At 40.9% G+C, this 50020-nt stretch carries 41 protein-coding genes, 2 tRNA genes and 2 pseudogenes (1 of these 45 cut by a window edge); 21 read left to right on the forward strand and 24 right to left on the reverse strand.

Annotated features, from left to right (window positions below; all coding sequences use genetic code 11):
• Both CLV95_RS05760 and trpS read left to right on the forward strand, forming a co-directional pair.
• Window positions 1-1325, forward strand: the 3' portion of a protein-coding gene (locus CLV95_RS05760) for a hypothetical protein (RefSeq protein WP_002734018.1). Its footprint begins 496 nt before the window's first position; only the last 1325 of its 1821 coding nucleotides appear in the window; its start codon lies off the left edge, out of view; the stop codon is at window positions 1323-1325.
• Window positions 1322-2290 (forward strand): tryptophan--tRNA ligase, encoded by a 969-nt coding sequence (gene trpS, locus CLV95_RS05765; protein WP_002723646.1) that lies wholly within the window; start codon window positions 1322-1324, stop codon window positions 2288-2290. Before CLV95_RS05760 ends, trpS begins: the two co-directional genes overlap by 4 nt.
• A gap of 162 nt (window positions 2291-2452) precedes the next feature.
• Here the strand turns inward: trpS and CLV95_RS20035 are convergent.
• Together CLV95_RS20035 and CLV95_RS05775 are read right to left on the reverse strand one after the other, a co-directional pair.
• Window positions 2453-2691: pseudogene (locus tag CLV95_RS20035) on the reverse strand (phospholipase); the annotation flags it as partial.
• Between the two features lie 408 nt (window positions 2692-3099).
• Window positions 3100-3474, reverse strand: a complete 375-nt coding sequence (locus CLV95_RS05775) for a hypothetical protein (protein ID WP_002733991.1) — start codon at window positions 3472-3474, stop codon at window positions 3100-3102.
• A gap of 3 nt (window positions 3475-3477) precedes the next feature.
• Here CLV95_RS05775 and CLV95_RS05780 point away from each other — a divergent pair, with 3 nt between their 5' ends.
• Window positions 3478-4626: a hypothetical protein gene (locus CLV95_RS05780; protein ID WP_002734152.1), complete on the forward strand. Its 1149-nt coding sequence runs from the start codon at window positions 3478-3480 to the stop codon at window positions 4624-4626.
• Window positions 4627-5003: 377 nt separating this feature from the next.
• Here the strand turns inward: CLV95_RS05780 and CLV95_RS05785 are convergent, their stop codons facing one another.
• Window positions 5004-6500, reverse strand: a complete 1497-nt coding sequence (locus CLV95_RS05785; RefSeq protein ID WP_016749008.1) for an ABC-F family ATP-binding cassette domain-containing protein — start codon at window positions 6498-6500, stop codon at window positions 5004-5006.
• 902 nt (window positions 6501-7402) lie between these two features.
• Here CLV95_RS05785 and trhO point away from each other — a divergent pair.
• The gene (trhO, locus tag CLV95_RS05795) at window positions 7403-8506 is read left to right on the forward strand and encodes an oxygen-dependent tRNA uridine(34) hydroxylase TrhO (protein WP_002734283.1); all 1104 of its coding nucleotides are present in this window, start codon (window positions 7403-7405) and stop codon (window positions 8504-8506) included.
• A gap of 4 nt (window positions 8507-8510) precedes the next feature.
• Here the strand turns inward: trhO and CLV95_RS05800 are convergent, their stop codons facing one another.
• The 10 genes from CLV95_RS05800 to CLV95_RS20040 form a co-directional block, all read right to left on the reverse strand.
• Entirely contained in the window at window positions 8511-9413 is a 903-nt protein-coding gene (locus CLV95_RS05800) for a bile acid:sodium symporter family protein (protein ID WP_002734243.1), read from the reverse strand.
• A gap of 3 nt (window positions 9414-9416) precedes the next feature.
• Window positions 9417-10565, reverse strand: a complete 1149-nt coding sequence (locus CLV95_RS05805) for a TauD/TfdA family dioxygenase (RefSeq protein ID WP_002734069.1) — start codon at window positions 10563-10565, stop codon at window positions 9417-9419.
• A gap of 331 nt (window positions 10566-10896) precedes the next feature.
• On the reverse strand, window positions 10897-11220 hold the full coding sequence (locus CLV95_RS05815) for a metal-sulfur cluster assembly factor (protein WP_002723658.1): 324 nt from the start codon (window positions 11218-11220) through the stop codon (window positions 10897-10899).
• Window positions 11221-11428: 208 nt separating this feature from the next.
• On the reverse strand, window positions 11429-11863 hold the full coding sequence (gene sufU / locus CLV95_RS05820; protein ID WP_002723640.1) for a Fe-S cluster assembly sulfur transfer protein SufU: 435 nt from the start codon (window positions 11861-11863) through the stop codon (window positions 11429-11431).
• Entirely contained in the window at window positions 11847-13088 is a 1242-nt protein-coding gene (locus tag CLV95_RS05825) for a cysteine desulfurase (RefSeq protein WP_002723633.1), read from the reverse strand. Before CLV95_RS05825 ends, sufU begins: the two co-directional genes overlap by 17 nt.
• 5 nt (window positions 13089-13093) lie before the next feature.
• Window positions 13094-13405, reverse strand: a complete 312-nt coding sequence (locus CLV95_RS05830; RefSeq protein ID WP_002723648.1) for a non-heme iron oxygenase ferredoxin subunit — start codon at window positions 13403-13405, stop codon at window positions 13094-13096.
• Entirely contained in the window at window positions 13402-14598 is a 1197-nt protein-coding gene (gene sufD, locus CLV95_RS05835; protein ID WP_002723615.1) for a Fe-S cluster assembly protein SufD, read from the reverse strand. The genes CLV95_RS05830 and sufD overlap by 4 nt, the downstream gene beginning before the upstream one ends.
• Before the next feature lie 7 nt (window positions 14599-14605).
• Window positions 14606-15373, reverse strand: a complete 768-nt coding sequence (sufC, locus tag CLV95_RS05840) for a Fe-S cluster assembly ATPase SufC (protein WP_002723659.1) — start codon at window positions 15371-15373, stop codon at window positions 14606-14608.
• 584 nt (window positions 15374-15957) lie between these two features.
• The gene (locus tag CLV95_RS05845) at window positions 15958-17337 is read right to left on the reverse strand and encodes a DUF389 domain-containing protein (protein WP_002721440.1); all 1380 of its coding nucleotides are present in this window, start codon (window positions 17335-17337) and stop codon (window positions 15958-15960) included.
• Between the two features lie 698 nt (window positions 17338-18035).
• A complete protein-coding gene (locus CLV95_RS20040) occupies window positions 18036-18218 on the reverse strand; it encodes a hypothetical protein (RefSeq protein ID WP_002734077.1) in 183 nt (60 codons plus the stop codon).
• A 747-nt stretch (window positions 18219-18965) separates the two neighbouring features.
• On the opposite strand from CLV95_RS20040, the gene CLV95_RS05860 reads away from it, so the two are divergent.
• The 6 genes and pseudogenes from CLV95_RS05860 (at window position 18966) to cas6e (ending at window position 26803) form a co-directional block, all read left to right on the forward strand.
• A complete protein-coding gene (locus CLV95_RS05860) occupies window positions 18966-21761 on the forward strand; it encodes a CRISPR-associated helicase/endonuclease Cas3 (RefSeq protein ID WP_002734241.1) in 2796 nt (931 codons plus the stop codon).
• An 11-nt stretch (window positions 21762-21772) separates the two neighbouring features.
• Window positions 21773-23374, forward strand: a complete 1602-nt coding sequence (gene casA / locus CLV95_RS05865; protein ID WP_002734187.1) for a type I-E CRISPR-associated protein Cse1/CasA — start codon at window positions 21773-21775, stop codon at window positions 23372-23374.
• A 5-nt stretch (window positions 23375-23379) separates the two neighbouring features.
• Window positions 23380-23916 (forward strand): annotated as a pseudogene (gene casB, locus CLV95_RS05870) (type I-E CRISPR-associated protein Cse2/CasB).
• Complete coding sequence (gene cas7e, locus CLV95_RS05875; RefSeq protein WP_002733994.1) at window positions 23913-24986, forward strand: type I-E CRISPR-associated protein Cas7/Cse4/CasC; 1074 nt, start codon at window positions 23913-23915, stop codon at window positions 24984-24986. Before casB ends, cas7e begins: the two are co-directional and overlap by 4 nt.
• Window positions 24987-25730, forward strand: coding sequence for a type I-E CRISPR-associated protein Cas5/CasD (cas5e, locus tag CLV95_RS05880; RefSeq protein WP_107694890.1), 744 nt, complete (start codon window positions 24987-24989; stop codon window positions 25728-25730). It abuts the gene before it with no gap.
• A 272-nt stretch (window positions 25731-26002) separates the two neighbouring features.
• Window positions 26003-26803, forward strand: coding sequence for a type I-E CRISPR-associated protein Cas6/Cse3/CasE (gene cas6e / locus CLV95_RS05885; RefSeq protein ID WP_002722881.1), 801 nt, complete (start codon window positions 26003-26005; stop codon window positions 26801-26803).
• A gap of 16 nt (window positions 26804-26819) precedes the next feature.
• On the opposite strand, the gene CLV95_RS05890 is transcribed toward cas6e, so the two are convergent.
• The 3 genes from CLV95_RS05890 to CLV95_RS05900 all read right to left on the reverse strand — a co-directional run bounded on the left by CLV95_RS05890 (window position 26820) and on the right by CLV95_RS05900 (window position 28069).
• A complete protein-coding gene (locus tag CLV95_RS05890; RefSeq protein ID WP_228003531.1) occupies window positions 26820-27044 on the reverse strand; it encodes a hypothetical protein in 225 nt (74 codons plus the stop codon).
• Between the two features lie 52 nt (window positions 27045-27096).
• Window positions 27097-27642, reverse strand: a complete 546-nt coding sequence (locus tag CLV95_RS05895) for a hypothetical protein (RefSeq protein ID WP_002734173.1) — start codon at window positions 27640-27642, stop codon at window positions 27097-27099.
• A gap of 82 nt (window positions 27643-27724) precedes the next feature.
• Window positions 27725-28069 (reverse strand): Mpo1-like protein, encoded by a 345-nt coding sequence (locus CLV95_RS05900; RefSeq protein WP_002724063.1) that lies wholly within the window; start codon window positions 28067-28069, stop codon window positions 27725-27727.
• Window positions 28070-28572: 503 nt separating this feature from the next.
• Between CLV95_RS05900 and cas1e the strand changes: the two genes are divergently transcribed.
• Window positions 28573-29457 carry a type I-E CRISPR-associated endonuclease Cas1e gene (cas1e, locus tag CLV95_RS05910; RefSeq protein WP_002734269.1) on the forward strand — a complete coding sequence of 295 codons (885 nt, stop codon included), beginning with the start codon at window positions 28573-28575 and terminating at the stop codon, window positions 29455-29457.
• A complete protein-coding gene (gene cas2e / locus CLV95_RS05915) occupies window positions 29438-29809 on the forward strand; it encodes a type I-E CRISPR-associated endoribonuclease Cas2e (RefSeq protein ID WP_016749004.1) in 372 nt (123 codons plus the stop codon). Before cas1e ends, cas2e begins: the two co-directional genes overlap by 20 nt.
• A 227-nt stretch (window positions 29810-30036) precedes the next feature.
• Here cas2e and CLV95_RS05920 read toward each other — a convergent pair whose 3' ends face one another.
• The 3 genes from CLV95_RS05920 to CLV95_RS05945 all read right to left on the reverse strand — a co-directional run bounded on the left by CLV95_RS05920 (window position 30037) and on the right by CLV95_RS05945 (window position 32859).
• Window positions 30037-31188 (reverse strand): acyltransferase family protein, encoded by a 1152-nt coding sequence (locus CLV95_RS05920; RefSeq protein WP_002724068.1) that lies wholly within the window; start codon window positions 31186-31188, stop codon window positions 30037-30039.
• Window positions 31189-31478: 290 nt separating this feature from the next.
• Window positions 31479-31799 (reverse strand): DMT family transporter, encoded by a 321-nt coding sequence (locus tag CLV95_RS05930; protein WP_002734000.1) that lies wholly within the window; start codon window positions 31797-31799, stop codon window positions 31479-31481.
• Window positions 31800-32616: 817 nt separating this feature from the next.
• Window positions 32617-32859, reverse strand: coding sequence for a hypothetical protein (locus tag CLV95_RS05945; RefSeq protein ID WP_002734026.1), 243 nt, complete (start codon window positions 32857-32859; stop codon window positions 32617-32619).
• An 81-nt stretch (window positions 32860-32940) separates the two neighbouring features.
• Between CLV95_RS05945 and CLV95_RS05950 the strand changes: the two genes are divergently transcribed.
• The 4 genes from CLV95_RS05950 (at window position 32941) to CLV95_RS05965 (ending at window position 39268) form a co-directional block, all read left to right on the forward strand.
• On the forward strand, window positions 32941-34305 hold the full coding sequence (locus CLV95_RS05950) for a TolC family protein (RefSeq protein WP_002724094.1): 1365 nt from the start codon (window positions 32941-32943) through the stop codon (window positions 34303-34305).
• Entirely contained in the window at window positions 34302-35336 is a 1035-nt protein-coding gene (locus tag CLV95_RS05955) for an efflux RND transporter periplasmic adaptor subunit (protein ID WP_002734052.1), read from the forward strand. The genes CLV95_RS05950 and CLV95_RS05955 overlap by 4 nt, the downstream gene beginning before the upstream one ends.
• 3 nt (window positions 35337-35339) lie before the next feature.
• A complete protein-coding gene (locus CLV95_RS05960; RefSeq protein WP_002723955.1) occupies window positions 35340-38513 on the forward strand; it encodes an efflux RND transporter permease subunit in 3174 nt (1057 codons plus the stop codon).
• 98 nt (window positions 38514-38611) lie between these two features.
• Complete coding sequence (locus CLV95_RS05965) at window positions 38612-39268, forward strand: glutathione S-transferase family protein (protein WP_002724114.1); 657 nt, start codon at window positions 38612-38614, stop codon at window positions 39266-39268.
• Window position 39269: 1 nt separating this feature from the next.
• On the opposite strand, the gene CLV95_RS05970 is transcribed toward CLV95_RS05965, so the two are convergent.
• From CLV95_RS05970 to CLV95_RS05990, 5 genes are all read right to left on the reverse strand, one after another.
• On the reverse strand, window positions 39270-41402 hold the full coding sequence (locus CLV95_RS05970) for an ATP-binding protein (RefSeq protein ID WP_017853526.1): 2133 nt from the start codon (window positions 41400-41402) through the stop codon (window positions 39270-39272).
• A gap of 183 nt (window positions 41403-41585) precedes the next feature.
• Window positions 41586-42320 (reverse strand): histidine phosphatase family protein, encoded by a 735-nt coding sequence (locus tag CLV95_RS05975; RefSeq protein ID WP_002724070.1) that lies wholly within the window; start codon window positions 42318-42320, stop codon window positions 41586-41588.
• Window positions 42321-42326: 6 nt separating this feature from the next.
• Window positions 42327-42722 (reverse strand): DUF6285 domain-containing protein, encoded by a 396-nt coding sequence (locus CLV95_RS05980; protein WP_002723941.1) that lies wholly within the window; start codon window positions 42720-42722, stop codon window positions 42327-42329.
• Window positions 42712-43752, reverse strand: coding sequence for a phosphotransferase family protein (locus CLV95_RS05985; RefSeq protein WP_002723962.1), 1041 nt, complete (start codon window positions 43750-43752; stop codon window positions 42712-42714). Before CLV95_RS05985 ends, CLV95_RS05980 begins: the two co-directional genes overlap by 11 nt.
• A gap of 20 nt (window positions 43753-43772) precedes the next feature.
• Window positions 43773-44948 (reverse strand): acyl-CoA dehydrogenase family protein, encoded by a 1176-nt coding sequence (locus CLV95_RS05990; RefSeq protein WP_016561301.1) that lies wholly within the window; start codon window positions 44946-44948, stop codon window positions 43773-43775.
• A 754-nt stretch (window positions 44949-45702) separates the two neighbouring features.
• Between CLV95_RS05990 and CLV95_RS06005 the strand changes: the two genes are divergently transcribed.
• The 5 genes from CLV95_RS06005 to CLV95_RS06025 all read left to right on the forward strand — a co-directional run bounded on the left by CLV95_RS06005 (window position 45703) and on the right by CLV95_RS06025 (window position 49076).
• Complete coding sequence (locus CLV95_RS06005) at window positions 45703-46317, forward strand: Crp/Fnr family transcriptional regulator (RefSeq protein ID WP_002724079.1); 615 nt, start codon at window positions 45703-45705, stop codon at window positions 46315-46317.
• Window positions 46314-47486 (forward strand): acyltransferase family protein, encoded by a 1173-nt coding sequence (locus CLV95_RS06010; protein WP_002724007.1) that lies wholly within the window; start codon window positions 46314-46316, stop codon window positions 47484-47486. Before CLV95_RS06005 ends, CLV95_RS06010 begins: the two co-directional genes overlap by 4 nt.
• Before the next feature lie 15 nt (window positions 47487-47501).
• Window positions 47502-48842 (forward strand): YncE family protein, encoded by a 1341-nt coding sequence (locus tag CLV95_RS06015; RefSeq protein WP_002734299.1) that lies wholly within the window; start codon window positions 47502-47504, stop codon window positions 48840-48842.
• A 73-nt stretch (window positions 48843-48915) separates the two neighbouring features.
• Window positions 48916-48989, forward strand: a tRNA-Ile gene (locus tag CLV95_RS06020).
• Window positions 48990-49003: 14 nt separating this feature from the next.
• Window positions 49004-49076: transfer RNA gene (locus CLV95_RS06025), tRNA-Ala, on the forward strand.
• Window positions 49077-50020: the final 944 nt, after the last annotated feature.

Raw genomic sequence — 50020 nt, forward strand, 5'->3', positions numbered from 1 at the left:
GGAAACCTCTCGTATACAACGTAGTATTAAATTTTAATAAACTTCTCAACAGCATCATTTCTTTAGATAGTTTATTTATAGACCAGATCTCTCCGGAGATTTTTTTGAACCGCGCAACTAAATTAGAACTTTATTATGCAAGACATTTAAGTAGAGAAGACTGCAAAGATATCATCATGACGGAGGTTCCGGAACTCGTGCGTAAGGACGAAAAGCTGGTTCCGAAAATGCCCCAGATCATGGCTGGACTTTCCTACGGAGTGAATCTTGAAAGCGGAAGGCCTAAAATGTCCGACGCAATTCGGGCATTCCATATCGTCGCGACCAAACGTATGATCACTTGGAACGAAATCGTTCAACAACTCAACGTTCCTCCGATCAATGAAACCAAATTCCAAGGTTCTCCCGATATCATCAAAGAAGTGGAAACAACTCTGCTTCGGCTTGCGGACGATATCCAAACCAGATTGAACCGCAAGCACGAACTACAAAGCCTGAGAGAAAGATATTTCCGAATCGACGATAAAGGAAGAATGAATTTCGACTTTCTGAATCTGATCGTAGACGATTATTTTGAAAATCACGTTCCCGAAAATATGCAGTCTGCGTCTATGAAATCCTCCTTTAAAGGGACTCCTCATAAATTGATGTACTTATTACTTAGGGATTTCCAAGCTTCCTATGCTCCGATTTTAGAAGGGACCGTTAAGATAGGTTCGAAAAATCAGAGTAAAGACGTAATTATCATGCATCCCGGTCTTTTTAAAAGCGATATCGAACAAATTAACAACCTACTTCGCCTTTTAGATGCGTTTAATAAAAAATATCCGAGTTTTCAATACAGCTTTGCGACTTACAACGAACATACGACTTCAACGGTGGGAGTGGAAGACCAGATTACTCAGAACCTTTTGAAGTTGCTTGGAGATGCTGCCGCGTTTATGGGAAAATTTGCGGAGAAAATCAATATCATCGTTGAAAATCACTTACTCGCAAAACAATACGAGGCTTCCGGCAAACTGAACGAAAGAGTTTTGGTTTCCAAAGAGAAAGTAATCGAAGAAATCAAAATTCTTCACAGATTCATTCCTTACTGCGATTCAACCATCGTTTCGGGAAATCGATTGAGCGGGAAAACGTTAGAATTCGCCTTTTTGGAGATGACAAAACTCTTCTATAACTATGCGGTGATTTATAAGGATAAATCCACAATTACCAAATTGACCTTACATAAAAAACTAGACGCAGAACTTGGATCTCTGACGAAAGAATACGAGAGACTTTCCGGTAAACCTTACGAGACAAAGCGAATGGAGGAAACATGAGGATTCTCACAGGAGTCCAACCCTCTGGTAAGCTTCATTTAGGAAATTTTTTCTCCGTCATTCGAAAGCTCAAAGAATATCAGGATTCGGCAGACCTATTTTGTTTTATCGCAGATCTGCATTCTTTAACTACGTTCTCTTCGAAAGAAAAACAAAAAGAAAACACATTCAACGCGGTCTGCGATTTTTTAGCTCTGGGAATCGACCCGGATCGGTGTACGTTTTGGTTACAATCCGGAGTTCCGGAAGTTACCGAACTAACCTGGTATCTGAGTCATTCGATCACCGTCAACCAGTTGAACTTGGCGCATTCTTACAAAGATAAGGTTGCAAAAGGTTTTAATCCCGGAGGAGGGCTTTTTTTCTATCCGGTTTTGATGGCGGCGGATATTCTCGGCTTCGACAGCGACCAGGTTCCTGTCGGTAAAGACCAAAAGCAACATTTGGAATTTGCCAGAGACATCGCTTCGAATTTCAATCGGGAAATCGGTCCCGTTTTTAAAGTCCCCGAACCTGAAATCGACGAAACAACGGCTTTGGTTCCCGGTACGGACGGACAGAAAATGTCCAAGTCTTACGGGAACACGATCAACTTTTTCGATTCCGAAAAAGAACTTAAGAAATCCATAATGTCTATCACAACCGATTCCGCGGGAATCGACGAAGTCAAAGATCCCTCCAAAAGTAATATTTATGCAATTCATTCTTTGTTTTTAGATGAAAAAGGAAGAGAAGCCCTGAAACAGAAGTTTTTAATCCCCGGAACCGGATACGGAGAACTTAAAAAACAACTTTTACAGGATACCTTGGATTATTTTGCCCCTTTTCGCCAGGAACGGGAAAAAATCGGGAAAGACAAATCTTTTGTGGAAGCAGCTCTTAAAAAAGGACAAGAAAAAGCCAGAAATACGATCACAAACGTCCTTGATCGAACCCGCAAAGAATTAGGGATTTATCAGTTTTAAAATCCAGAATATTCTATTTTTATTATGTGATTGAATCGCTCCATCTTTTCCACTTTTCCACTTTTCCACTTTTCCACTTTTCCACTTTTCCACTTTTCCACTTTTCCACTTTTCCACTTTTCCCTTCGAACCGATTCGATTCTGTGCTGTCTTTCTTTATCTCGTATCAAAAGAGCTTCTTTTACGGTAAGCGTTTCCGTTATAAGAATTATGAGCCTCGTAAAAATCACCCGAGTTGTCGGTGGATTGATATCTACTCGGGTTTTTCTTCGCAAACTAAGAATTTTATTCTGGTGCGATTTTTCAAAAACGTCGATTGGATTTTGTACCGTTTGACCGTGATGCGCGTAAAGACTTCCTTAAAAGGGAAAGCCGATTAAAATCGTTAAGACTTTTTTCATGATTTTCACTTCGTGTAATCTTTGTTATCTTTCTCCGAAATAGAAGGATTCACTTTCTGAAACATTAATATAAAGAAGCGTTATTGAGAACTTGTCCCAAAACCTCGAGTGTAGGAATTCGTACGAGAATGTTCCAACGATAAAATCCGTTAGAAAATCCATAAATCACCGATCTGCGGAAATTTCCACACTCTATTACAAACTTATGAAATGATTGCGCTGATTTCTTTTAGTATTTTGGGACAAGTTCTTATTAATTTGAACTTTGTAAATCTATTCTAAAATGTGGGAACTACAACAAATCGCGATTTTACGAACAAATTCTAAAAGTAGGGACTCCTACTTTTAAAAAATTCTTTCTCATTTTCAACCATCGAACTCACGTTAATATATGTTTTTGCGCTAACTCTAAAAAACCAAACTCGTTCCAGAAATTTTTAAATCCAATTCTTCACTTCGGTTTTTCAAATCAAAAACAATCCGCATAAATTTTAGCATTTCCCGTTTTTTACACCGTTGGCATTTAGACATGCAAGAAAATCGTAAGCCACCCTTATCAAATACAAATCGTTTCAAAAAAGACCCGTATTGAAAGTTATTTGCCTCCTCCATATACGTAATTATATCTCCGAAACCATATCGATAAGAAATAGAACATACAAAAGATACTTTATCTTCGTCTAAAATGCCGAATCCTAAAATATTTTTGAGTACTTTCGAATAAAAGCCTCTGGAGAGGCTTTTTAATGATTGCCATTTATATAACATTTCCAATTCTGCCACTTTATGAGTCACCTTTGCGCATCGCGTTTTATTCATCTTTTAACCTCATTTGCGGTTCTCAGCATGACAGTTCTGAATTGTAAGAAGGAAAAAGATGATTCTTCAATTCTCTTAGCCGTAGCGGCCTTACTAGCAGGGACTTCAACAACGAATAGCTCAAACATTTCTTATGGCGGTACAAAAAGCCCGGGCGACGTTATGACCGGAGATATGGTGAAAGCCAATTATGGGAATTTCTCATTCACGAACCTTACGACGAATGAAAAAATCTCCGGTCAAGTAACCACATATTCATCGAGCCCTTTCATCGCCCTTATGTCTGCACCGTCTTACACACAAGGCGGATTTGCCATTCCTATCGAAGGAGTGGGACTTTTAGCTACACCGATTTCCGGTTATTCAAACGCAGGTGGCGCACCCGTAACGGCAATGCGTGCGGAACTGTACACAGAGAAAAGTTCGAATTGTTCCGACGTAAGTGGAACGTTTAATACAGTTCAAGCAATGTTCGGAAATGCGGCCGGCGCATTTCAAGGTGGGTATGGTACCTTGACAATCACCGGAACAAACCAGAAATTCATTGCAGGAACAATCACAACTTTGGGTGGTGCGGGTACCGCAGTAAACCTCAATAACGGAATCTGTACCGATGGTAAGGTTACATGGGCCACCGGTGAAACCGCATTCGTTTCTTCAACTGGTGTACTTATTTTAGATATGGGAACGGGTAAAGGTGGTTTTTTCGGTTTAGCCAAAGACGTTAACCTAAACGGCTCAGGAATTCTAAACGGCAAAACACTTCTCGGTTTTGATAATTTACGAGGAGCCAATGCGGCGACTGTTGATTCCTTCGTAAGCGGCAAATTCACGTGTTTAAACGGAGTTTGCACAGGAGTGAATATAGATGCTCGGACCTTGACGGCCCAAAATAACGGCAACTCTTCTACTAACGTTCCTGCGTTTACAAATGGCATTTCGGCTTCTACGACGTTTGGAAATGGCGGAGGAGGAATGCCGCTAGCCGCAAACGACAATTTAGTTCTGATTGCACGCACAGTGAATGGTAAGATTACGATAGCTATGATCGCCTGCTCAACAGGCGGATGTACAGCCGCTTCTTCCAGACACTTCGGACTCTACACTGAAAACTAAGAGTTAATCCCGCCGCCTATTCTTTTACGGGCGGGTATTTTTCATTCGAAATAATTCCACTCAGCCAAATTACGGCGACAAAAACAAAATAGGAAACGGATCCATGAGATTTGTTCCCTATTTTTTGATATATACGTTACAAATTTTAGAATGTAACGATCTTAAAATATTCCCTAAAAAGCAAAATCTCTTCATTCAAATGAATAGAATTATCCGAAAATTTTTCATCAAAGCGTAAGAGAAACTCCGAATATCAACCCGAACGTTTTATTCTTCGGAAATCCAATACGGACTTTGTAAGACTTATTTTAAAATCCCAAAATCGGGCTTTTAAAATAAACGAAAGACGTTTAAAAAAAACGAAATATTCAAATTTACTAATAAGTTTCGTTCGACCAACCCATTTCGTTTAGAAAGTCATCATAGGGACCGTTGAAAATTCGAATCGTATCATTATCGAATACGACCAACTTTGTCGCAACGGCACGCAAATGAAGTTCATCGTGAGTAATCATGATAACGGAGCCCTCAAACTCATCAATCGCTTCGATCAGAGAATCGCAAGACTGCATATCCAAGTGATTCGTCGGTTCATCAAGGTAAAGAAGATGGCAAGGAGTCACAAGAATTTTTCCGAGAAGTACTCTACTTTTTTCACCGCCGGAAAGGACTTTGATTTTTTTAAGAGCTTGATCGTCTGAAAACATCAGACCGCCCGCAATCGTTCTAGCCTTCCATTCCGTACAAGACTGATCGGAAATCATGATCTCCTCGACCACAGTCGAATTTTCATTGAGATTGAGTTTGTTTGTCTGACCGAAATAACCTTCCTTCAAAGCCGGATGTTTTTTGATCGTTCCCTGGGAAGGCTCAAGCTCCCCCGCAAGAATTTTAAGAAGAGTGGATTTTCCTTTTCCGTTCTTACCGATGATACAAATTCTTTCTTTATTTCCCACACCGATGGAAAAATTTTCGATGAGATACGGTTCCCTACCGTCATACGAAAAACAAAGATTTTCCACGGACAACATCTGACTCGCGGCAAAAGGAGCGCTATTAAAATATAACTCCAAATCCTGAATTTTTTCCAGAGCCTTCATCTCGCCTTGTTTTTCTAATTTTTTGACCCTGGACTGAGCTCGACTAGCGAAACTCGCTTTCGCTTTAAATTTTGCGATAAATACCTCCTCTTGCTTACGCTTTTTTGCTTCGTTTAAACGGGTCTTCTCATAAATTTCTTCGGATTGATTGATCTGATTGTAAAGTTTATCCGTATCACCTTGGACCTTGATCGCTTTAGTTCGATGAATCGCAATCGTATGAGTGACTACCGCGTCCATAAAACCTCTATCATGAGTCACTAATATGATTTCGCCTTCCCATTCCCGCAAAAATTCTTCGAGCCAACGAATCGTGACAATATCGAGATAGTTATTCGGTTCGTCAAGCATCAGCATATCGGGAGAGGAAACGAGAAGTTTTGCAAGATTCATCCGGATCTGATAACCTCCGGAAAATTCGTCCGGATTCCTTTCCATGTCCCGTTCGGAAAAACCCAAGCCGGAAAGAATCTTTTCAACCTGCCAAGTTTCGTATTCTTCCCCTTCAGGAAGACCGAGAGCACATTCTTCTAAAACCGTAGACTTAGTAAAATGAAGATGCTGTTGAAGATGACCGATTTTATAACCTTTAGGAATCGAGATTATACCTGAGTCAGGTTCAACGTTTCCAAGAATCATCTGAAAGAGTGTAGACTTTCCATGACCATTTCGACCGACCAGGCCGATCTTTTCTCCTCGATTGATGCTCAAATTTAAATCGTCAAAAAGGACTTTAGTTGTAAAAGCCTTATTTAGGCCAGATATTTTAATCATAATTGATGTGTTCTAAGTTTCTAAAACCAGGTTTTCAAAAAAGGTTTATATTTCACTTAAAAATTAATACGATCACCGCCTGATGTTCAAAGATTGCCTCTATTTTGAATTTAGAAAAAGTGTAAATACGATCCTAAAAGATCGGGCCGAGCTTTCAAATGTTAATAATATAATATTTTTTTAAAGTATATCATCGTATTTCCAAAAATTGACCGAAATCGTTTTTAAATACTCCATTGTTTAACGGATCATTTTGGAATCATTGCGATTGTATTACCCTGTTGTTGGGTGGGAGAAAAAAATTTTGAAATCCGTTCGGCGGAAACTTTTAGAGTTCAATGTTTACTACTCGGACATATAAAAATAGTACTAAAATGAACGCGGCGATTTTTGCAAAAATATAGAAGTTTTCACAAAATTGGGCCGAATCCGGAATTGCCGGCTTTTTTGAAGAAGATCCAACATTCCAACTTTTGAAACAAACTTATTAAGGTATTCTTGTCATGCTTCCGAGTGGTAACTTTTAAAAATAGGAAAAAGATAAAAACCCGTTCCGAAAACCTGGAAAACTTTCCAGTGATGGTTTTAGTGTAAATGCACCGTTTCAACGCAGAATTATCAGAGTTTGTCTTCAAACTTTCCTTCTGTGGGAGCAGCGACACTGTCATCAGTCCTTTGAATGTGGAAACTCCTATACTTCATTGCGTATATTCAATATTTTGAAAGTACATGTGTGACAGACAAGGATTCTGAACACGTCGTTCTCAAAATCGAACCTATATTACCAAACGGACAACAATGTTTAAAACATCGAGTCAAAAAGAAGAGAATCCGTGCCCCGAAAGGTAAACCCCGTAAGAAAGACTTGTCAAGAAAAGTCTCCATTTCAAAGTTAAGAATGTATGGCAAATCGGGGCGATCTTCAAAAAAAAAACCAAATTAAAAAACGTCCTCTTCACAATATCTACGGGAAGGAGATTCTGAGCAAACGTCTCGAGGCTGAAAACTTTCCAAGAACGACTCTTTCCTTTTATCGTTATGTCATTTTAGAAAACGTGCAAGAACTCAGGAATCGACTTTATGTGGAATGGGAAGCTCTCGGAGTTCTGGGAAGAATCTACGTAGCAAGAGAAGGAATCAACGCCCAACTTTCAATTCCTTCTCACAATCTGAATTCTTTTAAGGAGAATTTGAATTCCAGAATTCAATTTAAGGATATGCTTTTAAAAATCGCCGTGGAGGACGATCATAGATCCTTTTTAAAACTTGATTTAAAAGTGCGGAATAAAATTGTCGCGGATGGATTGAATGACGACGCATTCGACGTGACTAATGTTGGAAAACACCTTTCCGCAGAAGAATTCAATCGTTGTATGGAGGATAAAAATTCCATCGTAGTCGACGTAAGAAATCATTATGAAAGTGAAATCGGTCATTTTGAAAACGCCATTCTTCCACAATCGGACACCTTCCGGGAAGAACTTCAAATCCTACTGGAGTTGTTAAATGGGAAAGAAGATCATAAAATCCTAATGTACTGCACGGGAGGAATCCGTTGTGAAAAAGCAAGCGCTTGGCTCAAACATCACGGATTCAAGGACGTCAATCAACTTCACGGCGGAATCATCTCTTACGCACACGAAATTTCTCAAAAAGGACTAGAATCCAAATTTAGAGGAAAAAATTTCGTATTCGACGGGCGCCTTCAAGAAACAATCGGAAACGAGATAATTTCCGTTTGCCATCAGTGCGGAAAGAAAAGCGATCGTCACATAAACTGTTCAAACCCAGGATGTCATATTCTTTTTATCCAGTGTGATGACTGTTCCGAAAAATTCGAAGGATGTTGCACGGAAGAATGCAAAACCGTCTTACATCTCCCGAAAGAAAAACAAAAGGAGATCCGAAAAGGAAAATCGAACGAAAATCGTTTCTTTACAAAGTCGAAAATCCGTCCGAAAATTTCGGAACTCTACCAGAACCGAAAGCCTTTCGAAACCGCCTGAACTTTTAAAAAGGAATTCTCCTTCTAGACCAAAACCAAGCGAGACTTACACCGGCAAGCCCGTGCCAGATCCCCCAAACCGCCGCAATGATCGCCATACTTCCTTGGCCTCCGAAGAATGCGAAGATCAAAACAAGTCCTAATCCTGAATTTTGAATTCCGGTCTCTATGGAAATACAACGAGCATCCCTCTCGTCCAAACGAACCAGCTTTGCAAAGTAATATCCCAATAAGAAACCGGTAGTGTTCATTATAAAAACGTAAAGAAACACCCTGTGAATCACCTTCAAAAATATCTGATAATTGGCAAGAAGCGCGATCAATAAAAACGTGATAAAGATAAAACCCGAAAGAATCTTGAGAGGTTTTGCCAGTTCTACCGCGTTTTTCGGTAAATATCTCTTTGTCAAAATACCTAGAAAAATCGGAATCACTAGAATGATTAAGATCGCTTTAAAAACATCCCAAGGATTGAGCGTTATTTCTTTCAGAGCCGTTTGAACAGGAGGATATAAATTCCCCCAGAAAAAAAAATTGAACGGAGTTGCAACAATCGCAAGAATCGAAGAAAAGGTGGTGAGCGAAATCGAAAGAGCCGTATTTCCTCTTGCAAGAAGAGTGATAAAATTCGAAATATTTCCACCGGGGCAAGCTGCAACGAGAAGCATCCCAAGTGCGACTCCCGAAGGCGGATTTAAAATCCAAAGAAGAAGATAAGTCGCAAACGGGAAAAGAACAAATTGCGACAAGATACCGGTAATGGACGCTCTAGGCTTATCGAAAAGTAATCTAAAATCTTCCAATTTAAGTTCCAAGGCGATCCCATACATAATCAACCCCAAAAGCAAATTCAAAAAAACTAAACCGCTTTCGTTGAAATTAATCCGAACTGCATCTAATTCCGACATCGTCTAATCCGCCCAAGCCACAAAAATTTCCCTCGGGCCGGTAAACGGATGCCGTCCGTGAGAAACCGAGTAATTATCGATCACCAGCACATCTCCTTCTTGCCAAGAAAAAAGAGAAATATTGTTCCAAAATGCGTCTTGGATTCTTTTCAGTTCCGGTCCTGAAATTTCTTGACCGTTACCGTAAGTGCAGTGCGTATCCAAGTATTCTTTTTTAGTCGTGATTTTTTTGATAAAAGTAAGAATTTCAAGTGTGATTCCTACTAAAAAGCTACGAATCGTTTTTTGACGAGTAAAGATCCTCCAGTATTCCTTACGGGCTGCGTCGATATGAAACACTTGAGAGTGATTGTGCCAAGCTAACGATTTGAATTCTGGATGTTTACGAATCGCTAATGTAGTGTTGATCAATCTCAAGTTATCCTTGCCGAACCATTCCACTGTAAATTTTTGTTTTTTAGAAACCTCTTCCACCTTCTCTCTATCTTTTGTTTGAAACATTTCGTCCCAACGTTTTGTTTTCCAAAACTGAAAACGGGATCGACTCGAAGGACCGTCATAAACTCTAGAGTAACGAACTTTTTCTTTCTCGAATTTTTCACGAATAAAAGCCGGAACTTCGTTCAAAACCTTTCTGAGATCGGTGATAGGAGTTTCTCCGAACTTTCCCGGAGCTTTTTTACAATAGAAGAAAAGTTTTTTAGGAGGAGAATCCAAAAAGCTCATCTCCGCGTGTTGCATGATTGGATATGCCGACGGAAGTTCCGTTGCGGTAAATGTATACTTAGTCACCTGATTCCTCGGAGATGTTCCGAGGTAGTTATTCTTTAGATTGGAGTCCACATTAATAATCACATCTTCAAAATCCTGAGGAGAAGATACATCAAATCCTCTAAAAAGAACGGCTCCATATTCTTTGAGATCATCAGTTAACGCGCGTTTGTTGCTTTTGATCCATTGGATCAGCCTTTGTTTACCTTTTTGTTCCTCAGAATCCGGCTGATAGACTACAGGAAGAGGATTTTTAAAATCGATAAATCCCTTTGATAAAGCAAAAGTAACGTTCGATTTTGTCTTTTTTACGGTAACCGCTTTTGTCTTTGCTTTAGAATGTGTTTTGCTTTTTACCTTGGAAAAAGTTTTAGCTACCATAAAAAATCCCCAAAAAGATTTCCAGACCGTGCTCCGAAGAGCGATCCGAAAAACGCCTTTTTGGATCGATGGAAAATGTTCTTATTTTTGATGCAAGAAATATTCAATATAGTAGATAAAAAATTCAATAAATTGAAAAAATAACTAGAATCCGAACTTTGTAAATCTATTCTTAAAATATGGGAAATACCACAAATCACGATTTTTATGAACAAATTCTAAAATTGTAGGAACTACTACTTCAGAAAATTCTTTCTCATTTTCAAACGTCGAACTCACATTAAACAAATCTTCCTAAACTCAGGACCGTCGAACAAATCTCAAATTCAAATCAATCAAAAATCCCCAGATCCATTTTGGCTTCTTCTGTGGCCATTTCACGGGGATCCCATTTAGGAACCCAGACCACTTCCACTTCGGCGTCCGAAATTCCTTCCACCCGCAGAGTATGGTCCTTGATCTGTTGTTTTATCTGGGGGCCGGCCGGGCATGCCATCGAAGTATAAGTCATATCGATCTTTGCTTTGGAACCTTCCACCTTAATCCTATAAATGAGTCCAAGTTCGGCGACGGAAATTCCGATTTCGGGATCTTCCACTTTTTTTATTTCTTCGTAGATCTGTTCTTCCAACATATTTGTAGGAGCTTCTAACATTCCATGTTCCTCCTTTGGTATCTTTCTTGACTTTCTCTTGATTATAAAACTCTTGCGGGCTTATGCAAGAACTTACGACTTCAATATTTCTGTAAAAGAAATTTCCGTTTACGATATGTGCAAAGTCCTAAAATCAGGTTTACAAAAATCAGATTGTTTGATAAACGAAATGAGAAGTAAAAAGGGCTAACTTCATCCACTCATCCTGCTATTTTTCAATTCGAGAGAGTGCCCTTTCTAAAGTATTCCAAGGAAGAACCGCACATTTGATTCTTGCGGGGATCTTTTTTACGGATTCCATCGACTCCAGGTCTTCCAGTTCTTTCTCGAACTGCGGGTCCCGATTTTCAAGAAACATACTCTTAAAACGGGAAAGAATATGTTCCGCTTCGAGAACCGTCTTTCCTCGAATTGATTCGGCCATCATGGAACCGGAAGCCTGGGAAATCGAACATCCCTTTCCCGTTACACGAACATCTGCAATTTTATCTCCCTCAAGATTGATCGTAAGTTCGAGCTCGTCCCCGCATAGAGGATTGATCCCATGTTCAGATAAATCCGCCGGTTCGAGTTTACCCCGAAATCTCGGATTTTGATAGTGATCGAGTATAACTTCTTTATAGAGACTATCGCTTAAGGACACGGGAGAATATTTCCTTTACTTTAATTAGACCTTCGATCAATCGATCGATGTCACCTTTTGTATTGTAAAGATAGAGACTCGCGCGGCAGGTCCCCGGTATGTTTTTAAACGCCATAAAAGGTTGAGCACAGTGATGTCCGACCCGGATCGCAATTCCCTCTTCGTCGAGAATCGTTCCGACATCGTGCGGATGCACTCCCGGAAAGTTGAAGGAAATGACTCCTCCTCTTTTGGATAAATCCCTCGTTCCATAAAGTTCCAATCCGCCGAAATCGTCCAATCGATCGAGTGCGTAAGCGAGAAGTTCCACTTCGTGATTTCTGACTTCCTGCATTCCGATCGTTTCGAGGTATTCGATCGCAGATTCGAAACCGATCACTCCCGCAATGTTGGGAGTTCCCGCCTCGAGTTTGGAAGGAAGTTCCGCATATGTGGATCTTTCCTTATAAACGTGAGCGATCATATCCCCTCCGCCCATCCAAGGAGGCATCTCCTCTAAAATTTCTTCTTTTGCGTAAAGAACTCCGACTCCGGTCGGGCCGAGCATCTTATGCGCGGAGAATACGTAGAAATCATAATCCATTTCCTTCATATTGACAGGGAGATGACAAACCCCCTGAGCCCCGTCCACAAGAACCTTAGCGCCTACTTCTTTCGCTCTTTTTTGAATCGAAGCAAGATCGTGAATCGTTCCGGTCACGTTCGACATCTGAGCAACAGCGACTAACTTTGTCTTAGTCGTGATGATCTCATCCAAATTGCTCAGATCCAACGTGCCGTCTTCGTTTAACGGAATGAATCTTAATACCGCTTTTTTTTCCTGAGCGAGCATCTGCCAAGGTACGATGTTGGAATGGTGTTCGAGTTCGTTCAAAACGATCTCGTCCCCTTCTTTGACTTGAGTCCTTCCCCAAGTCTGAGCGACTAAATTGATCGATTCGGTCGCGTTTCTCGTAAAGATACAAACCTTCGCACACTGAGCTCCGATAAATCGGGAAAGACGAATTCTACTCAGCTCGTATTTTTCCGTGGCTTTTTGAGAAAGATAATAAATCCCACGATGTATATTTGCGTTTTCTTCTCTATAATACTTTTCGATTCTATCGATGACCGTAAAGGGTTTTTGCGAACTAGCCGCACTGTCCAAAAAAACGAGCGGTTTTCCGTTCATCATTGTTCCCAAAATCGGGAAATCGGTTCTAATTCTTTCGGCTGAGAAATTCATGTATTTCAATCCTCCAAATCCACTTCAATGGAGTCACCTACGATTCTCACGGGATATACGGGGAGATCTTCCACGGCGGGCATACAAAGCGCCTTTCCGGTTTTAATGGAAAACTGCGCTTCATGCCTTGGACAGGTGATTACGTCTCCGCACAATTTCCCCTCAGAGATAGCCTCTCCGTCATGTGTACAGACGTCTTCAAATGCATAAAGGTTACCGTCCAAACTCGTGATCCCGATTCTATTATATCTGGTTTCAACTACTTTGACTTTCCCGTTTTCGACCTCGGACAGATTTGCGAGTTTACGAAAGCTCATATTGGACCTTCCACTTTGTATACAATCAACTCGAAAAGCTCTTGTTGTATAGAATCCGATTCGATTTCACCGATGACTTGGCCTAGAAACCCCTCCACGATCATCCTTCTGGCCTCGTCCTCGTCGATTCCTCGGGAAGCCAGATAGAACAACTGTTCTTCGTCGATCTCACCGACGGTGGCTCCATGTTCACACTTTACATTCTCCGCATATACTTCGAGTTTCGGAATCGACTCGGCTCTCGCGGAACGGCCCAAAAGAAGGTTATTGTTGATCTGGATCGCGTTCACGTCCTTGCAGGAATTCGGAATATGAAGATTTCCGGTAAAAATATGATGCGCCTTATCCTTGAAAGCGCCTCTGTAAAGAATCGAGCTTTCCGTATGACTTTCCTTGTGAACGATCTTGACTTCGGAGTCCTGAAATTCCCGGCCTGTCATCGGAGCGAGTCCGATCACTCTGGCCCTTGCGCCTTTGCCGGAAAGTTCGACGCCTATAAGATTTTTGCCTTTATATCCCCCGGGGGTGATCTTTGCGATCTTAACGTCCGAGTCCTCTTTTTGATCGGAAAACAAATTCTGAAAATGGAATACGGAAGAACCGAAGGATTCAATTCCGACATAAGAAACTCTAGATCCGGCCCCCGTGTAAATCACGGTAAGACCTTGTAAAAGTTTGAAGTCTTTCTCTTCCGGGCATTCGTACCGTTCGGCGATAAACGCCTTGCTGTGGTTTCCGATTTTTACCACAAGAATGGGAAGAATTTTATTTTCCTTCTCAAGTCGAAACTTGATTTCGATTTCCTCCTTGAGAATGAGATCGTTTTCCACTTCGATATAGATTCCGTGAGTAAAGCTGGAAAGACTGTAAAGCGTAAACCATTCTTCATTCCGTTTTTGAAATATACTTTCAAGGTTGTTTAAAAAGAATTCGAGTTCTTTTCCGGAAAGGGAGTCCGCTCTTTGAAGTTTGACGCCATCGGGAGCTTTCCAAGAAATCGCGTTTATGCCGGGGGTTTCGACGAATTCTTCCGGATGAAAATTAGAAAGCGGAATTTTTCTCCAGGATTCGTTTTCCGATCCCGGAATTTTCAGAGTGCGGAATTTTGCAAAGACCTTGACGCGAAAATCTTTCAGAGCCTGAGGTTCTCCGCTACGGGAAAGCAAATTCTCAAACTGAGTTTCTAAAAACATTTTCGTTTCAGTCTCCGGATTCTGCAAGGACCCAATCGTATCCCTTCTCTTCCAATTCCAGCGCGAGTTCTCTCGTTCCGGTTTTGAGGATTTTTCCCTTTGCAAACACGTGAACAAAATCCGGTGCAACATAATTTAACATTCTTTGATAGTGTGTGATGAGTAAAATGGATTTTTCCGGAGTTTTATTCCTATTGATTCCCTCGCTTACGATTCGAAGCGCGTCTATATCCAGTCCCGAATCGGTTTCATCCAATACGGAAAGTTTCGGCTTGAGTAAACTCATTTGGAGAATTTCATTTCTTTTTTTCTCCCCTCCGGAAAATCCGTCGTTCACATAACGTGCGATAAACGATTCCGGAATATCGAGTGCGGCCATGGCGTCTTTGAGTTCTTTTCTAAATTCTCTGACCGGTAGTTCTTTTCCTCTTACCGACTTTATGACGGTTTTCAGAAAGCTTCCAATCGTAACTCCGGGTATACTCGTCGGATATTGAAAGCAGAGAAAGATTCCGAGGCGCGCACGTTCGTTCGTCGGAAGATCCAAAATGGACTTTCCTTCGAATAAAATATCACCCGATAAAACTTGGTATTTCGGATGGCCCATGATAACATTGGAAAGCGTACTTTTTCCGGAACCGTTCGGTCCCATAATGGCATGAATTTCTCCGGATCGAATCGTAAGATTGACGCCCTTTACGATCTCTTTGATTTCTCCGGAATCACCAGTCTGAATTCCCGCCCTGAGGTCCTGGATTTTTAAAATCTCGGTCACAAAAGCACCCTTATCAGAAGAAAGTTATAGGTTGTGAAAGGATTGGAACGATTTACGGTCGATTTGAATTTACCGACCCATCAAAGTTTTCGTCTCTCTGTGAGAAAATCGTTCCTGGGTCCTTTTCCCTGACCCCTATTCTACCAGTGTTTTTTTTTTGTAGAAAGAGATCAAATAGGAAAGAAATCCGAACTAAGCCCCAACAACCCGAACTCAATGGGCATTTCCTAGTTCTTAACGCACCTCCAAGATGTCGGATTGAAATGTGTTCCAAAGAATCGTCCAGTCGTACTGGAACAAAGAGTACCCCACGAACGAATTTTTGTATCGAAACTCAAAGGCTGATTTCATATTCATCCGAAAAGTTGAAATTCATAATATTTAATTTTTTAAATCCAATATTAGGAAGATGTCTGTAATGTCGGAGTTCACAAATTAGCGATCATTTCCTATAATTTATCGAAAACAGACGTTATCATCCATATACGAATTTTAAGGTCGATTCTTAGATCGAAAATTCGAACGGGCTTCGAATACGGCAAATACTCGAAATCTTTACCTTCAAGACGCCGGTTTTTTCCAAATCAAAGATCCAAGACCTTTAAATTTTCCACTCCTATTCTTAATTTCAAAAAAAGCTCCAGTCGTTTTTTTTCCACGTCACCGATCGGACGTTTCCATTTTACGAGTATCGTAACTTCTTTCGAGGAGGTAAAATCCTGCACATTCTGAACCAGAAAATCTCCGAAAGAAAACGATTCCACGTAAGGAAACAATACATTGATCTCTTTCGCCACGGATTGAACCAGATGATCCTTATCCTTCAAAACCCGAAGTTCTTTTTCCAAAAGTTGAATCTTCTCTTCCTGGTTTTTCGAACCAACTCCGGTTTCGAGAGAAAGATTTCCAGGCTTCTTGTGCTCCGCTTCCCCAGCTTGGATAATCTTCAATTCGGTTCCCTCCAGACCGTATTTAGGAAGAAGGGTCTTCAACTGGGAAAGAACGTCTTCGGACAAAGTTTCACCGATTATCGTAACTTCGATTTTTTTTTCGCCGCTCTTTCTTACGACGTTTGCGGAGAGGATCTTACTTTTTTCAAATGTGAAATGATTCTCGAGATAACTCTTTGCATTCCGTTTAAACGAGGAATCGACTACGATATCGTAGGCGAAATAAAGGCTAGGAAGAATCAAACAGATGGATACCAAATATACGTAACGATAGATCTTTTTATCAACCGCCGGATCCGTATAAACGGTTCGAGTGAAATTCAAATAACGTACGAAAATTAAGGTACTGATTCCGATAAAAACACTGTTGATCAGATAGAGATAAAAAGCGCCGAAGAAAAATTTTAAATTCCAATTTGCAAGTCCGTAACCCGCGGTACAAAGCGGAGGCATCAAAGCAGTGGCAATCGCTACTCCGGGAATTGCGTTCGAGATCTTGTCTTTTCGAGAACCTGCCACAATACCGGTTGCACCTCCGATGAATGCGATTAACACATCGTATATGGTAGGGGATGTTCTCGCCAGAAGTTCGGATTGAGCGTCGGAAAGCGGGGAAATCAAAAAGTATATTGCGGAAGTAAAGAGACTTAAAAAAGTCATTACCGCAAGATTACGTAGGGATTTTTTCAAAAGCTCGAAGTCGTAAATTCCAAGTGCCAACCCCGCCCCCATGATTGGTCCCATCAAAGGAGAAATGAGCATGGCTCCTATGATAACCGCAGTAGAATTGATATTTAGACCGATGGATGCTATGAAGATCGCAAAAATCAAAATCCATAAAGCGGAACCGGAAAAATTAACTCCCCGCTTGATCGATTCGATCGTCCCATTCTCGTCGGTATCATTTCTAATATGAAATAAGGAATCGACGAACTCAAACAATGGGCTCAATAAATCCCAAAAACTCGGTTGTTGATCGTCGGTTTTTTGTTCACGGGATGTTTTTTTTTGCATAGAATTTTTCTCCTAGTAAAAACAGACTCAAAACAAATCGAATCTGCTTTTTGATATTGGTCTTATTTCTATTCAGCTCAAATTTTCTCCGAATGAATTTATGAGCCGAAGCTCAAAACTTTTTGTCAGCAATATTTCGGCCCTGACAGTTTAGCCTTTTTAGAGCTTATAGTCCACTAAAAAGGTTTGGATCGACTGGCTACTTTTATAAAATCCAAAGATAAAATCGCCGTTTTGAGAGCAACCATCCGATGAAAATTTTATAGAAACTCCCATTCATTTTAAAAAGAGGACACTCAAAAGTTCATCTTAAAGATCGAATATTCGTCCTAATTTCCCGTTTTACACTGTTATAACACTGTTATAAGCCTTTTGAAATGGATTCTTAAGTTTTGTTCCAATTCCATTTCCGCTTTTGCGGACTTTTCATTCTCCGAAATGATCCATTCTGGAATTTTACCGTATGTGAATTTTCGGTTTCTCCATTTGTAGGAACTTTTTAAATGTTACTCGGAATTACATAAAAGAGCGCTTACTATTTTGCACTGAAACAGGTCTTTGGAATAAAAATTATGGTATTCAAGTTTACAGGGATCAGTAGCGGACAAGCGTTAGGACTTTACAACGTCAATCCCATGAAAAAGAGAGCAGGTTATAAAGTCCTAAAAACTTAGAATTGCGGGGACTACGATTAGAAGTTATCTCAAAAATACTTTATCTTTGCTTAAAACGCCGATTCCAATCATTCTAAGATATTTCTGAGATAACTTCACGTGAATCCAATATAGAAAAGTTTGGGCGAATCCGGCCTTTGTAAGTAAAGACCGGACCGGGCTCTCAACTCCGGTCAAGTTATTGTAAAACCCCGGAATCAGATTCAACTTTTACAAGAACCCGTCGAGCGCCAATAGAAGCGAGACGCTTTAGTTACCAACTTGATCTTTCTAATAAAGCAAAATTAAGTTTTTGGGAAGCGCTGTAAAATACCAATCACTTGACCTCTCATCGATCCCTTTCGCATTTGTTATGCCAAACTCACATTATTTTATTACGAACTTATGAAATGATTGTGCTGATTTCTTTTCAGGTTTTTGGACAAGTTCTTAGAAAATAACTTACATGAGGTGGAAACAAACCTTTGAGACAACCTCCCATCAACGAAAATGCCCCCATGCCGAATTCGAACTATTATCTAAAAATTTGAGGACAAGCGCGAAGGCAAATTACGATTTTACGAAAGAACAGAAACGCACAATTACCCTAAAATTTCAATCCAAAAACACAAAAAGCCCAATCAATTCAAATGTTTTTATAAATTATATTTGAATATATCAATATTCTATTTCTAAGAAATGCTTTCAATTCCAAACTTTTTCCAAGATTCAAAATTTGTATTTTTGAGATCAAAAAAATATTACATAGCTTTCCCTATGAACTTTTTAAATAAGTCGAATAAAAACATTTCTATTTATAAACTGCGCGCACAATTTTAAAAATTTTTTCAAATTGCTTCCGATACATTTAAAACAAAATAAATTTATTATATATCGATTTATTAAATATAAATCAAAAATTGATTTATATCGTAAAAAGAAAAATCAATCCGCCATTTGAAATATAAAAGATAGATGAAAACCGAAGTAAAATCATATTACAAATACTGGGGAAAAGCAGATAAAGAAGGCAACTATCATCTTCTGGCCTATCATTGTTTCGACGTTGCAGCGGTAGGAGAAGTTTACTTATCCCAAAACGAAACTCTATGCACCCATTTCTCTCGGAAATTAGGAATCGATCCCATAACTTTTAAAAATCTTTTTGTTTTTTTTCTGGTACTACATGATCTGGGAAAATTCTCGGATTGTTTCCAATCTCTTATTCCGAACGTCAAAAGTGCATTAGATAATTCTAATCCTCCAATCGGTTCTTATTCTATACGGCACGACAGTTTAGGTTATATTTTTTGGGGAAAATGGATCCTGAAAGACGAAAGATTCGGAAACTACGACGGACTTTTAACCGAACAGAATTGGTTGAGTTGGAACGGATTACGCTCTTCCAAGGACAAAAGTTATTTTACGGAATTTTTAGACGTTTTGATTCGTTGTGTAACCGGACACCACGGACGTCCTCCTTCTAAAAACGGATATTCCGGACAAACGGCGGTCAGTCTGGATTCCCATTTTACAGAAGCCGACCGGTCGGCCGCTTTGGACTTTTCCAAAGAAGTGAATCGTATCTTATCCCCGAATTTAAATTTCGATGGGGATTTTAAAACGTTATACAACTCGGCCCTCCGAATTTCCTTTTGGCTCGCGGGGCTTTCCGTTTTGTGCGATTGGATCGGTTCCAACGCTGAAATTTTCAAGTATCATCAAACTCCAATCGATTTAGAGGAATATTATACAAAAATTTCCTTAAAGAGAGCTCTGGAGGCCATCAATAGGTCCGGGCTTTTGCCTTCTAAAATAACTTTCAACAAAGATCACTTTCGTATTTTTGAATATTTGCGGGAACCGACCCCTTTGCAGAAATTTTGCTCGGAAGTAGCGATACCGGACTCCCCTTCCCTTTTCATTTTAGAGGACGTCACCGGTTCCGGAAAAACGGAAGCCGCTCTCATCTTAACCCATCGTCTTATGCAAAAAAGCGCCTACTCCGGTTTTTATGTGGGTCTTCCGACAATGGCCACCGCAAACGGTATGTATCAAAGAATGAGCGGCGTATACAGAAACTTATATACGAAAGAATCCATCCCCTCTTTGGTCCTTGCACACGGTGCTCGGAATTTATCCGATTCCTTTCAAAGTTCCGTGATTTCGGATAACGCAATTCTTGCGGATCGAAATTATTCTCTCCAACTCGATAAGGACCCAGAAGAAAGCGCCAGCGCCATTTGTAACATTTGGCTTTCGGATAATCAGAAAAAAAGTCTTCTCGCGGACGCTGGAGTCGGTACGATCGATCAAGCTCTTCTTTCCATACTCTCCACTAAGTTTCAATCCCTTCGAATGTTCGGTCTTTCCCGAAAGGTTCTCATTTTGGACGAAGTTCATTCCTACGATCCTTATATGGTCGAACTCATCTGTTGCCTTTTAAAAGCCCAGGCTAAAATAGGCGCCTCGGTGATTCTCCTTTCCGCAACCTTACCGAAAATTCTTCGTAAAACGTTCTCCGAATCCTTTGCCTTAGGATTGGACACGGAACTTCAAGATTTAAAAAGTGTGGAATACCCTCTTATATCTTTAATCTCCGATCGGTCCGAGGTGGAAGAAATTCCGATTTCCACTCGAAAGGAAGTGAGTAGAAAATTGAACGTGAAGTTCCTTTTCAACCAGGAACAAGTATTACAAAAAATATTAGAAATGTCGAATCAAGGACGTTGTGTCTGTTGGATTAGAAATACGGTTTCGGACGCCTCCCAGGCATTTTCTTTTCTCCATTCCAAGTTAGGCGATCAGGTTATACTCTTCCATTCTAGATTTGTAATGGGCGATCGATTGAACATAGAATCCCAAATTTTGGAAAACTTCGGAGTCCGAAGCGATCAGAATTCGAGAAAAGGAAAAGTAGTCGTTGCAACCCAAGTTGTGGAACAGTCCTTGGATTTGGATTTCGACTGTATCATCACGGATCTCGCTCCGATCGACCTAATTTTACAAAGGGCCGGTAGACTCCATAGACATTGTAGGGACATATTCGGAAACGCCAAACAAGGATTAGACGAAAGAGGAGAGCCGATCCTATGGATCTTTTCTCCGGAACCGATCGAGGATCCGACCTCGAATTGGTTCAGTCAATTCAGTCGAGGCGGAAGTATGGTCTATTCGGATCACGGTAGGCTTTGGCTCACCGCAAGACTTCTCCAAGAACGAAAAGGTTGGAGAATGCCAGAAGATGCAAGAAATCTAATAGAGTCCGTGTATGGGATCGACGTTGAGATTCCGCAATCCTTTCGAGAAAATCAGTTCAAAGTGAAAAACGATAAGAAAAAACTGGAAAGCGCCGCGGCTTTGAGTACGATTCATTTGGAGTTAGGGTATGACTCCACCTTAAACGAAACTTCTTGGGACGATTCCAAATTTTCCACAAGATACGGTATAGACAATTCTTCCAAAGCGGTTCTGGCCAAGTTCGTTTCCGATCGTTTGGTTCCTTGGATCTCCGGCACAACCAGAGACTGGCAAAATAGCGAACTTCCCGTTCCGAATTATCTTGTGGAAAAAGAATTTATATTCGAAAATTTGAATTTTTCCGAAGTTATCTCTAACTGTAAAAAAAATCTACCGGATAAAGGCAAACATTGCGTTTTACTCCCCTTGTTCTACACAAACAATTCTTGGAGAGGCAAAGCCCTTAACAAAAAGAACGAAGTAGTTTCCTTTACCTACGACGAAAGATTCGGTTTTAGAAAAGAGAAATAAAGAGGAACCTTATGAATTTAATCAAGGACGTTTGGATTCCGGTCCAAAGGTTTTCCGAAAAATTAGAAGAGATCTCCCCATTTGAGATCACTTCCCGAATCGAGAATGACTCGGATCCAATCATGTCCTTAAACGCTCCTAGACCGGATTTTAACGGCGCTTTGCTTCAATTTTTGGTCGGACTTTTACAAGCCGTTTTTCCCCCCGAAAACGAAACCGAATGGGAAGATCTTTTCGTAAATCCCCCCTCTCCCGAGGTTTTAAAAGAAGCGATGGAGAAAGTAAAGTCCGCCTTTGAGCTGTTTGGTGACGGCCCTAGATTTATGCAGGATACAAACCTGAACGAAGAGGATACGGTCTTTGATATCTCCGCGTTGTTTATCGAATCTCCAGGCGAAAATACGATCAAACTGAAAAAGGATTTTTTCATCAAAAGAAATTCCATTTCTCAGATCTGCGAAAAATGCGCGGGGATCGGTCTTTTTTCCTTTCAGACCAATTCTCCTTCCGGAGGTCAAGGACACTTAACGTCCATTCGAGGCGGCGGACCTTTGACTACATTCGTAACTTCTAAATTAAAAAACCCTAAAAAAAACTCTCTTTGGTCGAAACTCTGGCTCAACGTTCTTCCGAAATCCTACTTCCAAGTCAACGGCCAAAAAAAGATTCCGTTTCAATCCGTCTTTCCTTGGACCAACCCGAAAATCGAAGATCTTCAATCGAAAGGGAAAACGACCACTCCCAAAGACCTACATCCTTTGAGCGTCTATTGGTCCTATCCGAGAAGAATCCTCCTACGTAAAGATGTGGAAAACGGTATTTGCGACGTCTGTAACCGTTCTTCCTCCGTTTTGGTCCGTTCCTATCATACAAAAACCTACGGTCTGAGTTATTCGGAAGGAGGTTGGATCCATCCTCTCAGCCCTTATTACAAATCTAAGGAGAGTTGGTTTCCGTATCATCCTCAACCGGGAGGAATCCTCTATCACTATTGGCAGACGATCGCCTTGGGTAAGGAGCAAGAAGATCAAGCCGCCTTGGTCATTCGCCGTTTTTTGAATCGGAAAATTCCGGGAGAACAGACTTCGATTTTAACCTTCGGTTACGATATGGACAATATGAAAGCCAGATGTTGGTACGAATCCGAGATTCCGTTTTTCAATATCCCTTCCGATAAAATCGAAAAATTCGAAGAACAAGTTTCACAAATTCTAAATGCAAGTACGGAGGTCAAAAAAAATCTTCGTCAAGCAGTGCGTAACGCTTGGCTTGATAAGAAAAACGATTCCAAAGGGGATTTGACGTTTTTGGACGTTTCCTTTTTGAAAGATACGGAAAATTCTTTCTACGATCTGATTCGAAACGTTCAAGAAAATCTGATCTCAGGCGTAGCGGACTTTGCCGCCCTGAAAGAAACCTGGCTCAAACTTTTAAACGAATCCGCTTGTAAACTTTTCGATCAGTATGCGGAGTCCGGTTCTTTCGAATTCGAAAACATCGAAAGAATCGTAAAGGCGAGAAAAAATCTGAAAATCTCCAATCTCGGTTCGAAAACTCGAATCATACTCGGACTAATAGTATCTGAAAAAACCTCCAAAAGGAACAAAAAATAAAGACGATGAAATTTTACGAAAACAAAGAGAAATATAAGGAAACTATAATTAACTGGTGGATCGATCTAAAATCCAGAACGGGAGACAGAGCCGCCCTGAGAAGATGTTCCAACGGATTAGACACTTTGTTGATCCCTTATACCCACAGACTGATCTCCCAACTCTTCCAGGAAGGGTTTCAATTTTTTCCGGATAAGATCGGTCCGATTGCAGGTATTCTTTCTCATATCGAAGAGGACAATCCTTCCGTTTCATTCGCTCGCAGTATGGCGCGAAAAGAGGGAGAAAATCCGGTCATCAACGAGATCCGCTTCAGAAAAATATTATAATATTCGGATATACTTTCGGAAGAGCTGTTCTACCAAAATATGGTCCGGATCGTCAAGAACCTGAAGAAAAAAGCGAATATTTCAGATCTTTCCCTTTCCATTTACTCTTGGAATCAAAGAACCAAAAAAGACTGGGCCTACGATTATTACGGAACCCCAATAAGCGAAAACAACCTCGAAAATTCAGAAAACCTACAAGGAGAAAATCAATGAACCGTTTCATTCAATTTCATTTCCTCACTTCCTACCCCCCTTCCAACTTGAACCGGGACGATTTAGGAAGACCTAAAACCGCAATGCTGGGAGGGGCGAATAGGCTTCGTATTTCCTCTCAAAGCTTAAAAAGGGCCTGGAGAACTTCGGATCTTTTTCGGGAAACGTTATCCGGCCATATCGGAACGAGAACCAAAGAGAAAGGAAAAGAAATCTATCAGAAATTATTGGATGGAAAGATTCCCGAAAAAAACGCAAGAACCTGGAGCAAATCGATCGCGGGTAGATTCGGAAAACTTAAAAATCCTTCGGAAAAAGAATTGGAAAAAAATCCGCTTTTGGATCTGGAGATCCAACAACTCACTCATTTCAGCAAAGAGGAGAACGAGGCAATTTCCTCCTTAATCCAAAAACTGATCGATTCCAAAAAAGAACCCTCCAACGAGGATTTGAATCTTTTGAAAAAGGAAAATTCCTCTTCGGATATCGCCATGTTCGGTAGAATGCTCGCCTCCGACCCCGCGTTTAACATCGAAGCGGCCGTTCAAGTCGCCCACGCGATTACGGTTCACAAAGTTGCCATCGAAGAAGATTTTTTTACGGCAGTCGACGACTTAAACAGCGGAATCGAAGACGTAGGAGCCGGTCATTTAGGAGAAGTGGAATTCGGTTCCGGTCTTTTTTATCTTTATATCTGCGTCAATAGAGAACAACTTCTTAACAATCTGAACGGTAATAAAGATCTCGCCAAACGTACGATAAAAGCGTTAGTCGAAACATCATCTACGATTTCTCCCACGGGAAAACAAAACAGTTTCGCTTCCAGAGCGAGAGCTTTGTACTGTATGGCGGAAAAGGGAAACGAACAACCCAGATCCCTACATACCGCGTTTCTAAACTCCGTGGAAGATAGAGGAATTTTGAACGCGGCGATTTTGAAATTGGAATCCAGTAGACAAAACTTCGAAAAAGTATACGGCTCCTGCGCTTCCGGGGGTTTTAAAACTTTCAACGTGGACTCCGGCAACGGCTCCTTAAAAGAAATATTAGAATTTGCTCAAGAGGATTAGATGAAAGATTATTTGGTTTTTCGCCTCTACGGTCCTCTCATTTCTTGGGGAAATATCGCAGTCGGCGAATATCGTCCCAGCGATTCTTTTCCGACTAAATCCGCAATCATCGGTTTGATCTCGGCTTCTTTCGGATTCGATCGTTCGGAGGATGGAAAAATTTCGGAACTTGTTAAAAGCGTTTTTTTTGCCACCAAAACGCTCAATCCCGGAAATTTATTACGAGATTATCATACGATCCAAAGCCCCGGAAACGTTAAACGGTCTTTACTTACTAGAAAGGACGAACTTTTGGATTCGGAGTACGTCGAGACTATTCTTTCGAGCAGAGATTATAGAGTGGACGCCGTTTACGACGTAGCTTTCTCGGAAAAAAAACGGGCTCCCTACTCATTGAAGGAAATTAGAAACGCTCTCTTGAGTCCGATCCATACTCCGTACTTAGGTAGAAAATCTTGTTCGATCGCTCTTCCTATGTGTCCCGAAATTTTGAGCTCGGATTCATTTCCGAACGCATTCGAAGAATATAATAAAATTCTTATGAAGAAATACGAATCCTCGGATTACAAAGATCCCTTGGCAGATTTGTCTTCCAAATCGTCCGCGATTTTGTATCTTTGGGAAGATCCAACGGAACTTTCAGAAAAAGATCATACCCATTCTAGGAGAGACGAAATCTTAAACCGAAATAGATGGCAATTTCAAGATAGAAAGGAGTTTTTCAAGAGTGTGTCCAAAATTTGATCCGAGTATGATTGTCCTTAAATACGAATTTTATCTCCATGTTTCGGTCAATCAAATGCGAAAGCGATTATTATGTTGCGATCCATAGAAAACGAAGTTGAATTCAAGCGCAGATCGGGCCCTCTTTTTTTAGGTCCGATCTCGCTTAATTCAAGTTTTGAACATTCAGATCATCTCAAGATCTCCTTTCCGGAAAGCTAATATACGTTTGTCGAGAAAGTTGATTTCGGGATATATTTAAACGAACGCCAGATACCAAAAGGAGAACCGATATGTTTTTATCACAACTTAAATTAGATACTCATAATACTAATAATAAAATCGTTTTTAACTGGATTCAAAATCCTTATAATATCCATCAAAGGTTGTGGATGGCTTTTTCCGAATATTCGTCGAAAGACAAACCTCAAAATTCTCCGTTCCTTTTCCAATTGGATTATAACTCCGATCCGGGTAAAATTTCTCCAAGGATACTTGTATTTTCCGAAAAACTGCCGAACTGGGAACGAGCCTTTCAAGAATTTAAGGTTTTAACGGAAATCCCGGTCGGGAATCAAATCAAACAAATTTCTCCGACTTTTATTCAAGCCGGCGCAGTTCTGCGCTTTTCCCTTACCGCAAATCCCACGAAAAAACTTAAGGATTATCGTAGTTTGTTTCAGGAAGAACTCGAAGGTTTCCCCGACAAATTTGATCCTTCGGATCGTGTTTCCTTTTTGGAAGGAAAATCCAAACTGGAAGATCTGAAAAAAACTCTTACTAAGGACCAAATTCAAAAGTTAAAGTCGAAAAGAGTCGGGATTTATCACGAGAAAGAGTTATTGAATTGGTTGAGTAAAAAGGGCAACGATAACGGTTTCTCTCTCCTAAACGCAGTCGTAGAATTTCAATCCGATTTTTCCGCGAATAAGATCAAAGGTTCTTTGTCCCCATCCATTCCTAAAATTCATACCGTCTCTTTTTCCGGTATTCTTAAAATCATGGATCCCGCTCTTTTTAAGATCGCTTATACCAAAGGAATCGGTACCGGAAAAGCTTTCGGTTGCGGCATGTTATTGTTAGCGAGAACGTAAGGTAAGTTGAGGACTTTTATATCTTTGCAAAAATCGTCCGTTTATTTTCGGTATCACTTTCATACACTCGAATAGGAGTGTTCAATAACGTGAGTTCGGAAGCGAAAGTGGATTTTTTTAAAAGTCTGCCGATTTCACGAAGCCTATGACGAATCGCTACAAACGAATCTCCTCGTATTTTACATACAATGGATTTATGTTCTTCTACTCGAATCGCCACCGGTTTCAACCTTCGTCTCATCAAGTCGGTATAAAAATTCGTCGGTTTTTTCAATAGGAAATATATACAAATTTTACTTCAAGGTCATAAGAAAACATTCGCAATCTTCATCATATTGAAAGGCATTTAAGATTTCCTCTCCGCTATATGCGATTTTTCCTACTGAAGACTCAACTCGAATCTCAGAATAACTATAAATAAGACTTCGGGGATCATTGTTGTTATTACTCCAATCTATGAAATAAGCATATTTAGGACTTAATTCTAAAGAAACTTCTCCGCGATCCTCATTATATCGAATGTTCCGCAATTGTATTTTTTCTTCGAACTTCGATTGATTCGACCAACAATTCGACCAATATGTAATCGATCCCGATTTGACCCGAAACCAATTCCGCAAATCAAGAAAAGGAAGTTGTAGATTTCCAGAATGGAATTCCGTTCCCGTAATCCAAGATTGAAAATGATGTTGTAAAACGGGAATCCGCAGTTTAAGAACTAGAGTTACTTTATTATCTTTTTGATTTAAAATCCCAATATTCCAAACACGGCTACAGGAATTGATCGTGAAAAAAAGGACCGGTAATAATATTAATAAAAACGAAAACTTTTTTTCCACAGAACCTCAATCTAAAGTTCAGAAACTCACATAAAATCAGAATCTTTCCACAAAATGTGGAACATATATTTTAAGAGGGAACTTATTTTTTGCCGATCTTTTCCAGTTCCTTACCGATTTGTCCGGTAAGAATATAAAAATACATTACCCAATCTCCCATAAAAGATTTCAGCGGATAGGTAAAAGTCGCAGGACGGTTTTTCTCAACAAAGAAATGGCCTATCCAAGCAAAGAAATAACCGAAAAACAATCCGGTAAGAATATAAAAGGGATTGAAATTGGCGATAGCAGCCAAAATCCAACCAATCGCAAAGGAAGTACCGATAAAATGAAGAGCGCGGTTAACCGGATGAGAATGCTCTCCTAAATAAAAAGGCCAAAATTCCTTGAAAGTTGCATATGTTTTTGGAGTGGCTTCGGTTGTCATAATCGTTCATCCTCTTTTTTCTTCGATTGTACCGACTACGGTCTTAAAAATCAAGCATTTGAACGAATGATCAAAAATCGAATCCTATCCTCTAAACGATCCCTTACCCTCGGACATAGGAAAAGAATACCATAGTAAGTTTGTTTCAAAAGTTAGAACGTTAGATTTTCTTCAAAAAAGCCAATAATTCTGGATTCGACGCAATTTTGTGAGGACTTCTATATCTTTGCAAAAATCTTCCGTTTCGAACAGGCTTGTTTGTCCGTATAAAATCGAGTGCCCTGAATGTTTATTACAGAGCCTGATTCAATGCAAAATATACGAACCTTACCGTATGATTCAAACTAATCTCTTTCAATTCTCTAAAAAACCGACCAGAAAAAAGATACGACAAATAGCCATCGCACATTATATTCTTAATTTATAATAAACAAATATATTTTAAATAAATAATTTTTATTATATTCATTTTTTATATTACAAGATCCGACAATCAATTCGTTATGCCAAACAGAAACCTACAAGAACTTCCGAAATTTGAAGACAATTGGTCGCATTTATACTTTGAAAAGGGTAGGATCGACCAATTTCAGAAATCCATCGGTTTTCATTATCTGGATAAAGTCGTTCCTATTCCGATCGAAACGATCGGCCTTCTTTTATTGGGTCCGGGAACCTCGATCACTCACGAAGCGATCAAAAGGATTTCGGATAGCAGGTGTCTTCTCGCTTGGACGGGCGAAGGCGGAGTTCGTTTTTATTCCGCCGGTTATACAGGTACTTATTCCGCCAGAAACTTACTTCGTCAGGTGGAAGCTTACGGTAATCCGAAGGAAAGAGTGTCGGTGATCCGTAAAATGTATCAGTTCCGTTTTTCGGACGAAATTCCAGCGGACGCTACCATCGAACAAATTCGCGGTTTGGAAGGGGCGAGGGTTCGAAAAATTTACAGGGAATGGTCCGAAAATTCCGGAGTTCCTTGGAAGAGCAGATCTTACGACCAAAACAGCTGGGACTGGAGCGATCCGATCAACCGTGCTCTTTCTTCCGCAAACGCTTGTCTTTACGGAGTGGTTCATGCGGCGATTCTTCAATCCGGTTTTTCTCCGGCTATCGGTTTTGTTCATACGGGCAAACAGTTGTCCTTCGTCTACGATATTGCGGATCTTTATAAAGCTGAAATTACGATCCCTTTGGCTTTCGAAATTACTGCTGAAGACGCGACTAACGTAGAAAGAAGGGTCCGTTTCGCCTGCAGAGATAAATTCAAACATAGTAAATTACTTAAACGAATTATTCCCGATATCAAGGAGTTGATCTATGGTGGTTTTGATTTTGGAGAGAGTGAAGACTTCTCAGAGGGGAGAGATGTCGCGGTTAGCCATTGAATTGAAGCCGGGCGTTTTTGTAGCTTCCATTAATGCGAGAGTTCGAGATCGAATCTGGAAAAAAATTTCCGAAGAATGGAAATCCGACGCGATCATGTTGTTTTCGAGCAACTCGGAACAGGGTTACGGCATCCGTTCTCACGGCGATCCTTCCCGCGAGATTATGGATTTCGACGGTTTACTTCTCATGTCCAAACCCGATCCGAAACGTGATCAGATAGAAGTCATGAATGATTCCGATTTTTCTATAACCACCGAAGACGAAGTTTCTCCTTTTTCAGATCTCAAAGGCTTTTTCAACGAAAAGGCAAACCGCCTTCTTTTAGAAGCAGATGTTCCTGATGAATCTTAGGATCAGACATAATTCTGAAGATTCCTATACAAACTTTTAGCCTATTCCCCACATGCGTGGGGTTGAACCGCCTATCCTGTACGGCCTTTATAGTGATGCCATACTATTCCCCACATGCGTGGGGTTGAACCCGAAAAAATAAAGGAACAGAACAAACGTAGGGCGCGTCCAAAACCAAATTCTGCTTTATCAGAAAGATCATTTCTTCAAAGATTTCTGGAGTCGTTTTAAACTTTGATATAGATTTTCCTTTTATCTAAGAAACTTAAAATTCCCCACCAAACAGACAAATGAAGAACCGCGTATAATAACGATGCAAGATACGGATCTGCAAATAAAACAAGTTTAGAAAAAAACCAAACTTTGACACCGACCGATTTTCCATTCTCCAACACGATCGTCCAAAAATTGAGAGTTCTCGCAAGAATTCCGGAACCTACAAAGACTAAAATCGCATTTTTACCGAATACAAAAAACGGTTGAAAAAAGATTTTCAAATCCAAACCGTTCCACTTTTTCAAAAGAATTAAAGAATCTAAATATTCAAAAAATCCTATACACAAAAAAGAGAGCCCTGTCGTATATACCGCGTAACTTCCGGTCCAAAGGCTTTTATTCATCGGTAAACTTCGATCCCATAATAAACCGACGAAAGTGAATAAAAACCCCAACCCGAAGATACTTAGAACCCTATTTTTTCCTCTACCTTCTCTCCGAAAAAGGATAAACCCACAAATTACTCCGAACAAAGAAGTGGCAATCGACGCGATTCCACTTAAAAATCCTTCCGGGTCCCAGGTTTTGGAAAATTTCCAAAGATGTTTTTCTCCGAAAATCGTTCGATCGATCCAGGCTCCGATGTCCTTTCCCTGCTCTAAAGACACCATCGATTCTCCAGGAGGAGCGATGTGTGTTAAGATCCAAGTATGAACGAGCAAAATCGGAATTAAAAACACAAGCACTTTCTTTCCCGGAAATATGAGAAACAAAGTTGCGACGACCCAATACACAAATCCGATTCTTTGCAGGACGCCGGGAATTCTAAGCTCCGAAAAAGTCCATTCTCCGAAAAAATTCAAAAACAGCCCGAGTAATATTAGACTAATGCCTCTTATACAAATTCCGATCCAGACTCGAATTCGATTAATTCCATTTTTAGAATATAATGAAATTGGAATCGATGCTCCCACCGCGAATAAAAAAAAGGGAAACACCAAATCCGTCGGGGTACAACCGTTCCACTCGGCATGTTTCAAAGGAGAATAAACGTAAGACCATGAACCGGGATTATTTACGAGTATCATTCCGACCACGGTCATTCCTCGGAATAGATCCAAAGATAAAATCCGATCCTTATTTTGAGTTGATTTTTTTTCCAAAAGACGACCTTTGAACTTTTCGTTTTTTCACTCGTGAGAACTCTGTTTTCCTATCGCATACAAATTCGATCTTTGATTTCCCGGGATCATTTTTCGCCGAATCCGCTTTTCGAATTCCAAAAAATTTATAGCTCGTCCCAAAACCCGTCGAGCGACCATAGAAGTGAGGCATTGAGTTTAAGAGAGTTTGGCTCTAATTCCACTACGCTTCAATCGCCTTTGTATCTGTTAACTCACGTTATTTTAAGATTTTGGAATAGACTTTAAATAAAATCGGCTTTTAAATTCCTTTATTCCGAAACTAAAAATTTAAGACCTAAAACAGAAAGAATTAGAGTAGACAAAAAAAATCCTCTCCAAAAATCGATAGGTTCTCCGTGAATTACTATACCGACAAGTATGGTTCCTGCCGCCCCCAAACCGGTCCAAATTGCGTAAGCGGTTCCCATCGGAATCGTCTGAACCGCCTTGTTCAGAAACGCCAAACTAAAAACCGCAGAAACCACAAAACCTCCGATCCATGTCGGTTTAGTAAAATTATCGGATAACTTGAGGCAAGTCGTAAATCCGATCTCGAATGTAGAAGCGATAATAAGATAAATCCAAGCCATAACTCAAACTCTTTTATTCTAGATGGATATCAACTCATTATCGAAGAATCCCGATCATTGTCGACCACGAAAGAAATCCGATAAACTTGAATTTTTATCCAATCGCCCCATAAACGGAAACGAATCCGTAGTTTTACGGATCAGGATCGAATCGGTTCTATGGATACCACAATCCAGACAAACACCAGCATTTGCTCAAGAAATCCGTTTATGAGTTTCAAAATATATTCAAATTTTATAATGATCGATTGGAATCGGAAGAATCTACAAAAAATCGATCCGAAACATATCCTCTAATTTCGGGAATCCCCAAGAGAAAATCGCAAACACGACAAATTCGGTTCCATCGAGTGTCCGTATTATTATTTTTCTCGGATAAGATTCTTGAGATTGAAACTTTCTGGAAAAAAAATATCCTTTCAATAAAGCACTTAAGTAACCCAATCCATAAAAGAAACATAATCTGTGGAAACTAGCGCGTTTTCTATTATCAACTTATTTATGATTGAGCTAATGAATTTCAAAGTTTTGGAACAGACTTTAAAATTCTTTTCAAAATAATTTGTTTTGTTGAAATTGTTCCCCATGAAATCGACCGGACTCATTCGAAATCACACTTTTCCATTGTTTCCGGCTTTTTTACTTTACAACGCGTCCCAAAACCCGTCGAGCAACCATAGAAGCGAGACGTTGAGTTTCCCGAGCGACCCTTAGGAGCGAACGCACTGAGTTTTCTACTTTGTCAGAAAGATCAAGCTGCAAGGTTCTGTCCAGCCCCAGTTTTTTCTTACGGAAAAAACTGGGGCTGGACAGGTTCTTATCTTTTTTCGTCCGTGCCTTTGCCTTCCGAAAATGCAGAACCAAAAAACGTTTGCGCAAAACTCGGAGCGTTCCCAATCAAAAAGGAAAAATTCCCGCCTTCCCGCTCTTTCGAAGGAAAATACAAAGATCTTTCTCGATTTTGGCCTGAGGATTCGATCAAATCCAAAACCACCGAATCGAATACGTTTTCGGTCCTCCAGATCGGATTTAATAAAAAACTTTCATATTTCCTAATCAACCTTCCTCCTCCAATCTCCTAAAAACAGCCTTTCGAACCTAGGGTAATCACCCTCCTCTAAAAGTAATTTCGGAGTCGAATATGTACGGATCGACCAAATGTTTCTTTTTTATCCATATAATTCAGTTTATCATAATATTCTTTTTTTCATTCGAAATTCTATCGAAAAACGACGGAGATTCCCTGGCCTTTTTCGAGGAATATCTCTCCAAAGAGAAGTTCGATTCTCCCAAGAGAATTAAAATCGATCTCAAAAAAGCGGAAGAGACCTTTTTAAGAAACAACCTATCTCTTCTCGCAAAACGCCTGGAGATAGAAGCTTCCAAAGCGGAAATCATTCAAACCCACCTCTGGGATAACCCTATCCTTTCCATCGACCAAAACATCTATAACCAAAATACCAACCGCTATTTGGATACTACAAGAAACGGTCAGACCACGATTCAAATCGAACAGATTTTCGTATTAGCGGGAAAACGTGATAAACGAATTCGTATCGCCCAATGGAATACCAATACAAAAGAACAGGATTTTTACGACCTTTTAAGAGCGCTCAAACTGGAATTGAGAGTCACATTTTATAAGTTATCCTTTCTGAAAAAATCCCTTGAATTTTTCGATGAAAACATCAATTCCATTCGAAAGACGATTAAAAGTTCGGAAGCGGTCTATAAAAATCGGGACATCTTGCTCTCCGAAGTCCTAAGACTCAAATCCATCCTGTTTCGACTCGAAACGGACCGCTCTGAAATAGTAAGCGACATTATAGAAAAAGAGAATATTCTAAAATTATTACTCAACGAACCGAATTATTCGGAAGCGATCCTCGAAATCGAAACTACCGATCTAGACGAAAAACGAAATTCGATCCTTGCCAAAAGCGACCAGGAACTCCTTTCCATCGCTTTTGAAAAAAGGCCCGATCTTAAAGCCTTGGAATTTGGAATCAAGGCCGAACAAACGAACCTCGCTCTCCAAAGGTCTTTAGCAATTCCGGATTTAACACTCGGAGGAAGTTGGGATCGCGCGGGAAACTACATCAATAATTACTACGGTTTTACGGTTTCCATATCGATTCCCACATTCGATCGTAATCAAGGAAACATTCGGGAATCGGAATTGATTCTCGCCTCAAAAAAAGCGAAGTACGAGGAAAAAAAAATCAAGATCAAAGCCGAAGTTCTTTCCGCCGTCGGGAAAGCCAAAGAGAAAGAAAGGTTACTCTTGGAATATAAGAATTCCTTTACTAAAGATTATCAAAATCTGGCAAGTTTAATGGTGGAGAATTATCGTAAAAAGTATTTAACAATTTTGGAATTCTCCGATTTTTTCGAAGCTTACAGCGACAGTTTTCTGAAAATGCTTCGTCTTCAATCGGATCGAATCGGAAGTCTCGAATCCGTCAATTACACGTTAGGAAGTACCGTTTTGGAGATTGGCAGATGATTTTGAAAAATATCTTCTCTTCACTGATTCTATTCTATCAAACAAGACTGAAATCGATCTTGTTCGTGGGATTTCTCATTCTTACTCTTGCGATCTTCCTACATAATCGGAACTTATCCAAGAAAACGCAAGAACACCGGAAATTGGAAAAAGCAACCAGTCCTCAGGTCACTGAGGCAGGAGCAAAAATCGAATTTCCAAAAGATTATCCCGGGCTTGCACGTTTAGTATATCAAAAAATCAGAAAGGGGAACGCCGACTTCTCCGTAATGGCCTCGGCTCGTGTAATCGCAAGCATCAATACTTCGGTAAATTCCGGCGAAAAACTAATCCTTTTCGATTCGGGAGAAACGACCCATCTCTATTCAGAATACAAACGGACTCGCGTAGTCGCCTCCAAAGCGTTCAAGGATCTGACAAGAGTGAGAGATATGTACGTCAATCAAGCCGCGACTAGAAGAGACGTCACCGAAGCGGAGTCCAACTTTGCGGTCGCCAAGGCGGAAGGAGCGGAAGCGGAATCCAAATTGAGAACGATCGGTTTTAATCCAAAAGAACTCGATTCAGTTTCCGGTACTTCATATTGGATCATCTGCGACGTTCCGGAATCTCAACTCAGCGAAGTAGAAAACGGAGAAGAAGTAAAAATTCAATTTCCTTCCTTTCCCGGAAAAATTTTTCTTGGAAAGGCAGAAGCCATCGGAGAAGTAATCGATCCAGTTTTAAGAACCGTAAAAGTTCGGGTCACTCTTAAAAACACAAAAGAAAAAATCCTCCCCGGCATGTTTGCAAGAGTGGACTTCGGCGATCCTCGTTCTTCAATTCTTGCAATTCCGAATCGTGCAATCGTTACGGTCGACGAAAAGAATTACGTTTTTCTAAAAGAGAATGAACATTCTTTCCGTAGAAAGCAAGTCGTGTTGGGTTCCTCCGGAGAGGAAAGAACGATCATAAAAGAAGGTTTATCCGAAGGAGACGAGATTGTAATTGACGGTGCTTTTCTTCTTAAGGGAATCAGTTTTGGATTTTAAGGAATGGTCGAAAGACTCATAGAATTTTCCCTTAAAAGAAGAATCCCGACAATCCTATTAGCGTTATTTGTCTTTGGGATCGGCCTTTGGTCTTGGAACACCTTGAAGAAGGAGGCTTATCCAGACGTCGGAGACACGCAGGTCACCGTCATCGCTCTTCTTCCGGGTAAAGCTGCATTGGAAGTGGAAAAACAAGTTACCCTTCCCTTGGAAAGGGAACTTAACACGGTTCCCTACGTATTAACTCGAAGATCCAAAACGATCTTCGGTCTCAGCGTCCTACAACTTATCTTCGAAGACGGAGTCTCCGACTTTACCGCAAGAGAACTCGTGTTGGAAAAAATCAGAAATGCGGATCTTCCTCAACACGCGAATCTTTCTTTAGCACCTCTCACCGGGCCGGTCGGGGAAATATTCCGTTATACGATTGAAGCCGGAGAAGAATGGAGCGGAATGGATTTACGAACGATTCAAGATTGGATCGTCATCCCCGCCTTACGTCAGGTGAACGGGGTTGCAGACGTAATCAACTTTGGAGGTTTGGTAAAACAGTATCACATCATAACTTCTCCCAATCGAATCTATCGTTACAATCTTTCCATACGCGACGTCATTGAAACGATTTCTTCCAATAATAGAAATACGGGGGGACATACGCTTACTAGAGGGGACCAAAGTTTCGCCGTACGTGGATTAGGTGCTATTCAAAATACGGACGACATCCGAAATACGGTGATCGCGTCTTCCGGTGGAACCCCCATTTATATCGGCAATCTTGCCTCCGTCGAAGAATATCCCAAACAACCGGACGGAATTTTTAGTTACGCTTTGAAAGATCCTCACTCTTCCAACATCAAACTCAGAGAATCGGGAGTTCAAGGTCTGATCGCTATGCGTAGAGGCGAGAACCCTTCGGAAGTAGTGGAACGCGTTAAGGAAAAATTGGAAGAAATCAACCGTAACTACCTTCCCAAAGGAGTTCGTTTAACAACAACGTACGACAGAAGTGATCTCGTAAATTTTACTGTAAATACGATCTCAAGAACCCTTTTCGAGGGAATCAGCGTCGTAGTTCTCGTTTTGATCTTTTTTATAGGAAGTGTCAGATCGGCATTAGTCGTAGCTTGTACGATTCCCCTTTCTCTTTTATTCGCATTTTCCCTCATGAAAGTCACGAACATCCCCGCAAATCTTCTTTCCTTAGGCGCTATCGACTTCGGGATCATCGTAGACGGAGCAGTCGTGGTCGTAGATAACATTTCCAGAAAATACAAGGAGGCGAAAGGGAAAAAAATATCTGGTCTTTCATTCAAAGAAATCGAAACTCTCACGATAGAGGGCACAAAGGAAGTCGGCATCGAAATTTTCTTTTCCATATCCATTATCATTCTTGCATATATGCCGATCTTCACCTTTCAAAGAATCGAAGGTAAACTATTTTCTCCGATGGCTTTCACCCTTTCATATGCGATTTCAGGAAGTATGCTCATCGCTTTGACCTTTATTCCCGTTCTGATGACTTTCCTGTATAGATCCAAATTGGAAAAAAACGGAAACGATTCCTTGGAATGGCAAAATCCTATCTTCATTAAGATCCAAAATTTTTATTCTCTATTTCTCGCCAAAAGGTTAGTCGATCCAAAAAAGGTCGTCGCATTTACATGGATCCTCGTATTAGGAATCGGAAGTTTTTCCTATTTTAGATTGGGAATCGAATTCCTTCCGGAACTTGACGAAGGCTCGATCAATATCCGTTGTTTTTTTCCAGTAGGAATTTCCCTAAAAACGTCCGAAAAATACGTTCCAATCATCAGGAGTACAATCCTAAAACACGAACAAGTTTCTTCCGTTCTAACACAGCTCGGTAGAAACGACGAAGGAAGCGATCCTTACGGGCCTAACCGTTTGGAAATTCTAGTAGGACTCAAAGACTATTCCGTCTGGAAAGAAAAAATTTCCAAACGTCAACTTCTTTCTAAAATAAAAAAGGAACTTCAGGAAAATCTTCCCGGAATCGGCTTTCTTTTTTCTCAGCCGATTTTGGATAACGTTACGGAATCCGTGACGGGAAGTGTTTCGGATCTAGCAATTCTGATTAACGGAGAAGACTTAAACATACTTCGCAATCTAGGCGAACAAATCCTTACGACGATCTCAGAAATTCCGGGAGCGACGGAATCCGGAATCGAACAGGAAGGAGATCAGACACAACTTACGATAGAAATCAACCGTAAACAAGCGGCGAGATACGGAATAAACACTTCCGAGATTTTGGATACTATGGAAGCGGCGATCGGAGGAAAAAAAGTCGGAATGCTCTACGATGATTTCAAACGATTCGAAATCGTAGTGAGATACACGAACGATTTCCGTTCTTCGATTGACTCGGTTCGTACGCTGCTCGTGACCGGACCGGGAGGAGCGAGAATTCCACTTTCGGAATTAGCAAATATAAACTTCAAAGACGGTCCTACGATCATTCAAAGACAAGACGGCAAAAGACAAATCTCCGTCAGAACCAACATAAGAGGAAGAGACCAGGGAAGTTTTGCGGCCGAAGCCAAGGAATTAGTGGCCGAAAAAATCAAAATTCCGGAAGGAATCGAAATCCATTGGGGAGGACAATTCGAAAATCTGCACAGAGCAGTTTCCCGTCTACGATTCGTAATTCCACTGACATTATTTGCAATTTTTCTAATACTCTATGTAATGTTTAAAACACCCCAAATGGTCCTGCTCGCTATGTCGGGCATTCCGATCTCCATCAGCGGCGGATTACTCGCCTTACTTTTCAGGGGAACAAATTTTTCGGTGTCCGCCGGTGTAGGACTCATTTCCCTTTTCGGAATCTCCACTATGACCGGAGTTCTTTTTATATCAAGATTATTGCATATGCTTGAGAAAAACCAAAACAAGGATTTGAAATCATCCGTGATCGAAGCCGCCGTCATCCAGCTCAGGCCGAGAATCATGACGGTCCTTTTGGCCTTGTTGGGGCTAATACCTGCGGCGATCGCAAGCGGAATCGGTTCCGACATCCAAAAACCTCTCGCCACAGTGATCGTAGGAGGTCTCACTCTGGAATTACTCGTCACCTTAGTTTACATTCCCTCCCTATTTTATCTTACGGAAAAAAGAAAACGAATCGTGCCAAATTCTTCGAATAAAAACGGATAAAATCGACTTCGGAACTTTAACTTTTTTATTTACATTTCAAAAAGGACAAACGTCTAATCTCCGAAATAAGTAATTTAAAAAATTTTAGGAGAAAACCTTTGATCGAGTTATATTCTGCTTCCACACCCAACGGAAGAAAAGTTTCCATCATGTTAGAAGAATTAGGAATTCCTTATACGATTCATCCGATTGATCTGGACAAACTGGAGCAAAAACAAGAGTGGTTTTTGAAAATTAATCCGAACGGTAGAATCCCTGCGATTATCGACACGGACAATGGAAACTTTGCCGTGTTCGAATCGGGAGCGATTCTGATCTATCTCGCGGAAAAAACCGGTAAATTTTTACCGAAAGATCCGAAGGAAAAAAGTATCGCACTACAATGGCTTATGTTTCAGATGGGCGGGGTCGGTCCAATGCAAGGACAAGCCGGAGTATTCTTAAAATACGCTCCCGAAAAGATTCCTTTCGCGATTTCCAGATATCAAAACGAAACAAAACGTCTGTATTCCGTTTTGGATAGAAGACTTGGTGAAAGTCAATTTTTAGCCGGGAAAGAATTATCGATCGCCGATATCGCAACCTGGCCTTGGGTCAACATACACGATTGGGTAGAAATTTCTCTGGATGAATTTCCGAATTTAAAACGTTGGAACGAAGAACTCGCAGAACGCCCGGCTTTCATCAAAGGAAAAAACATTCCGAACAAAACGAATCATAAAAATAACACGGAAGAGATAAAAAAGAAAGCTTAGATTATATTAAGAAAGTAGAATTTTCTAATTTTTCCGGAGACGGTTCGGCAACGGGAAGGATCACGAAAAAAGTGGTCCCCTGTTCCGAAGTTTCAAAAAAGATCTTTCCGTTGTGATCTTCTATGATTCTTCTACATATATCTAAACCTAGACCGGTTCCCGCGCCGGAAGGTTTTGTGGTGAAAAACGGTTCGAAGATGCGGTCTCGTATGGTATCTTCGATTCCATTTCCACTATCCTTGATCGCAATTTCCAAACCGGTCTGTACTCTCTTACAGGAGATTATCATTTTCCCCTTATAATGCATCGCATAAAGTGCATTCCCTATCAAATTAATCCATACCTGAGTCAATGATTCCGAATTTCCCCAAACGCAGGAAATTTCAGGCATATCACGAACGATCTCCACTTGAGTCTTGTATTTCGAATAATAAAGCGTAAATACGGTTTCCAATTGTTTACGTACATCCACAGGCCCCATCGTCGTTTCAGCAGGATCTTTATATGCATATTCCTTTAAGGCTTGTATTACAAGGGAGGCCTTTTCCGCCGCCTTCTCGATCGTAAAACTCGCCCGGGCAAGACCGGAAAGAGAAAGAGCATTCTGTACGATCATGATCAGTTTTTCTTTTTGAGGCAGATTCTTAAAATTCTCCGAAACATAATCGGGACTAATTCCCAAATCAGTGAGCATATCCGCGAGACGCATAACCTCGGAAAACCCGAAGTCGTTTAACAAAACTGCGATTTTTTTCCTTTTGACTCTTTCTTCTCTGGTATCGTAAAATTCCCTCAGCGCAATTCCTTTGGAAAAAAGTCTTTCCCAAATCGTTTTTTCCTCTTCCGTAAATCTCGAATAATTTCTTAGAAGACCTTCCCAAGAATTGGACAATATGGACCGAATCCCTTCGTTCGAAGAAACAATGGCGCCTAATGGTGTGTTGAGTTCGTGCGCAATTCCGGCGACCAACTGTCCGAGAACGGCCATCTTCTCGGAGCGAATCAGTTGTTTTTGTGTACTTTTTAAATTTTCGATCGCCCGAATCACTTGCTCATTTTTGGAAGTGAGATATTGATTTACGGTCCTCAACTCCTCCGTTCTTTTGGCGACGATCCCCTCAAGTCCTTCGTTGATCAAACGGATTTCCTGCTCCGCATTCGCCATTTCCTTCACGAGAAAGGTTTGTCTGGCGCTCGCAATCACAACCACGATCGTAGTTCCAGTCCACGCTATAATTCGAACTCCTTCGGGCAATCCGCTGAGAGTTCCCGCAAGTACGATCGTAATCGAACTCGCAACTACTTCAAACAACGGTAATAAACGAAGCGCCGCTTCGAACCTTCTTCCCCAAACTGGACAGTCGTTGAATTTTGGTTCCCAAGTCAAAGCTCCGTACCCCAAAATTAAAGCGGAAACGGAAAAACCCGCATTGAGCACGGTTCCATCCGGAGGAATCTGCACGATAAAAAACGCGTTCCATAACAACCAACAAAGTCCCGTTCCTCCCATACCGAGTATGAAAAAAAACCAGGACTTATCCGGCTGTAATCTTAAAAGAGGAATGAGTAAAACTCCTAGAGCCGCCGCGGTTAAAAAAGAAACTGGATGATTGATCAAAGGGAGAAGCTGAGAAATTCCAACCCCCTCCCTTTGAGGAAGATACAACGCAAGAGAAAAAGTGAGAATCGCAGTGATGAGTCCTAACCCGTCCAACACAGCCGTTCGGATCCTACTTCGATCACATTCAATAACTATAATGGAGTATCCAATGACAAAACAGGGAGCCACCCAGGGAAAAAGATAATCGCTCGGAGTAGGAATTATGTAATAATCAAGATAAACTTGAACCGCCCAAGAAAATTGTCCGAGCGCGTTTGCCGTAAGACCGAGCGCGAACCAAAGTCTAAAACGATGAATTCCGCTTTCGGCGGAAAAATAACCGAGCCAGGCGAGAGCCGCCGCACATAAATAGGAAACGGTCCAGTGAATATTGTCTATAAGCCTGTCTAGATGCCTTTCTTCGTAATAATAATTTCCGAAAAAAGACGCGATCACCAAAATCACACTGATCCAAAATACCAAGAACCCAAAATCGAAAGCCGAAAATCGCGAATGATTTTTTGAATTTGTCATCAAGCGTGCACAGACGACGACCAGTTTAAACGTTAGCCACCCATTTCGTCGACCTTTTTCTCGTTCTTAAAATTCTCAAAGCAGGTTCCTTTTTAAACACCTTTCCAAAATCTTGAAAGGAATCGATCCAATGCGGATCGTCAGAATTCATTCGTACACGATCGAACGTATTGTACGATTCGATTAGAGTAGAGTTCGATTTAAATTGTCGGGGAGATGAGGAACTCCATTGATCGATACCGGCAAATATTTTCCTCTTACCCGTCGAAACGTACTCAAAGAAGTATTCCAAATCCAGGGCATCCAAACGAAACAGTCTTCATCCTGGCGCAGAAAACGATTTAATACCAACGAGATCGGAGTTCCCGAGGTAAAAATGAAAGTCCTTTCCTGATTTCTCGAAGAAAACCAAATATTAGAAGAATGGAATATCCTATTCTCAAAACTTTCGTAAGTTTCGATTCCTTCCGGAGTTTCTTTTCCCTCTCTCCAAAATCTCAGAATTTCCTCCGTCAATTTCAAAAATAAGGCCGCAGACCTGATCCCTCCTTTAACTCGAACCTTACCGAATTGAGAAAGTGTCTTTGCAAATTCCGATCTTTTGGAAGAGAGCAATTCGGAATAAACGCTCCAGAGTTCCGTCGAAAATTCGTTCCAGCCCTCATCTCGATGGACGAAAGAGCCGCCTTTGTATTTTTTACGGTCGCCGACGACCGAAATCACACCTTGCATAAAAAATTCCGCGGTTTCTATATGCCTTCGAAGAGTTCCGGTTACGATCCGATCGGGACATTCTCCGTTTTGCGCCATAAATTTTCCAAGCGCAAAAGATTGATTCTTTCCGTGTTGTGTCAAGAGATCGTAGTTTTCACCCTGGGAATTTGCCTGGCCGTGGCGAACCAGATGAACGGCAGACATGAGCAACTAACGTTCCGTTATAAATCTCGGATTTATAACTTCGACTTTTTCTTTTACAGTTTCCTTGACGTGATTCCAATATCGGGAATTTTCCGAGGAAAGTTTTTCCCTGCGGATCTTATCCCGTAGTTCCACGTTCCAAACATGAGCCAGGTTTTTCTTTTTGTCCAGCGTGGGAGGGATTACTAAATTCTTATTAAGAAGCTCGACAAGACGGCCCAACTCCTTATCCAACAACTCTTCTCCCGAACGGATCTCCCGAGAGACAACCCCCAACATATTCCAACTTACTAATGTTTTATAGGAAAGAAGCTCCTTATCCTTAAATTGCGGCAGCACTTCCTTCATTAGAAAATCCTGAATCGCTTCGAGCAAGTCCGTAGACGTCGGTTTATCCTGCATTTTCTATAATCCTCATCGCTTCGTATTCCATCTCGCAAGCTCGTCTTCCTATCGCCGCGAGCTCTATTCCCTTATCTTTTCCGGAAAGATGCCGTTCCGCCTGACCAATACATCCGATCGCCCACCTGAGATTTCCCATCACTTCCCAATACGTGACCATTTCCGAATCAAGTTTAACGCCCGAAACCTTTTCATACTCCTCGTAGAATTCGCTACGATCCGCAAATCCTCCCGCTTCCTTATTCAACTTACCGAATCTCCAATCCCTCATACAAAGCCACGTGAGATCCTCATGACGATCTCCCCAATGAGCAAACTCCCAGTCTACGATTCCCTGCAATCCTTCCGGAGTTACCATAAAGTTTCCGGTCCTAAAATCCCCATGTATTAATACGACATCATCCGAAGGTTTCGCCTTCTTTTCCAACCAATTGAGAATCATCTCCATTGCAGGGTAGGCGTCTTTGATCCTTTCCAACTCCGATCGCAAAGAGCGAATCGACCCGTTTGCGACGGTCTTATCGCTCGAATCCTGTCCCATCCAAAGCGTTTTTCTCAACGCCTCATTTTTACAATCGGAAGGTTTGATAGAATGAAGCCTGGCAAGATTCCTCGCAAGATCGATAGCGAGCTGTTTTCTTACTTTATTAAGCGAAGGATCTTTGACGACATATCTTCCGATCGCTTTTCCGGAAATTTTTTGCATAAAGTAAAAAGGACTTCCGGTAATTCCGCGGTCCGTCTCCAACCAGAAAGGTTTCGGCGTATTGACTCCCGCATTATAAGCAAGGTCACAGACTCCGAACTCGTCCTCTCGACTCAAAGACGCAAGAAGCGCAGACTCCTTATCGGTTCTAAATACCGTATCGTAAGAACCCTTTTTCGGTCCGTCCAATACTTGAATTAACGCGGCAAAGTTTTCCTGACAGGCTCCCCCGCTGAGAGACACCATGGAATGTATCTCGGTTTTTCCCTTTAATCTTTCGGAAAGATATCTTTCCAGAACGTTCTTTAATTCCGTATCGTTCATGACATTCTCTAATTATAATATTAAAAATCGCTTTTTCCGCTGATCAGATTTCTTCCGATCACCATCTTATGGACTTCGGTCGGCCCGTCCGCAATCCTAGCCGCCCTTGCGTCTCTGTAGAACAATTCGAGTTTCATGTCTCTTCCATATCCGTGTGAACCGCAGATCTGAATCGCACGATCGACCGTTTTACAAAGAGTTTCGGAGACTTGCCATTTGGCCATCGATATGATCTGTCTTGCATCTTCTCCCGCTCTCAAAGTATGCGCGGCTTTCAAGGTAAGCATATAACCCGATTCAATTTCAAGTGCAGACTCCGCGAACATCCACTGAATTCCCTGATGATCCGCAAGTTTTTGTCCGAACACTTCCCGTTTGAGTGCGTATTCTCTTGCAATCTCCATGGATCTTCTTGCGAGTCCGATCCATCTCATACAATGTGTGAGTCTTGCGGGACCGAGACGTTCTTGAGACCATTTGAATCCTTCACCCACTCTTCCTAATATTGCGGACTCGGGAACCCGAACGTTTTCGAATTTTAATTCGCAATGTCCTCCCGGACCATGAGAACCCATCACTCCGATTTCTCTCACCATCGTATAACCGGGCGCATCCGTAGGTACAAGAAACATCGTGGTTCTTCGAAAAGAATCAGCCACCTTAGACATCACGATTAAAAAGCTCGCACCGTTTGTACCCGTACAATACCATTTGCGCCCATTGATTACGTATTCGTTTCCGTCTTTTATCGCATTGGTAGCAAGAGTTTGAGGATCAGCCCCTGCTCCCGGCGGAGGTTCCGTCATCGCAAAAGCGGAACGAATTTTCCCTTGAATCAGCGGATCATAGTATTTTTCTTTTTGCTCTTTATTTGCCGCAATATGAAGGAGATGCATATTCCCTTCGTCAGGCGCATCGCAGTTACAAAGATAAGGAGCGATCGGAGAACGCCCGAGCTCGGAAAATATGATCGCCGTTCCAACCATATCAAGTCCGAGGCCACCTTCGGATTTAGGAAGATGCGGAGTCCAAAGCCCTAGTTCTTTCACTCTTTTTCTGAGTTCTTCGGTAATTTTTTCAGGCATCCTACCATGATCGTAGTCATAATGAACTTCCGCCGGAATCGCGTAATTTTCCACGAAGTCTCGAATTCTTTTTTTAACTTCTTCGACTTGTTTAGGTATTGTAAAATCCATATTCTTTCCTTCCCCAGAAAGCTTGAGCTTTACGGGATATTTTTTTCTTCGAGTATTTTTTCGATCATCTCAGAGATCCAGTTTGTATTCCCGATACGATCCTCGTAAAAACTTTCTAAATAGAGAATCGACCTTATACTTTACGGAAGGAATCATCTTCTGATCGCTTTCCAGTCGATTCCTGAAAACTTCGAAGTGGAGCCCGCCGCATTTTCATCCAAAAGCAAAACGAATCCTTACGAACCACCTTTCCGATTTTACAAGGCGCGTAGATCGTCGACTTCCCTTCCTCAGAACTTTGTAATTTTCCTAAACCAATCAGTTGACTTCCAAGAGCAAAAGACCCCTTCCATCGAGAAAAGGGAAAGTACGCCGGAATCAGTAGGAGAAATATAAAAAACAATCCCAAACAAACTCGGAATGAAAAAACTGTAAGAACCCGGTCCATTTACCATTTTTTAAGACCTCGAAAAATTATTTTAGATACGATGTGAGTCAACAGCAATTTCCGAAGCCGGTTTGAGTATAAAATTTCTACGCTCCTTTTGTTCCCCCAAAAAAGTAAGAACTCCTTGTAAACTTAGAATTCTATACATCGCCTTAGAATTTGGTCTTCGGATTTTAGTTGATTCCGATTTCCAAACTCTTGAAGCTGGTGTAGACTTTTTAAGTGATCTTCAATTCCTAAAAACAACCAAAATCTTTGGAAAATTATAATTCAGGTCCGTTAAGAATTATGGAAATAACAGAATCTATGACCCATAAGCTGGGTGTCGAGTTCAAGGAATCCGATATTATCTTTGAGGAAAATCAAGAAGCGGAAGTGATGTACCTGATCGCCAAAGGAAAAGTAGGAATTCATAAAAAAGTAAAAGAAGCCTATAAACTCCTCGTAGAATTAAAAGAGGGGGATATGTTCGGCGAAATGGCTCTAATCGATAAGACGCCTCGAAGTGCGAGAGCCGTTGCAAGGACGGACGTTTTGCTCATAGCAATCAATAAGGATGCATTTTTCAATCTGATACGAACAAATCCCGGATTTTCCATGAAGATCGTTAAAATTCTCACCTCAAGACTGAGAGAAACGAATAAGACGATCGCTACTCTTTTGAAAGCGGATAAAAAGAATTTAGTGACCTCCGCTTTGATTAATTTCTCGCAAGCAAACGGACAACAGGATGGAAGTAATTATCGAATTCCTCTGAATCATTTCATCAAATGGGCAATCCTTAGAGTCGGATTGGAACACCAAGACTTAGTAAGCTCCATCAGACTATTAGTAAAAGATAAAATGGTGGAACAAATAAAAGAAGATCCTTCGACCCTGATTATTCGAGACTCTCTTTTCAAATATACGGTGGACACTTGAACCCTCAACCGATCCTATCAAAAACCAGAAAAAGACTTTTTTATTTAGACAATCTCCGTTCTTTTGCTCTTTTAATCGGTCTCGTATTTCATGTCGCGATCGTTTATGCCGCCGAGATAAAATATCCTCTCCGAAACGAACAAAAATCGGAGTTCTTCGACGTATTCGGAGAATGGGTACACGTTTTTAGAATGCCTCTTTTTTTCTTCCTTTCCGGGTATTTCACGGAAGCGATTTTTCGCGCCAAAACTCTGAACGAATTCTTGAGGATGAGAATTTTCAGGATTTTTATTCCGACTGTGGCAGGAATTTTACTTTTTGCACCAATGCAATCCTATATCTCCCTTTTACAAGCGGGAGAGAAAATTTCCTATTTCGATTTCTACTTTAGAATATTCTTAAACGGAAGGATTCGCCCCTCCCATCTCTGGTTCCTTTACTTTTTAATCTTATTTACGATCCTGCATCTTTTTACCCGAAGGATCACTCTTTTATTGACGACGTTTTTAAGAAAGGAACCGGATCAACAAGGTTTCGCTCAGGAATGGAAAACGATCACAGTTTTTACTTTCATCAGCTTTGCCGGAACTTGTATGATCAATTTTTACTTTATGAAAGACGAATCCTGGTTTGCGATCGAACCGGTAAACTTCATCTATAACTACACGTTCTTTTTTTGTGGAAGTCTTCTGATTTCGAACGAAATTCTCCTTTTGGAACCTAGGTCGGATCGTTTTTGGATTTGGGCCCCGCTTGCTTTTTTTACTTTCTGGGGTTTTTACGAGATCAGCAGAATCGATCCGTTCTGGTCTTACTTCGGTTATACGGGAGATTGGAGAAGAATCCTTCATATTCTTTCTAAATGCGCCGCCGGTTGGCTGATGATCCGCCTTTTGATCGGGCTCTTTCAGAAATTTTTCGATTTTAAAAATAACGGAACCGAATATATGAGGACCGCGAGTCTTCCGATCTATCTAGTGCATCACCCAGTCTCACTTTTAACGGGTTACTTCGTGGTTCATACTTCCTTAGGGCTTGCCGAGAAATTTCTCCTGCACCTACTTTTTGTGTTCGGAATCACATTTGCAATTTATCATTTTCTAATACGTCCTTTTCACTGGGTCAACTTGATTCTCGGAAATCAAACATACACGAAAAAGAATTTATAACTTCAGGAGCGCTTTTTGAACTCGAATTCCGAAAAAAAATTCTTCAAACCGAACGGAATACTTTTGATTCCGATCTTCCTATTTCTCATCTGCTGTGGGAGCGGAAATTCCTCCTTAATTTCTTCTCCCTCCGACGGAGAAAAAAGAACCGTTAAATTCAGTGTACATCCTTACAAAGGAACCGTGATTCAATCGCGAGAAGAGACAATTCCTTTCAAAATTCTAGAAACCGATAAAAACATCGCCCTCGTAGAAATGGAAGTGCCCCTTTACAAAGACGGTATCGAGTTGAAACTTTCTTCTCCGGGTTTCCAAAGTTCCTTCTTCCGTGCAAAAAACGCGGAGGAGCTAAACGAGAAGTTAATCGCACTCGATAAAGAAGGCATAACGCATCGTTTTATCACAAGATTCAAAACCGGAATACAACCCAAAAGTGTCCGTTTTATCGATAACACGAGACTTGCAATTCCCCTTTTGAAAGACGAAGGGATGGACGTTTTGGATATAAAAACCGGTGAAACAATCCGACTTTCTCCTCCCGAAAAATACAAAAAGAAATTGGGTTTTGTGGAAACGATCGCGATTCCTAAACACAACGAACTTTGGGTTAGTCAGATGCAGGCGAATGCAGTTCACGTCTTCGATCTCAAAACTCTCGTTTATAAAACGAGCATTGACCTTACGGGAAAGTGGTCCAAAATTCTTCTTTATGATCCGATCCGAGATTTAGTCTATTGTTCGAATTGGATCAGCGAAGACATTTCCGTCATCGATAGAAAAACGAAAATGGAAATTCGAAAGACCGACAAGATCGGTTTACCTCGAGGTCTTCTTCTCTCCAAAGACGGTAAAGAATTATACATCGCTCAATTTTCAGCAAGCAATCAGGAATCCGGAGGTGGTAGGCTCGGAATCTATTCCATGGAAAAAGAAAAGCTGATTGATACGATCGGCCCTCCCGGCAACAAACGCCATATCGTTCCGGGCAACACGGAAAATAAAATATACGTCTCGGACATGTGTTGTAGTAAGATCGAAGTCTACGATTTAAAAGAAAAAAAAGTTCAGAAGACGATCCCAGTATTCGATAAACCGAATACGATTGCCCTTTCTCCTGACGGTAAATATCTCTACGTTTCTTGCAGAGGCCCGAACAATCCCACCGAAGGATATCTCAAAAAAGGATTGGTTCTCGGAAGAGTGTACGTTATCGATACGACAACCGACACGGTAAAAGAATTTTGGGAAGCGGGAAACCAACCTACAGGTCTCGATATTTCACCCGACAACCGACACTTAGTAATCTCGGATTTTTTAGATCATCAGATTCGAGTCTACCGCAGAGACGGTTTTTAATTCCGGAGCCGAAAACGTTTTTTAACAAAAAACTGTTGCATTTGGAAATTCAGCCAAAAACATGTCTCTTACCGGGCCTGTAGCTCAGCTGGTTAGAGCACACGCTTGATAAGCGTGGGGTCATGTGTTCAAATCACATCAGGCCCATCCGGTATTGACAAGGGGCTTTAGCTCAGCTGGGAGAGCATCTGATTTGCATTCAGAAGGTCGTCGGTTCGATCCCGACAAGCTCCATATCAAATCCCTACTACTTAGATTTGATAGCGATTTCCTTTTTTAAAAAACAAATCCGAGCGACACTTTCGATTTCTCAATTATATTCCATTTTTTGAATCTATCTATCGAAAAGTAGAAATAGAAAAGTTGCTTCAATCGGAATCGACTCGTATTTGGCCCTACAAAGGCCCGAACCGAAATCTTAAAAGAAAAATCCATTACGACCGTTCGTGACAAAACGAATTCAAAAGTTCTAATGGTCAATCACCCGAAATAGAATATCTGCAAGAATCGGAAATCGTTCCTTTGAGTTAGAAACTTACCTGAAAATTTCGATTTGTTTCACAGACGGGCGGGTAAACCGCGGATTATGAGATTCATATTATTCTTGATAATCTTTCAACCCACAAAGCGCAACGAGTAAAAGAACGGACGCTCGACACAAGAACTGATACTTTCATTTCACGCCGACTTACGGCTCGTGGATCAATCAAGTCGAGGTCTTTTTTCGATCATTTCCAGGCAGTGTATATGTAGAGGAGTATTTCATTCTGTTCGCGATTTTGTAACACAGATCAAAGTCTTTATTAAGAACTTGTCCCAAAACCTTGGAATCGTAAGAACTCCGACAAGAGTGCACGAACAATAAAATCTGTTCGAAAGCCCGTAAATTATCAAAGAGCCATGATCCGTGGGAACTCCTACATTTTCGCTTTATTACGAGCTTTGGGAGCCGATTTCTTTTCTCAGGTTTTGAGACAAGTTCTAAATCATACACAAAACCGCGAAACCGTTCCGATGGACTTATTACAATCCGAACCAGCGTTTTACACTATCAATTTTTCGCGAGGAGCACTAGTAAAGAGCCATAACCTTACCCACAAATACTTGGATCTGAAGATAAATCTGTCGGAATTACTACAAATCCTCTGTGAAACTTACGCCCCACCCTGATTTTGGGT

The organism is Leptospira borgpetersenii serovar Javanica (assembly GCF_003046425.1).
Taxonomy (GTDB): domain Bacteria; phylum Spirochaetota; class Leptospiria; order Leptospirales; family Leptospiraceae; genus Leptospira; species Leptospira borgpetersenii.

What these genes read in the sequence shown, in the direction of transcription:
- trpS (WP_002723646.1), top strand. Translation starts at nt 1,322, where the DNA reads ATGAGGATTCTCACAGGAGTCCAACCCTCTGGTAAGCTTCATTTAGGA.
- CLV95_RS05780 (WP_002734152.1), top strand. Translation starts at nt 3,478, where the DNA reads ATGAGTCACCTTTGCGCATCGCGTTTTATTCATCTTTTAACCTCATTT.
- CLV95_RS05785 (WP_016749008.1), bottom strand. Translation starts at nt 6,500, where the DNA reads ATGATTAAAATATCTGGCCTAAATAAGGCTTTTACAACTAAAGTCCTT.
- trhO (WP_002734283.1), top strand. Translation starts at nt 7,403, where the DNA reads ATGGCAAATCGGGGCGATCTTCAAAAAAAAAACCAAATTAAAAAACGT.
- CLV95_RS05800 (WP_002734243.1), bottom strand. Translation starts at nt 9,413, where the DNA reads ATGTCGGAATTAGATGCAGTTCGGATTAATTTCAACGAAAGCGGTTTA.
- CLV95_RS05805 (WP_002734069.1), bottom strand. Translation starts at nt 10,565, where the DNA reads ATGGTAGCTAAAACTTTTTCCAAGGTAAAAAGCAAAACACATTCTAAA.
- CLV95_RS05815 (WP_002723658.1), bottom strand. Translation starts at nt 11,220, where the DNA reads ATGTTAGAAGCTCCTACAAATATGTTGGAAGAACAGATCTACGAAGAA.
- CLV95_RS05825 (WP_002723633.1), bottom strand. Translation starts at nt 13,088, where the DNA reads ATGAATTTCTCAGCCGAAAGAATTAGAACCGATTTCCCGATTTTGGGA.
- CLV95_RS05830 (WP_002723648.1), bottom strand. Translation starts at nt 13,405, where the DNA reads ATGAGCTTTCGTAAACTCGCAAATCTGTCCGAGGTCGAAAACGGGAAA.
- sufD (WP_002723615.1), bottom strand. Translation starts at nt 14,598, where the DNA reads ATGTTTTTAGAAACTCAGTTTGAGAATTTGCTTTCCCGTAGCGGAGAA.
- CLV95_RS05845 (WP_002721440.1), bottom strand. Translation starts at nt 17,337, where the DNA reads ATGCAAAAAAAAACATCCCGTGAACAAAAAACCGACGATCAACAACCG.
- CLV95_RS05860 (WP_002734241.1), top strand. Translation starts at nt 18,966, where the DNA reads ATGAAAACCGAAGTAAAATCATATTACAAATACTGGGGAAAAGCAGAT.
- casA (WP_002734187.1), top strand. Translation starts at nt 21,773, where the DNA reads ATGAATTTAATCAAGGACGTTTGGATTCCGGTCCAAAGGTTTTCCGAA.
- cas7e (WP_002733994.1), top strand. Translation starts at nt 23,913, where the DNA reads ATGAACCGTTTCATTCAATTTCATTTCCTCACTTCCTACCCCCCTTCC.
- cas5e (WP_107694890.1), top strand. Translation starts at nt 24,987, where the DNA reads ATGAAAGATTATTTGGTTTTTCGCCTCTACGGTCCTCTCATTTCTTGG.
- cas6e (WP_002722881.1), top strand. Translation starts at nt 26,003, where the DNA reads ATGTTTTTATCACAACTTAAATTAGATACTCATAATACTAATAATAAA.
- CLV95_RS05890 (WP_228003531.1), bottom strand. Translation starts at nt 27,044, where the DNA reads ATGAGACGAAGGTTGAAACCGGTGGCGATTCGAGTAGAAGAACATAAA.
- CLV95_RS05900 (WP_002724063.1), bottom strand. Translation starts at nt 28,069, where the DNA reads ATGACAACCGAAGCCACTCCAAAAACATATGCAACTTTCAAGGAATTT.
- cas1e (WP_002734269.1), top strand. Translation starts at nt 28,573, where the DNA reads ATGCCAAACAGAAACCTACAAGAACTTCCGAAATTTGAAGACAATTGG.
- cas2e (WP_016749004.1), top strand. Translation starts at nt 29,438, where the DNA reads ATGTCGCGGTTAGCCATTGAATTGAAGCCGGGCGTTTTTGTAGCTTCC.
- CLV95_RS05930 (WP_002734000.1), bottom strand. Translation starts at nt 31,799, where the DNA reads ATGGCTTGGATTTATCTTATTATCGCTTCTACATTCGAGATCGGATTT.
- CLV95_RS05950 (WP_002724094.1), top strand. Translation starts at nt 32,941, where the DNA reads ATGTACGGATCGACCAAATGTTTCTTTTTTATCCATATAATTCAGTTT.
- CLV95_RS05955 (WP_002734052.1), top strand. Translation starts at nt 34,302, where the DNA reads ATGATTTTGAAAAATATCTTCTCTTCACTGATTCTATTCTATCAAACA.
- CLV95_RS05960 (WP_002723955.1), top strand. Translation starts at nt 35,340, where the DNA reads ATGGTCGAAAGACTCATAGAATTTTCCCTTAAAAGAAGAATCCCGACA.
- CLV95_RS05970 (WP_017853526.1), bottom strand. Translation starts at nt 41,402, where the DNA reads ATGACAAATTCAAAAAATCATTCGCGATTTTCGGCTTTCGATTTTGGG.
- CLV95_RS05975 (WP_002724070.1), bottom strand. Translation starts at nt 42,320, where the DNA reads ATGTCTGCCGTTCATCTGGTTCGCCACGGCCAGGCAAATTCCCAGGGT.
- CLV95_RS05980 (WP_002723941.1), bottom strand. Translation starts at nt 42,722, where the DNA reads ATGCAGGATAAACCGACGTCTACGGACTTGCTCGAAGCGATTCAGGAT.
- CLV95_RS05985 (WP_002723962.1), bottom strand. Translation starts at nt 43,752, where the DNA reads ATGAACGATACGGAATTAAAGAACGTTCTGGAAAGATATCTTTCCGAA.
- CLV95_RS05990 (WP_016561301.1), bottom strand. Translation starts at nt 44,948, where the DNA reads ATGGATTTTACAATACCTAAACAAGTCGAAGAAGTTAAAAAAAGAATT.
- CLV95_RS06005 (WP_002724079.1), top strand. Translation starts at nt 45,703, where the DNA reads ATGACCCATAAGCTGGGTGTCGAGTTCAAGGAATCCGATATTATCTTT.